This is a genomic window from Nonomuraea sp. NPDC005501, assembly GCF_040605905.1.
Lineage (GTDB): Bacteria > Actinomycetota > Actinomycetes > Streptosporangiales > Streptosporangiaceae > Nonomuraea.
The window spans coordinates 1-57671 of record NZ_JBEXDT010000019.1 but is presented as its reverse complement, the minus strand read 5'-3'; the positions used below and the strand labels follow the sequence as shown (position 1 = coordinate 57671).

Here is a 57671-nt window from a genome sequence, read left to right as displayed (position 1 = left end):
CGACCGCGCCGGCCAGCGAGGAGCAGAAGACCGTCTCGGTCGGCCGCGGCAGGACGCCGTCGAGCGCGGCCAGCAGCTCGTCGCGGAGCGCCTCCACGTGCGGGGTGTGCGAGGCGTAGTCCACCGCGATGCGGCGCACCCGCACGGTGTCCCCGCAGACGGCGGCGAACTCGTCCAGCGCGCCGTCCTCGCCCGCGATCACGCACCCGGCGGGGCCACTGTGCACGGCCACCCACAGCCGGCCGGCCCACGGCGCGATCCGCTCCTCGGCCCGCACGGCGGGCAGCGCGACGGCGAGCATCCCGCCGGTGCCGCTGAGCCCGATCAGGGAGCGGCTGCGCAGCGCGACGACCTTGGCCGCGTCCTCCAGCGAGAGGGCGCCCGCGACGCAGGCCGCCGCGATCTCGCCCTGCGAGTGGCCCACGACGGCGCCGGGATGGACGCCGTACGAGCGCCACAGGGCGGCCAGCGACACCATGACGGCGAACAGCACCGGCTGGATGACGTCGGTCCCCTCCAGCTCGGGCGCGCCGCCGGTGCCGCGCAGCACGTCCTCGGCCGCCCAGCCGGTGTACGGCCGCAGCGCGGCGTCGCACTCGCGCAGGCGGGCCCGGAACACGTCGCTGGAGTCGAGCAGGTCCACGGCCATGCCGGCCCACTGCGTGCCCTGGCCGGGGAAGAGGAACACCGGGCGCGGCTCGGCGAGCGCCTCCCCCGTCACGGCGGCGGCGTGCGGAGCGCCGGCGGCGACGGCCTCCAGGGCCTCGGCCAGCTCCTCCCGGTTCGCGGCGACGACCACGGCGCGGTGCGGGAACCGGGCCCGGCTCGCCAGCGCCCGGGCGGTCGCGGCCACCTCCGCGCCGGTGACGCGGCTGGCGTGCTCGCGCAGCCGGCCGGCCTGGGCCCGCAGCGCCGCGACGGACTTGGCGGAGAACGCCCACACGATCGGCCCGTCCGGGCCGGGGGTCTCCTCCGCGGGGCGGGACTCGGGCGCGCTCTCCAGGATGACGTGCGCGTTCGTGCCGCTGACGCCGAAGCTGGAGACGCCCGCCCGCACCGGCCCGTCGGCGGGCAGCTCGACCGCCTCGGTGAGGACGCGCACCCCGCCGGACTTCCAGTCGACGTGCGGGGTCGGCTCCTCGACGTGCAGGGTGGGCGGCAGCAGGCGGTGTTCGAGGGCCTTGACCATCTTGATGACCCCGGCCACACCCGCGGCGGCCTGGGTGTGGCCGATGTTCGACTTGACCGATCCGAGCCAGAGCGGCCGGTCCGCGGCGCGGGCCCGGCCGTACGTGGCGAGCAGCGCCTGCGCCTCGATCGGGTCGCCCAGCGTCGTGCCCGTGCCGTGCGCCTCCACGACGTCCACGTCCCGGGTGTCGAGGAGGGCGTCGGCGAGCGCCTGCTCGATGACCCGCTCCTGGGCCGGTCCGCTGGGCGCCGTCATGCCGTTGCTGGCGCCGTCCTGGTTGACGGCCGAGCCGCGGATCACCGCGAGGACGCGGTGGCCGTTGCGGCGTGCGTCGGACAGCCGCTCCAGGACGAGGACGCCGGCGCCCTCCGACCAGGCGGCCCCGTCGGCGGTCGAGGAGAACGACTTGCAGCGCCCGTCCGGCGACAGCGCCCGCTGCCGGCAGAACTCCACGAACGCGTCCGGCGAGACCAGCAGCGTGACCCCGCCGGCCAGCGCCAGCGAGCACTCCTCCTGGCGCAGCGCCCGCACGGCCAGGTGCAGGGTGACCAGCGACGACGAGCAGGCCGTGTCGACGGTCAGCGACGGGCCCTCCAGGCCCAGCGTGTACGACACGCGGCCCGACATGACGCTCGGCGTGCTGGAGGACAGCAGCGTGCCCTCGACCGAGGTGGGGATCGAGCCGTGCACGAAGCGCGAGGAGTAGTCGTTGTACATGTTGCCCGCGTAGACGCCGGTGCGGCTGCCGCGCAGTGTCGACGGGTCGATCCCGGCGTGCTCCAGCGCCTCCCAGCACGACTCCAGGAACAGCCGGTGCTGCGGGTCGGTGCCGAGCGCGCTGCGCGGGCTCATCCCGAAGAACGCGGCGTCGAAGTCGGCCGCCCCCTCCAGGAACCCCCCGTGCCGCGTGTACGACTTGCCGAGCGCCTCCGGGTCGGGGTCGAACAGGTCCGTGTCCCAGCCGCGGTCGGCGGGGAACTCGCTGATCGCGTCACGTCCGGAGGCCACCAGCTCCCACAACTCGTCGGGGCCGGAGACGCCGCCGGGGTACCGGCACGCCATGCCCACGATCGCCACCGGCTCGTGCCGGCGGCCGGCGTCCTCGGCCAGGCGCCGCCGCGTCTCCGCCAGCTCGACGGTGACGCGCTTCAGGTACGCGCGGAGCTTGTCCTCACTCGCCATGGCCAGGCCTTTCCACCGCGGGCTTCAGGGGGGCCGTCATGGCCCGGTTGTCGATCAAGGCGAAGATCTCCTCGTCGGAGGCGGTGACGATCTCCTCGGCGGCCCCGCCGGGCCGGCTCGGCGTGGCGGCCGGCGCGGCGGCGGGGGCGGTCCCGATGCGGCCGAGCGCGCTCTGCAGGATGGCGACGAGCTGGCCGCGCAGCGCGTCCGCCCCGCCGTTGGCGGCCAGCAGCACCGACTCGGCCTGGTCCACCGCCGTTCGCAGGGCGTCCTCGGGGGACGGGGTGTCGGGCGCGAGGGTGCGGTAGAGGTAGCCGGCGAGCGCGGTGACGGTCGGGTGGTCGAAGACGAGGGTCGCCGGCAGCCGCAGGGCGGTCTCGGCGTTGAGCCGGTTGCGCAGCTCCACGGCGGTCAGCGAGTCGAACCCCAGCTCGTTGAACGCGCGGTCCACGTCCACCTGCTCGGGGCTGCTGTGCGCGAGGACGGTGGCGACGTGCGAGCGGACCAGCGCGGTCAGGTGGGCGTGGGCCTCCGGCTCGGTCAGCGTGGCCAGGCGCTCGCCGAGCCCCTGCCCGGCCGTGCCCGGCAGCGTGGCCGGCCGCGCGGACGCCGCGCTCGGGACGGCACGGCGGGACGCGCGGACCAGCCCGCGCAGCACGGGCGGCAGATCGCCGGCCTCGGCCCGGTCGCGCAGCCCCGCCCGGTCCCACCGGGCCGCCACGAGCAGCGGATCGGCCCGGCCCGGCAGCGCCAGGTCGAACAGGTCCAGGCCCTCCTCGACGGTCAGCGGCGCGATGCCGCCCCGCGCCAGGCGGGCCACGTCGGCGCCGCCGAGACCGCCCGCCATGCCGTCGGCGCCGGTGTCCCACAGCCCCCAGGCGATGGACACGGCGGGCAGGCCGAGGTCGCGCCGGTGCCGCGCGAGCGCGTCGAGGAAGGCGTTGGCGGCGGCGTAGTTGCCCTGCCCGGGGTTGCCGAGCAGGCCGGCCACGGACGAGAACAGCACGAACGACGTCAGCGGCAGGTCACGGGTCAGCTCGTGCAGGTGCCAGGCGGCGTCCGCCTTCGGAGCCAGGGCGGCGTCGAGCCGCTGCGCCGACAGGCCCTCGACGACCGCGTCATCCAGCACCCCGGCGGTGTGGACCACTCCCGTCAGGGACGGGAGCCGCTCCAGCAGGGCGGCCAGCGCGCGCCGGTCGGACACGTCGCAGGCCACCACCTCGGCGCTCGCGCCCAGCCCGGCGAGCTCGGCCGCCAGAGCTCCGGCTCCGGGGGCGTCCGGGCCGCGGCGGGAGGCCAGGACCAGCTCGCGCACGCCGTGCCGCTCCACCAGCCGCCGCGCCACCAGCGCGCCCAGCCCTCCGGTGCCCCCGGTCACGAGCACACAGCCGTCCCGCTCCTCCGGAGAGGCGGGGGCCGGGACGCGGCGGACCAGGCGGGGCGCCAGCAGGCCGTCCTCGCCCGCGGCGAGCTGCGTCTCGCCCGCCGCGATCCCGCCCGCCAGCGCGTCCCACGCGGAGAAGCCCTCCGGCAGCTCCGCCAGCGCGAACCGTCCCGGATGCTCCGACTGCGCCGACCGCACCAGCCCCCACACCGCGGCCCCCGCCGCGTCGCCGGGCCGGGTGACGAACACCAGCCGCGACCCGGCGAACCGCTCGTCGCCGAGCCAGCTCTGCACCAGGTCCAACGCCTGGTGCAGGGTGTCGTGCGCGGAGTACGGCAGGTCGGCGGCGTCGCCCCGGCAGGGGGCGAGCACCAGGCCGGGGATCTCCCCCGTGCTCATGTCGGCCACGGAGGCCAGGTCGTAGTAGCGGGGTGCGCCGATCCCGGCCGCCGCCAGCTCGGCGTCGATCTCGTCGGCCAGATCGTCGAAGCCGACGACGGCCCACCGCTGCCCGGCCGGGTCCGCGGGGGTGACCGGCACGGGCGTCCAGTCGAGGGCGTAGGAGGCGGCGCCGTTCCCCGTGCGGGCGGCGTCGCCGGTGCGGGGCACCCGGCGCAGCGCCAGGCCGGCGGCCTCGCCGACCGGTCGCCCGGCCGCGTCGTGGGCGGCCAGGGAGATCGTGTCGCCGTCGCCGTCGGTGATGCGGACGCGCAGCGTGCTCGCGCCCCCGGCGCCCACCCGCACCCCGCTCCAGGAGAACGGCAGCAGCACGGTCGCCGGGTCCCCCGCCCGCTCCAGCACCACCAGGTGCAGGGCGGCGTCCAGGAGGGCGGGGTGCAGGGTGTAGCGCTCCGCGTCGTCGCGCACCGCCTCGGGCAGCTCCACCTCGACGTACGCGACGCCGTCCCCGCGCCAGGCGGCGCGCAGCCCCTGGAACGCGGGCCCGTAGTCGTAGCCGCGCCCGGCGAGCCGGCCGTACAGGTCGTCGAAATCCACCGGCTCGGCGCCGGGCGGCGGCCAGGCCGCCGCCGAGGCCGGCAGGGCCGGGGTGGCCGGGGTGAGGAGGCCGGTGGCGTGGCGCGTCCAGGGCGCGTCCGGGTCGTCCGCCGGGCGGGCGTGGACGGCGAGCGTGCGCCGCCCCTCCGCGTCGGGCCCGCCCACGGCGACCTGCGCGTGAACGGTGCCCGTCTCCGGCAGGTACAGCGGCGCCTCCAGCGTCAGGTCCTCGACCGTGTCGCACCCGGCCGTGGCGGCGGCCTCCAGCGCCAGCTCGACGAACGCGGTGCCCGGAAGCAGCACCGCCCCGTCCACGGCATGGTCGGACAGCCACGGGACGGCGGCCCGCGACAGCCGGCCCGCCAGCAGGAAGCCGTCGTCGGCCGCCAGCGGCACGGCCGTGCCCAGCAACGGGTGGCGGGAGGCCGGGGAGTCACCGGCGGGGCCGGGGTCGAGCCAGAACCTCTGGCGCTCGAACGGGTAGGTCGGCAGTCCCGCGTCGTGGCGGGACGCCGGCCCGAGGGCGGCCGTCCAGTCGAGGCTCGCGCCGAGCACCCACGCCTGGCCGAGCGCCCGCAGCAGCCGCTGCCTGCCGCCGTCGCCGCGCCGCAGCGTGCCGGTGGCGCCGCCGGGCAGCCCGGCCGCCGCCAGGGTGTCCTCGATGTGGCCGATCAGCGTCGGATGCGGGCTGGCCTCGACGAACAGGGTCGTGCCCGACCCGGCGACCCTCTCGACGGCCTGCCGGAACAGCACGGGGTTGCGCAGGCTGGTGAACCAGTACTCGGCGGTCAGGGTCTCCGTGTCGAGGAAGTCACCGGCGTACGAGGAGCAGAAGGCCGTGTCGGCCGGGCCGGGACGCACGTCCGCGAGCGTGGTCAGCAGCTCCTCGCGCAGCTCCTCGATGTGCGGGGTGTGGGCGGCGTACCCGACCGCGACGCGGCGCATCCGCACGCCGTCGGGGCAGGCGGCGATGAGCTCCTCCACCGCGTCCGCGTCACCGGCGACCACCGAGCTGGCCGGACCGCTGTGGACGGCGGGCCACAGCCGGCCGCTCCACGGCTCCAGCAGCTCCGCGGCCCGCTCGGCCGGCAGCGAGACGGCCACCATGCCCCCGCGGTCGCCGAGCCGGACGAGCGCGCGGCTGCGCAGCACGACCACCCGGGCGGCCTCCTCCAGGGACAGCACGCCGGCGACGCACGCCGCGGTGATCTCGCCCTGGGAGTGGCCGAGCACGGCGGCGGGGTCCACGCCGAGCGAGCGCCACAGCCCGGCCAGCGACACCATGACGGCGAACAGCACGGGCTGGATGACGTCCGCCCCTTCCAGCGGGTGCGCGCCGTCCGCGCCCCGCAGCACGTCCACGACGGACCAGCCGCTGTACGCGGCCAGCGCCCGGTCGCAGCGCTCCAGCCGCTCGCGGAAGCGGGGGTCGGCGTCGAGCAGGTCCACGGCCATGCCGGCCCACTGGGAGCCCTGACCGGGGAAGACGAACACGGGGCGGGGGTCGTCGAGGGCCGTTCCGGTGGTGAGCGCGGCGTGCGGGGCGTCGGCGGCGAGGGCGTCCAGGGCGGCGAGCAGCTCGTCACGGTCCCGGGCGACGACCACGGCGCGGTGCGCGAACCCGGCCCTCCGCGCCAGCGCCCTTCCGGCCGCGCCCAGCTCCTCCCCGGCGAGGCTCGCCGCGTGGCCGCGCAGCCGTACGGCCTGCGCCCGCAGCGCGGCCTCGCTCTTCGCCGAGAACGCCCACACCAGCGGGTCGCCGCCGGCGGGGGCGCCGGAGTCCCCGGCGCCGGGGACGCTCTCCAGGATGAGGTGCGCGTTCGTGCCGCTGATGCCGAAGCTGGACACGCCTGCGCGTACCGGTCGCGGCCCGTCCGGCAGCTCGACGGGCTCGGCCAGCAGCCGCACCCCGGAGGCGTCCCAGTCCACGTGCGGGGTCGGCTCGTCCACGTGCAGGGTGCGCGGCAGCGTCCGGTGCTCCAGCGCCTTGACCATCTTGATCACGCCGCCGACGCCGGCCGCGGCCTGGGTGTGCCCGATGTTCGACTTCAACGACCCCAGCCAGACGGGACCGCTCGCCTGGCGTCCCTCGCGGGCGGAGCCGTACGCGGCGATCAGCGACTCGGCCTCGATGGAGTCGCCCAGCCTGGTGCCGGTGCCGTGCGCCTCGACCACGTCCACGTCGGCCGCGGACAGGCGGGCGTCGGCCAGCGCGAGGCGGATGACGTCCTGCTGCGCCTGGCCGTTCGGGGCGGTCAGGCCGTTGCTGGCGCCGTCCTGGTTGACCGCGCCGCCCCTGATCACGGCCAGGACCGGGTGCCCGAGGCGGCGGGCGTCGGACAGCCGTTCCAGCAGCAGCATCCCCGCGCCCTCGGCCCAGCCGGTGCCGTCGGCCGCGGCCGAGAACGCCTTGCACCGGCCGTCGGGCGAGAGGCCGCCCTGCCTGCTGAACTCCACGAACATCCCCGGCCGCGACATCACCGTCGCCCCGCCGGCCAGCGCCAGCGCGCAGTCGCCGCGCCGCAGCGCCTGCACCGCGAGGACGATCGAGACGAGGGAGGAGGAGCACGCGGTGTCGGTCGTCATGGCCGGGCCGCGCAGGCCCAGCAGGTACGAGATGCGGCCGGAGACCACGCTGAGCGCGGTGCCGGTCAGCAGGTGCCCCTCGGCGGCGCTGTCGGGCTGGTCCAGGCGAGGGCCGTAGTCGGGGGCCATCGCGCCGACGAACACGCCGGTCGCCGAGCCGCGCAGCGCGGCCGGGTCCAGGCCGGCGCGTTCGAGGGTCTCCCAGCAGACCTCCAGCAGCAGGCGCTGTTGCGGGTCCATGGCCAGCGCCTCGCGGGGGCTGATGCCGAAGAACGCGGCGTCGAACCGGTCGGCGTCGTGCAGGAAGCCGCCCTGCCGGGTGTCACTGGTGCCGGACCGGTCGGAGCCGGTGGCGAACAGGGTGCCCAGGTCCCATCCGCGGTTGGCGGGGAAGTCACCGATGGCGTCGGTCCCGCTGCTGACCAGCCGCCAGAGGTCGTCGGGCGACGCCACGCCGCCGGGATAGCGGCACCCCATCCCGACCACGGCGATCAGCTCGTCATCGGCCGGCCCGTCATCAGCCGGGTCGTCATCGGTCAGAGCGTCCGCGGTCAGGGCGTCCGCGGTCAGGGCGTCGGGGGCCGGGCCGGTCTCGGCGGACCGGTCCGGCCCGTCCGTTCCGCGCGTTCCGGTGGGGGCGAGGAGGCCGTGCAGGTGGTCGGTGAGGCGTTCCGGGGTGGGGTGGTCGAACAGGACACCGGCCGGCAGCCGCAGGCCGGTCGCGGCGCGCAGCCGATCGCGCAGCTCCACCGCCGCCACCGAGTCGAACCCGAGGTCCTTGAACGTCCTGCCCGCCTCGATCCCGTCCGGGTCGCGGTGTCCGAGCACGCGGGCGGCCGCACCCAGCACCAGCTCCCGCGCCTCGACCCGGGACACGCCCGCGCCGCCGCCCGCAGCGGCTCCTCCGGCCTCACCCACGGGAACGGCGCGCCCGCCGGAGGAGGCGGCGTGGCCGATGCGCGTCGCAGGGAGGAGAGGGGCGGTGGTGGGGCCGTAGGGCTCGCGCTGGAACGGGTACGTCGGCAGGTCCACCGGCCGCGCGCCCGGCGTGGCGCACGGTCCCGACCAGTCCACCGGCGCACCCTGCGTGAACGCCTGCGCCAGCGACCGCAGCACCCGCTGCGGCCCGCCCTCGCCGCGCCGCAGGGTCCCGGTGACCGCCACGTCCCGCCCGGTGGCCTCGGCCGTCTCCTCGGTGCCGGTGACCAGGACGGGATGCGGGCTGCACTCCACGAACAGCGAGCAGCCGCCCTCCAGCGCCGCCTCCACCGCCTGGGCGAAGCGCACCTGGTGGCGCAGGCTGCGGTACCAGTAGCCGGCGTCGAGTCCGGCCGTGTCCATCGGCTCGCCCGTCAGCGTGGAGACGAAGGTCGTGGCGACGCTCACCGGCCGTACCGGGGCCAGGGCCGCGAGCACCTCGTCGCGCACCTCCTCGACCTCGGCGGAGTGGGAGGCGTAGTCGACGGGGACGAGCCTGGCCCGGTGCTCCGAGAGCCGGTCGGCGAGCACGGCGAGCGCGTCGCTCGGACCGGAGACCACCACGGAGCGGGGGCCGTTGACGGCGGCCACCGACACGGGGGCCTCGACCTCGGCGATCACCCGCCGCACGAGGTCGAGGGGGGCGGCCACCGACAGCATGCCGCCGCGGCCGGTGATGCCGGCGATGGCGCGGCTGCGCAGGGCGACGACGCGGGCGGCGTCGGCCAGGGTGAGGGCGCCGGCGACCGTGGCCGCCGCGATCTCGCCCTGGGAGTGGCCGATGACCGTGCCGGGCTCGACGCCGTGGGAGCGCCACACCTCGGCCAGCGACACCATGACGGCCCACAGGGCGGGCTGTACCACGTCCACCCGCTCCAGGCCCGGGGCGCCGGGAGTCTCCTGGAGGACGTCCATGAGCGAGAAGTCGGTGAAGGGAGCCAGGGCGGCGGCGCACGCGGCCAGGCGCGCGGCGAAGACGGGCGAGGAGGCCAGGAGCTCGCGGGCCATGCCGGGCCACTGGGACCCCTGGCCGGGGAAGACGAAGGCGATCTCTCCGCTCGAACCGGTCCCGGCCACGTCTCCGCGCGCGGCGTTCCCGATCACGCCGTTCGCGGCGGTTCCCACCACGACGTCGTCGTGCGGCTGCCCGGCGGCCAGGGCGCGCAGCGCGGCCAGGCGGGTGGGCCGGTCGGGGGCCAGGACGACCGCGCGCCGCTCGAAGATCGCCCGGCTGCCCACCAGGCTCAGGGCGACGTCATCGGGGGCGACGGCCGCGTCCTCGGCGAGAGGCAGCAGCCGGCGCGCCTGCTCGCGAAGGGCCGCCCCGTCACGCGCCGAAACGACCCATGGCGCCCCCTGGGTGGGCATGGGCGGGAGGGCGAAGGGGTCGGGGCCTGACGGGGCGGTGGGGGCGCACGGTTCGGCGATGGCCGGGCCCGAGGTCGAAGGCAGGAGTGAGGAGGGGGCCGGGGGTTCGGTCAGGAGGAGGTGGCAGTTGGTGCCGCCCATGCCGAACGAGCTGACCCCCGCCACCGCCGCCCGCCCGTCCCCCGGCCAGTCGCGGCGTGCCCGCGCCACCTCCAGCCGCAGCTCTCCCAGCGGGATCTCCGGCGGCGGCGCCTCGAAGTGCAGGCTGGCGGGCACCGTCCGGTGCTTCAGTGCCAGCACCACCTTGAGCAGCCCCGCGATCCCCGCCGCGCCCTCCAGGTGGCCGATGTTGGTCTTGGCCGACCCGACCAGCAGCGGCTCGTCCGCCGGGCGGGCGGCGCCGTAGGCGGCGCCGAGCGCCGCGGCCTCCACCGCGTCGCCGACCTTGGTGCCCGTGCCGTGCAGCTCGACGTACCGCACGTCGGCGGGGTCCACCCCGGCCCGCGCGCACGCCAGGCGGATGACCTCCGCCTGCGCGTCCCGGCTGGGCACGGTCAGGCCCTCGCCGCCGCCGTCGTTGTTGACCGCCCCGCCGAGGATCACGGCGTGCACGGCGTCGCCGGCGGTGAGCGCGTCGGACAGCCGCTTGAGGACGACCAGCCCGCCGCCCTCGCCCCGCACGTAGCCGTTGGCGCGGCCGTCGAAGACGTGGCACCGGCCGTCGGGCGACAGGGCGCCGAGCCCGGCGATGGCGTCGGTGGTCTCGGCGAGGAGGTTGAGGTTGACGCCGCCGGCCAGCGCGAGGGCGGTCTCGCCCCGGCGCAGGCTCTCGCAGGCCATCTCCACGGCGACGAGCGACGAGGACTGGCCGGTGTCGAGGGTGAGGCTGGGGCCGCGCAGTCCGAGGAAGTAGGACACCCGGTTGGCGATCATGGCCCGGTTGGCGCCGACGTACGCGTGCCGGCCGCGCTCCTGCGCGCCGAGCCTGGCCTGGAGCGCGGCGTGGTCGTTCGAGATGGCGCCCAGGAAGACGCCGGCGGCGCTGCCGCGCAGGCCCGTGGGGACGGCGCGGGCGTTCTCCAGCGCCTCCCAGGCCAGCTCCAGGACGAGGCGCTGGTGCGGGTCCATGGCCGCGGCCTCGTTCGGCGAGATGCCGAAGAACGCGGCGTCGAAGCCGTCCACGGACTCCAGGAACCCGCCCCGCCGGTGACCGGCCCCCGGCCAGCGCTCCTCGGGGGCGGCGGTGACCGCGTCCACGCCCTCGCTCAGGAGCCGCCAGAACTCCGCCGGTCCGGCGGCGCGCGGCAGCCGGCACGCCATGCCGACGACGGCGATCGCGTCCGGCCCGCCGGTCCCCGCCCGCTGTGTCGACTCACCAGCCATCAATGCGCCACCTCAAGCCTCGGGCGCCATTCGACACGGCGCCGCCGGTTTATTGGGACCGCGCGGATAATTACTCCGCGGCGTTCTGGTCTAGCGGCTTTCGCATAGTTGTGGATAAGACACTATGGGCGTGCACAATTCGGGGACACGGTCGCCGACTGGCACCTTGTGGCCGCCATTAGTGGCCAGCGCCGGCCACCCCCGCCGGCCTTGACCCCGGACGTTCGCCCGCGCAATGAATGACGGACGGAGAAAGCCGCCGGGAGGAGACCACATGTCCGTCGAGGCGCCTCTCAGCAACGGCCAGCTCTTCAGCTGGCGTGAGATCGAGCGGTATCCGGAGGACTGGCTGCACGAGGCGAACCTGGCGACGACATGGGACCTGCGCGGCCTGTCGAACGGGCAGGTCACGACCGCCCTGCGGCGGCTGGCCTACCGGCACGAGGCGCTGCGGACGACCTACCGTCCGGGCTGCGACCGTCCGGTCCAGGTGGTCCACGACGACGCGCCCCTGCCCGTCGAGACGGTGGACCGGGTCGTCACCGACCCCGCCGAGCACGAGCAGACGAAGGCGGAGCTGGTGGCGCGGCCGTTCGCCATGAGCGGCGACCTGAACTGGCGGGGCCGGCTGGTCCGCTCCCCCGACGGCGCGCCCCTCTACATCAGCCTGGCCTTCTCCCATCTCATCCTCGACCTGTGGTCGATCCACCACCTGCAGGACCAGTTCAAGGCGCTGGTGGCCGACCCGGACGCCACGGCCGCGAGGGGCCTCACCCCGCGCGAGCTGGCGCGGCGGCAGCGGGAGGAGGCGTGGCGGCCCCGGCAGGAGAGCTCCGAGCGGTACTGGCAGGACGTACTGGCCGAGGGGCTCATGGACCGGCTCCCCACGCTGCCGGCCCGCGTCAAGCGCAACCGGCTGGAGCTCACGCTGCACTCGCGGCGGCTCGGCGGGCTCGCGGCGGAGGCGGGCCGCCGGCACGGGGTCACCGCGCCGGCCGTGGTCATGGCGTTCATCGCCGCCGGGCTGGCCCGCCACCTGGGCACCGACCGGGTGACGATGAGCCTGATGTCCTCCAACCGGTTCGCCCAGGAGGACCAGCACAACGTGGGCACGATGAACCAGCTCATCCCCTTCGTCACCGGCGTGGACCCGGGCGCCACGCTCGCCGAGCACATCAGGCGGCTGCACTGGGCGGGCGCGAAGTCGTACCGGTACTCCTGCTACGACTTCGACCGCGTCGCCGAGCTGGCCGCGGGCGACGCGGCCAGGACCGGCCGGGACCCGGGGCACGACTGCTGGGTCAACCACCTGTTCCGGGCCTGGTTCAACTACATCCAGGTGGACCGCCGTCCTTCGGACCCGGCCGACCAGAGCCCGGCGGAGCTGGCCTGGACGCCGCTGGCGCAGCAGTACGGGCAGGCGTTCCGGGTGCGGGTGGCGGTGCAGGGTGGCCGTACCAGCGTGCTCATGCTGGCGGACCCGGACGTCCTGCCGGCGGAGGCGATGGTGGACATCATGCGGACGCTCGCGCTGGGCACGCAGCTCGCCGTCGCCGACCCTGACCGGCGGCTGGCCGACCTGTGGGAGGGGTCCGGCCGGTCCGGGCAGGACCTCCCGCCGTCGCTCTTCCCCCGCGACCTCCCCGACCCGCCGCGGCACCCCGGGTAGTCCCGGGAGCCCGGGACGGCCATGGAGACGACCATGGAGACGACTGTGGAACGCACCCTTGTGGAACGCACCCTCGTGGAACGCACCCTTCACCAGTGGTTCGCCGGCTCGGTGGCGCGCTTCGGCGACCGGGTGGCGCTGGAGGCGGGCGGCGCCCGCCACACCTACGCCGAGCTGGACGACCTGGCGGCGCGCCTGGCCGCGCGGATCCTGGCGTCCTGCCCCGGCGGGCGCCCGTCGCGGGTCGGCCTGTACGCGGCCCGCGACACCCTGGCCTACGCCGGGTACCTGGCCGTCCAGCGGATCGGCGCCACCGCGGTCCCCCTCAACCCCGCCATGCCCGCGGCGCGCAACCTCGCCGTCGCCGGGGCCGCCCGCCTGGACGTCGTCCTGGCCGACGCCGCCCGCGGCCCGCTGCCGCCGTTCCCCTCGCGAACACTCGCCGTCACCCTGGACGACCCGGGCGGCGACCGGGCGGAGCCACTGGCGCCGCCGGACGGGGTGGACGGGCTCGCCTATGTCCTGTTCACCTCGGGCTCGACCGGCGCGCCCAAGGGTGTGCCGCTGCGCCACCGCTCCGTCGGCGCGTACCTGTCGCACGTCGTCCCCCGCTACGGGCTGGGGCCGGGCGACCGGACGTCGCAGACGTTCGACCTGACCTTCGACCTGTCGGTCTTCGACATGTTCGCCACCTGGGGCGGCGGGGCGACGCTCGTCGTCCCGAGCCGGTACGACCTGCTCAAGCCGGTGGCGTTCGTGGCCAGGGAGCGGCTGACGCACTGGTTCTCGGTGCCGTCGGTGGTCTCGCTGGCGCTGCGCCTGCGCCGGCTGGCCCCGGGCTCGATGCCGTCGCTGCGCTGGAGCCTGTTCTGCGGCGAGCCGCTGACGCTGCGGCAGGCGGACGCGTGGCGGGAGGCGGCGCCGCACAGCGTGCTGGAGAACCTGTACGGCCCGACGGAGCTGACCATCTCCTGCGCCGAGTACCGCCTGCCCGCCGACCGGGCCCACTGGCCGGAGACGCCCAACGGCACCGTGCCGATCGGCCTGCCGTACCGGGGGGTGGAGCACGTGGTGCTGGACGCGGACGGCCGGCCGGCGGCGGAGGGCGAGCTGTGCCTGCGCGGCCAGCAGCGCTTCCCGGGGTACACGGACCCGGAGGTCAACGAGGGCCGCTTCGTCGCCTTCGACGGCGTCCGTGCGGTGCCCGCCCCGGCCGCCGCCACCATGGCCGGCGAGCTCTGGTACCGCACCGGCGACCGGGTCGCCTGGCGCGACGGGCTGCTCGTCCACCTCGGGCGGCTGGACCAGCAGGTGAAGATCTCGGGGCACCGGGTCGAGCTGGGCGAGGTGGAGGCCGCCCTGCGGGCCAGGCCCGGAGTGGACGAGGCCGTGGTCCTGGCGCTGCCCGGGGCGGACGGCGAGCTGGAGCTGGAGGCCGCCTGCACCGGGACGGCGCTCGACCCGGTGGCGCTGGTCAAGGGCGTCGCCGAGGTGCTGCCGGGCTACATGGTGCCGCGCGCGGTGACCGTGCTGGGCGAGCTGCCGCTCAACGCCAACGGGAAGGTGGACCGCCGCGCGCTGGCCACGACCCTGAAGCCCTGACAAGGGAGCCTGGAAAGGGAGAGGGCGGGGACCGGCGAAACCGGCCCCCGCCCTTCTGACGTCCGTGCGTCAGTGGACCGGCGGGAACGCCGGGAGCGTGGTCAGCGCCTGCCAGAGCGAGCCGACCGTGGCGAACGTCGTCTCGTCCAGGATCTCGTCGGGCAGCTCGACCGCGTAGCCGTTCTCGATGTCGACCAGCAGGCGCACGACGCCCATCGAGTCGAGGCCGAGACCGGCGAGCTCGTCCCGGGCGGAGAGCTCCGCCGCGTCCGCGTACGGCAGGTGCGCGCGCAGAAGGCTCTGGAACTGGTTCGGAATTTCAGACATCGTCATCCGCCGATCTGCCAGAAAAATCCATTCATACAAAGCTTCGGGGAATGGCGGAGCAGCGGTCAAGAAGGCCGGGAAAGAGCACGCTGGCAGCTTGTGGCGCGCCCAACATGCCAGCGCGGACCGCTTGTCACGGTCCCAGGAAAAGCCAATCCTCGGTTTGTTCGGTAGTCCGACTATCGCCGGCGGTGGAGGCCGAGTTGTCCACTGTGAGATCCGCGAACCTGTGCTGGGGGCAGCGCTACATGTGGCTGCGCGTCCACCAACTCCCGCCCGGGCACCAGCACGAGACGCACGTCGTCCTCACCTTCGACGTGCCCCCGGGTGTGACGCTCGCCCACTGCCGCGCGATGATCACCTCTCTGGTACGCCGGCACGAGACGCTGCGGACCACGTACCACCTCGACGCCGGAGAGCCCGGGACCGGGCCCGTGCAGCGGATCCACCCGCCGGGCGCCCTGAAGGTCATGGAGGTCACCGCGGAGCGGGACGGCACCGCCGCGCCCGCCGAAGTGATCGAGGAGCTGAGCACGCGGCCGTTCGACCTGGCCGGCGAGTGGCCCGTCCGGGCGGTCGTCATCACGGCGGGCGGCGTGGCCAAGCGCGCCGTCGTGGTGCTCAACCACCTGGCGGTGGACGTGTGGACGCTGGGCGAGCTGAAGCGGGAGCTGCGCACACAGGGCGCCGGTCTGGCCGCGCGCCGGCCCGCCACGCTCATGCCGGTCCGCCACCGGCCGTCGGACCTGGTCCGTCACGAGACGTCGGCCGACGCCACCGTGGTGGCCGCCCGCTCCGTCGCGTACTGGCAGGAGCAGGTCGCCGCGCTCCCCTCGGACCCCTTCGCCGCGCGCCGCCGGGAAGGCGCTGGACGCCGGGAAGGCGCTGAACGCCGGGAAGGCGCCGGCCGGGACCCCTTCGCCGCGCTCCGGGACGGCGCGGGTGCGACCGGTGAGCCGCCGGCCAGGCACGCGACGCTGACCTCCCCCGCCCTGCTGGAGGCCACCCGGCGGGTCGCCGCCCGGTACGGCGTGTGGCCGTCGCTGGTCCACCTTGCCGCCCACACCGCGCTGACCGCCGCCTACACCGGCCTGGACTCGGCCGGCCTCCTGTCGTTCGTCAGCAACCGCGAGTCCCACCCGTACCCGGACGTCCTGACCTGCATGTTCTCGCCGACGCTGGTGCGGGTGGACTGCTCCGGCGATCCCACGTTCGCCGAGCTGCTCGCCCGGGTGGCGGCCGCCTTCGAGCGGGCCAAGGAGCACTCCTACCTCCCCTACGACGAGGTGACCGAGCTGGTGTCCCGCGAGGGCTCGCGGCGTGGCCAGGCGGTGCGCCTCGGCTCGGAGGTCAACTTCATCAAGCAGCGCACCAAGGACTACGGGGGCCGGCGCACCGCCGTCGCCTGGCATCCGGTGCCGGAGGCGTGGGCGCACGCCGGGTCCGAGACGTACCTGCGGGTGGACGAGTGGCGCGACGCGGTCGCCGTGTCCCTTCAGGCGTCGTCCGCGGTCATGGACGGCGCGGCCGTGGAGGCGTTCCTGCGCGGCCACGAGGCCCTGATCCTCGCCTGCGACGACAGTGCGACGGCTGGTCCCCGCCTCGGTGACGTGGCCCGGCTGGCCGGGCTGCCCGATCCGCCGCTGGTGGCCGCTCCTGGGACGGCCGCGCTTCCCTCCTGGGACCGCGCCCCGGCCGACGAGGCCGCCCGCGCGCTCGCCGGCGCCGTGCGGCTCGTCCACGCGCTGCCCCCTCTCGACCTCTCCGACAGCTACACCCTCGCCGGAGGCCGCGCCCTGCGCATCCCCCGGGTGCTGGCCGAGCTGCGCGCGGGCGGCTGGGAGGGCCTGACCCTCCAGCAGCTCGCCGGACCGGTCCCGCTCGGCGTCCTCGCCGGCCTGCTCGTCCCGATCCGGCCGCTCGCGGATGACCACCGTCCATCAGATCTCATGCGCCTCGGAGTGAAGCCTTGACCATCCATCTCGCCACGCCTGAAGGCCGGGAGACGGTGTCCGGCTTCCCACCAGGACTGAAGCCTCAGCCTCAAGGAGTTTCGATGAACCACGCCGTCACCGACCGAGTGACCAAGACCCACCGGCTGGTCGCCTCCGAGCAGGAGCTCCGGGACGCGATCGCCCACGAGCTGCCCGCCTCCGAGCTCGGCGACCTCGTCGTCATGGGCGGGCACTTCATGCTGTTCGAGGACGAGGCCACCGGCCGGCTCGTGCCGGGCGTCGTCGAGGAGCAGAAGGACGAGACCATGCGCCGCCGCGTCGCCGGCCGCGTCGGCATCTTCCCCGGCTACACGTGGGAGCTGTCGCTCGACCTGCTCGGCGAGTACGCCGAGTCGGGGGTCTCCGGCCGGCTGCTGCTGCTGATCAACGACTGGCAGTACGTGCCGGCCCACGACCGCCCGGCCGGCGAGCTGCGGGCCGAGTTCTTCGAGCGGTTCACCACGCTGCCGACCTCGTACGAGAAGGCGCTGTGCGACTACGGCCTGCCGGCGGAGCTGGTGCTGCCGAGCCGCAAGCACCCGCTCGCCTTCCCCGAGACGTGGCTGAAGTACCGCTTCCAGAAGGCCGCCGACAAGTTCGTCAAGCAGGGGCTGCTGGAGAAGCGCTACCTCGACCCCGCCGGCGGCTCCGGGCGGCGCGACGCCGAGGTGGCGTTCGTGGACGCCGACGGCAACTACCGCACGCTGATCAGTTGCGGCATCACCGGCTGCGCGGGCGAGATCACCGAGATGGTGTCGGAGGTCCACAAGGCCGGCTACCGCAACCTGCTGATCTTCGCGCCCGGCGAGTGCCTCATGCCGGTCCAGACGGGCGTGGACATCGCGCTCAACCTGTACGGCCTGCCGGACATGCGCGTGGTGATCGCCGACCCGGGCGGCAGCGGCGAGACGTCCACCGACGAGATCTACGCCAAGCTCGTCACGGTCAGCACCCTGAGGAGCTGACGCGCCATGAAGGTCATCTACCTGGACGGCTGCGCCACCACCCGCGTCGACGACGAGGTGCTGGACGCGATGCTTCCGTACCTGCGTGAGGAGTTCGGCAACCCGTCGTCGCCGCACGTGCTCGGCAAGCGGGCCCGCCGGGCCGTGGACGCGGCGGCCGAATCGGTGGCGCGGCTGATCGGGGCCGACCCGGACGCGGTGCTGTTCACCTCCGGCGCGACCGAGAGCAACAACATCGCGCTGCTGGGCGCGTTCGGCCACGACGACCGGGCGCCGGTCAACGGGGTGTTCTGCCCGACCGACCACAAGTCGTCGCTGTCGATCGGGCGCGCGCTGGCGGCCCGCGGCGTGGACGCGCGGACCGTGCGGGTCGGCCGGGACGGCCAGGTGGACCTGGTGCACCTGGCCGAGCTGCTCGACCTGCACACGCGCGTGGCCACCGCCGCGTGGGTGAACAGCGAGATCGGCACCGTGCAGCCGGTCCACGCGATGGCCTCGATCTGCCACGACGTGGGCGCCCTGCTGCACGTGGACGCGGCGCAGGCGGCCGGCCGGGTGCCGGTCGCCGTGCGCGAGGCGGAGATCGACCTGCTGTCGCTGTCGGCGCACAAGCTGCGCGGCCCGAAGGGCGTCGGCGCCCTGTACGTCCGGCCGGAGATCCGGCACCGGCTGCGGCCGGTGATGTTCGGCGGCGGGCAGTACGAGCTGCGCAGCGGCACGATCCCCACCCACCTCGTGGTGGGCATGGGGAAGGCGGCGGAGCTGGCGCTGGCGCGGGCGGAGGCGGATCTGCGGCGGGTACGCGAGCTGCGCGCGACGGCGCTGGACATCCTCCTCGCGGGCATCCCCGGCGCGCGGCTCAACGGCGACCCCCGGGGCGGCGTGCCGCACGTGCTGAACGTGGTCCTGCCGGGGGTACGCGGCGAAAGCCTGGTCTCCAGCCTGACCACGGTCGCGCTGTCCACCGGGTCGGCGTGCAACTCCGGCTCCCAGGAGCCGTCGTACGTACTGACCGCCATCGGGGTGGAGGCGGAGGACGCCAACAGCTCGGTCCGGATCTGCCTGGACCCGCGGATGCCGTACGAGGACCTGGTGGCCGGCGTCGAGACGGTCGTCGAGCGGGCCCGGGCGCTGGCCGGGGTGGCCGCCGCGATGCGCGGTCACCAGGTCGTCTGAGATCTCTTCCACGGGTGGCGGTCAGCCGGCGTTGCGCAGGAAGCTCCTGGCCGCCGCCACCCCCGCCTGGAACCTGCTCGTCGCCTCCAGGTCGCGCATCAGCGAGGCGATGTGCCGGCGGCAGCTCCGGACCGACATGCCGAGCTTCCTGGCCACCACCTCGTCGGTGTAGCCCTTGGCCATCAGCGCGGCGATGGCCTGCTGGAGGTCGTCGGCCACGTCGGCGTAGCCGAACTCGATGCCCTCCAGCGGCGTGGCCATCTCCCACAGGTGGTTGAACAGGTCGAGGAAGAACTGCGCGATGCCGTGGTCGCGCACCCGCGCCACGTTCGCCTCCTCGCCGTTCGCCCCGAACATGACGACCAGCGACCGGTCGAAGACCACCGCCGAGCGCGGGATGTGGCTCAGCGTGTAGACGACGGCGCCGGCATCGGTCAGCCGCTTCATCCGCATCCGGGTGGACACGTCCCCGCGGTTGCGGTGCTGGCAGATGATGCGCACCACCACTCCCCGCGCCAGCAGCGTGAGGAACGTCTCCGACAGGTCGCCGGTCACGCCGCCGGACGCCTGGAGCACCAGCACTTCGTCGCGGCAGGCGTCGCCGGCCGTCTTCAGGAAGCCGCGCACCTCCATGGAGCCCACCAGGTAGTCCACGGCGCGCGGCGCGGTGCCCGCCTCCACCGCGGGGTAGTCCTGCTGGAACACCCCGATCCGCTCCCTGATCTGGTCGATCAGCTCGCGCCGCTGGTAGATCTCCCGCTCGACCGAGGACACCAGGGAGGCCGCGGCCAGCTCCGGGTCCACGGGCACGAACCGCAGGCCCGCGTTGTCGTCGATGCGGAGCAGCCGGCTCTCCACCAGGTGCTCCACCGCCTCGCGCACCTCGCGCACGGCCAGGCCGAGGTCCTCGGCCGCCGCCTCGACCGTCTCGATCGCGCCCTTGCGGGCGGCGTAGCGGTACACGTCCGTCACATGGTCGCCGCCGGCCGCCGAACGGCCGGTGAACAGTGCTGTCATGGTCATGGCTTGCCTCCTTGCTCACGAGTCACCGGGCGGCGAACTGCTCCGCCACGGAGATCACGTACTGGCCGTAGGCCGACTTCTCCAGCTCGACGCCCAGCCGGTGGCAGGCCTCCGCGTCGATGTAGCCCATCCGCAGGGCGATCTCCTCCAGGCACGCGATCCGGACGCCCTGCCGCTGCTCCAGGAGCTGGACGTACTGCCCGGCCTGGAGCAGCGACTCCGGGGTGCCGGCGTCGAGCCAGGCGAAGCCCCGGCCGAGGTCGACCAGCTTCGCCCGGCCCCGCTCCAGGTAGGCGCGGTTGACGTCGGTGATCTCCAGCTCGCCGCGCGCCGACGGGGAGAGGTTCTTCGCGATGTCGACCGCCTCGTTGTCGTACAGGTAGAAGCCGACGACCGCCCGGTTGGAGCGGGGCGCCGCGGGCTTCTCCTCGACGGACAGCAGCCGGCCGTCCGCGTCGGTCTCGGCGATGCCGTACCTCTCCGGGTCGCGCACCGGGTAGCCGAACAGCACGCAGCCGTCGATGTCGCGGCACTCCTGGCGGAGGATCTCCTGGAAGGAGTAGCCGTGGAAGACGTTGTCGCCGAGGATGAGGGCCACCGAGTCGTCGCCGATGTGGTCGGCCCCGATGACGAGCGCCTCGGCGATGCCGTTCGGCTCGTCCTGCTCGGTGTAGGTGATGCGCAGCCCGAGGTGGGAGCCGTCGCCGAGCAGGCGGCGGATCTGCGGCAGGTCCTCGGGCGTGGAGATGACCAGGATGTCCCGGATCTCGGCCAGCATCAGCACCGAGAGCGGGAAGTAGATGAGCGGCTTGTCGTTGACCGGCAGCAACTGCTTGGACACCGCCAGCGTCGTGGGCAGCAGCCGCGTGCCCCTGCCCCCGGCGAGCAAGATGCCCTTCATGTGACCCCCTTGTGTCTGGTGCGGTACCACGCGACGGTCTCGGCCAGCCCTTCGGCGAAGGGCACCCGCGGGCGGTAGCCGAGGCCGCGGAGCTTGGAGTCGTCCAGGGAGTACCTCCGATCGTGACCGGGCCGGTCGGCGACGCGGCGGACCAGCTCGGGCCCGGCGCCGCACTCCCGCAGCAGCATCGCGGTGAGCTCCCTGTTGGTCAGCTCGGTGCCGCCGCCGATGTGGTGGACCTCGCCGGCCAGGCCCTTCTCGACGACCTGGTGGACGCCGCGGCAGTGGTCGTCCACGTGGATCCACTCGCGGACGTTGCCGCCGTCGCCGTACAGCGGGACGGGCCGGCCGGCCAGCAGGTTCGTGACGAACAGCGGGATGAGCTTCTCGGGGTACTGGCGCGGGCCGTAGGTGTTGCCGCAGCGGGTGACGCGCACGTCCATGCCGTGGGTGCGGGCGTACGCGAGCGCCATCAGGTCGCCGGCGGCCTTCGAGGCGGCGTACGGCGAGTTGGGCCGGAGCGGGCTGTCCTCGCCCCATGAGCCGGTGTCGATGGAGCCGTACACCTCGTCGGTGGAGACCTGGACGAACGTGGGCACGTCCGCGTCGAGGGCGGCCCGCAGCAGCGTCTCGACACCCGCGACGTTGGTGCGGACGAACCGGTCGGCGGCGGCGATCGAACGGTCCACGTGGCTCTCGGCGGCGAAGTTGACGACGAGGTCGTGCCTCGGCATGAGGGAGGAGACGAGCGCGGCGTCGGCGATGTCGCCGCGGACGAACGTCAGCCGCGGCCCGCCCAGGACCGGCTCCAGGTTGGCGACGTCGCCGGCATAGGTGAGCGCGTCCAGCACGGTCACCTCGGCGCCGTCCCAGCCGGGGTAGGCGCCGCCGAGCAGGTTCGCGACGTACGCGGAGCCGACGAAGCCGGCCGCTCCCGTGACGAGGACCCGCATGGCGCTCACCCCAGGGCCCGGGTGCGGCGGCTGAACAGGACGAGGGAGGCGCCCAGCAGCAGGACGGCCATCCCGGCGAGCACGGCGAGCTGCGGCAGCACCGCGCCGATGCCCGTGCCGGGCACGGCCAGCGCCAGCAGCGCGTCCATGCCCCACGCGTGCGGGAACAGGTGGCCGACGGCGTTGATCAGGTCGCCCGAGGACTCCCGCGGCCACAGGCAGCCGCCCAGCATGCCGAGCACGACGCCGAGCGGCGGGCCGATGGCCGGGGCCTGGTCGGGGGTGCGCAGCAGCGTACCGACGAGGATCGCCGCGCCGGTCGCGACCAGCGCGAACGTCCCCACGACCGCCGCCACTCCGAGCGGGTCGCCCCAGCGGACGCCGAACGCGAGCGAGCTCACCACCATGATCAGCGTGGCCTGGGCGATGGCCACGAGGAACCGGCTCAGCGCCTCGCCGAGCAGCACCGACCGCCGCCGCACGGGGGCGGTCAGCGCCCGCTGGAGCATGCCGAGCCGGCGGCTCTCCACCAGCGCGGCGGCCACGGCCATGGAGTTGATGAAGGTGAACAGCAGCAGGTTCGCGGGGGCGGTGTAGGCGAAGCCACGGGGGTCGCCGGCCGAGGTGGAGCTGTCGGTCACGGCGACGCGGCCGGACTCGGCCTGCGCCTGCCGTACGTAGCGGGCGGCCTGCTCCGGGGTGGCGCCCGCGGTCCTGGCGGCGCGGGTGGCCTCCTCGACGGCGGCGACCTTGCCCACGGCGACGTCGATGGCGCTGCGGGCTGCCATGCCGCTGCCGTTGGTCTCGGTGACGACCAGGTCCAGCTTCGTGGAGCCGGCCGGGATGACCAGGCCCGCCGCGAGCGAGCCCTCCCGCACGCCGGAGCGCAGGTCGGCGGCGGAGGTCATGGTGGTGACCTCCAGGTCGGGGTGGCGGCGCAGCTCGGCCAGCAGCGCGGTCGTCACCGGTCCGGAGTCCTCGGCGACCACGCCGACCGGCAGCCGGGACGAGCCCGCCGTGCCGCCGCCGAGCGCCATGCCGACGAAGACGATGGAGACGAACGGCATGACGACCATGAAGAACAGGCCGACGCGGTCGCGGGTGTGGCGGCGCAGGTTCGCGGCCACGAGCGCCAGCACGGGCCGCGGCCGCAGCTTCTCGGCCTCCACGGGCACGTCCACGGGGGTCATAACAGCAGTCCTCTCCGGAAGCCGAGGACGGCTAGGCCGCCCGCCGCCAGCGCGATCCCGCACAGCACGCCCACCGGCAGGGCCACGGCCGCGAGGCCCGCGCCCGAGCCGGCCAGCTCGGTCAGCGCCTTGGACGTCCAGCCGTTCGGGGTGAGCAGCGCGACCGTCTGGAGCGCGCCGGGCAGGTTGTAGATCGGCACCAGGCTGCCGCCGAAGAACGCCATCACGAACGACACGACCATGATCACGCCGTCGGCCTGGGCGTCGGTCCTGACCCGGCTGGTCACCAGCATGGTGATCGCCGCGGCGGCCAGCACGTGCGTGACCAGCACCACGGCCACGGCCGCCGGGTCGCCCCACGTGGAGCCGAAGATGAGCACCGAGGCGCCCCAGTTGAGGAACACCCCGACGACGGCCAGCGCGAAGCCGACCACGGCCTTGCCGGCGACCGGCACCCAGGCCGCGACCGGGGCCGCGCGGATCCGGTCGAGCGTGCCGAGCTTCCGCTCGGTCAGCAGCCCCCGGAACGACGCCCCCACGACGAAGAACGCGAACAGCGCCGCCATGCCGGAGCCGTAGTAGACCGACAGGTCGATCTTGCCGCCGGCCAGCGGGTCGTCGGCCAGGCTGAGGGCGGCACCGGCCGCGCCGTTCCGCTCCACCAGCTCCTTGACCTGGTCACCGGGCACCCCGGCGCGCAGCACGGCCCGTACGGCGAGGGTGCGGGCGTCCACCACGGCCGAGATGCGGTCCACGATGGCCCCCGCCACCACGCCGGCCAGCGGCGACTCGGGCGTCTTCAGCACCGCCACGTCGCCCCCCTTGCCGGCTCCCACGCTCTGACTGAACCCGGCCGGGAACACGATCGCCGACCCGATGGCGCCCGAGTCCAGCGCCCGCCGGGCCTCGTCCCTGCTCGGCAGGTCGCGCAGCGTCACGGATCCCTTCAGCTCCTTGGCGGCCAGCACCTCGCGCCGCACGCTCGCCGGGAACTCGCCGCCGTCCAGGTCCACGAAGCCCACCGTGGCCTTGAGCGGCGGGTCGTCGCCGCCCAGGGCGAGGCCGAACAGGGTCGCCAGCGTCACCGGCACGATCAGCGCGATCACGATCGCCGTGCCGTCGCGCAACCGGGCGCGCAGCTCCAGCGCGCTCACCGTCCACATCGCCCGCCACATGGCCCGTCCCCTTTCCGACCCCATCGTCAGTCCCTGAGTGTGCTGCCGGTGAGGTGCAGGAATGTGGCCTCCAGGTCGGGCTCGATGACCTGGGTGGCCGTGACGGTGGCGCTGCCCTCCACCGCGGTGATCAGGGCCGGCAGCAGGTACCTGCCGCCCTCGGCGATCAGCCGTACCGACGAGGCGCCCGTCCGGGCCGCCTCCACCACGCCCTCGACGGCGCGCAGCTTGGCGAAGGCCGTCTCCACGTCCCCGTCGAGCACCAGCTCCACCTTGTCGGCGCTGCCGACCAGGGAGACCAGCTCGTGGCGGGTGCCGTCGGCGATGATCCGGCCGTGGTCGATGATCGCCGCGCGGTCGCAGACGCGCTCGATCTCCTCCATGTAGTGGGAGGTGTACAGCAGCGCCATGCCGTCCTGGACCAGGCGCTCCACGCCGTCGAGGATGGCCTTGCGGCTCTGCGGGTCGACGCCGACGGTCGGCTCGTCCAGGATCAGCACCTCGGGCCGGTGCAGCAGCGCGGCGCCGATGTTGATGCGGCGCTTCATGCCTCCGGAGTACGTGCTGAGCTTCGTGTCGGCCCGGTCGGTCAGGCCGATGAGGCCGAGCACCTCGTCGATGCGCGCCGCCAGCCGCCGGCGCGACAGGCCGAACAGGCGGCCGAAGAAGCGCAGGTTCTCCCGGCCGGTCAGCTCCGGGTAGAGGGCGATCTCCTGGGGGACGTACCCGATCCTCGCCTTGGCGCGGGTCGGTTCGGCCGCCAGGTCCACGCCGCCGACCAGCACGGTGCCGGAGTCGGGGCGCAGCAGGCCGACGAGCATGGAGATCGTGGTGGTCTTGCCGGCGCCGTTGGGGCCCAGCAGCCCGTACGCCTGGCCGGGCGCGATGGCGAAGCCGACGTCCTCGACGGCGACGACGTCGCCGTAGCGCTTGCTCAACCCCTGGCAGGACAGGGCGGCCGGCGCGGTCATCGGCGCCACCCCCCGGCTGCGTCGTCGCGGTCCAGGAGCTCGGCCGGGTCGCCCTTGCCGGCCACGTTCCCGGCGCAGGTCTGCCGGGCCAGGTCAGCGCCGAGCTGGAAGTCGAGCGGGGTGTTGCCGGTGATCCGGTTCCACAGGACGTGGTTGTCCAGGGCGTCGTCGCCGCCCCAGTCCTTGGAGGAGCCGATGACGAAGCCCGCGCCCATGACGGACTCGCCGCTCGGGTGGTTGTCGTGGATGTGGTTGTCGACGACGGTGACCCGATGCGTGCCGATGAGCGCGAGGCCGACACCGGAGATGGGCGGCCCGGCCGCGCCCAGCCCGTCGGGCTCCGCCCCGGCTGCCAGGTCGTTGCCGTGCAGGTCGTTGCCCGCCACCAGGCAGTCCCGGACGCCGCCCGCCGGCTCGCCCTCGTACACCTGGTTGAGCAGGAGCATGCCGATCGCGTTGCCGTGGCAGTCGTTGCGCACCACCCGGGTGCCCGACGAGTTGTCGATGAAGATCCCGAAGGCGTTGGCGGTCGTCTCGTTGTCCGCGACCAGGCCGTCCGAGTCGGGGCAGAAGCTCAGCGCGACGCCGCCGTACTGGCTGCCGGAGGCGCGGCAGCCGGTCACCTCGCAGCCGCTGGACTCCCGCAGGTAGACACCCCAGACGGCGTTGCCGCGGGCCTCCACGTCGCGGACGCTCACCCCGGCGACCGAGTGCGCGTAGACGCCGGCGCCGGTGAACCCGGCGACGGTCAGCCCCTCGACGCGCACGCCCGCGACCGCGTCGCCGAAGACGGTGACGCCGCTGACGACGTCCTCGGTGGCGTCGTGCAGCCTCGGCACGTCCGCCGGGACGCCGCCGCCGGGCGCCAGCACGGTCCGGCCGGGGCCGGCGCCGGTCAGCGACACGCCGCCGTGCCGGATCCACACGCTCTCGGTGTACGTGCCCTCCGTCAGCACGACGCTCGCTCCCGGACCGGCCTCGTCCAGCGCCCGCTGGATCGACTCCCCCGGTCCCACCGTCCTCACCTCGGCCGTCCTCACCTCGGCCGTCCTCACCTCGGCCGGCCTCACCTGGGCCGTCCTCACCTGGGACATCGGGCACTTCCCTTCCTGTCGACGTAGACGATCGCCAGCGCTGCGGACAGCCCGCCCCCGCTCCCCCACCGAGCCACCCCGGCCACCTCGGCGGGCTCGCCCGCATGGAGGCGCTGCAGGGCCGCGTCGCGGGAGGCGCCGCGGACCGCGTACGCGGCGCACCCGTCCAGCCGGACGCCGGTCGAGGCGGCCAGCTCGGCGGCGGCCTCGTCCAGCAGGCGGAGCGCCCAGGCGTCCGGCGCCGCGGCCACCGCCTCGAAGTCGTGCCACGCGAACCCCGTCGCCCGCCCGCCGACCGCCTTGATCAGGCACTCCTTGACGGCGAACGCCGGAGCCTCGGGGGCGGCCTCCCGCTCGGCCGCGGTGGTGACGTGCCGCGCGAACACCTCGCCGCCCCGCTCCACCGCCCGCGCCAGCCGCCCGGCCTCCACGATGTCCACGCCGAGGAGCACGGCCGGCTCGCCGGGCGCGGGCGCGGCGGCCCGGGGAGGGGCGGCGGGGGCGACGACGGCGCTCATGCCAGGGCACCAGCGCAGCGCGTCACGAACGACTCCAGGGCCCCGGTGTACTCCTCGGCCCGCTCGACCATCGGGATGTGCCCGCTGCCCTCCACGACCAGCACCTCGTTGCCCGGATAGTCGGCCAGCAGCTCCAGCCACGGGTCCACGGGCGTCATCCGGTCGTGCCGCCCCCAGGCGTACAGGGACGGGCACCGCACCTTGTCCATCGCGGGACGCACCGAGTAGCGGCGGGTGGCCTTGAGGCTGCGCGCCATGCTCACCATGGCCTCGGGGCGGCGCAGCATCTCGCCCACCTCGGACATCCGCTCGTCGGAGAACAGGCTGCGACCGCCATGGAAGAGCGCGGCCACCATCCGCTCGCCGAACTCGTCACCGAACGGCCGCACACTGCCCCGCCGGTCGAAGCTGAGCCCGACGTCGGGGTCGGCGGTGAGGCCGGGCGCGCCGCTCACGACGATGCCCCGGACCCGGTCGGGGTACCGGCCCGCCAGGTCGATGGCGACAAGACCGCCGAGGGAGTTGGCGCAGACGATGACGTCGTCCGCTCCGGCGGCGTCGCAGGCGCGCAGCAGCGCGTCGCCCAGCTGCTCGATCGACCCGGCCACCTGCCGGTCGAGGGCGCAGATCGCCTCGTGCGTACGGATCACCGGCCACCCGGCCGCCCCGAGGCGCCGGTACGGGTGCTCCCAGATCCAGCCACCCGCGAACAGCGCGGACATGAACGCCACCGCGGGCCTGCCGTCGCCGCCCCTGAGCCCGCCGGCGGCGTGCCCGGCGTCGCCGGGCGGCTCCGGGACGGAGCCGGTCCTGTCGCCGATCCTGTACTCGGCGGTGAAGTCGATCATCAGGTGCTCCCGTGGTTCGCGAGGGTGGATCACAGCGTGGACGCGTCCTCCGGCGCCCATCCGCACGCGCAGGCCGCGTCCTTGCCCGCCGCCACGACCGTTCCGCAGGCGGGGCAGCGGGCGTAGTCGCGGATGGTGGCGGGGTACCAGACGCTGGTGTGCACCCGTGTGCACAGTCCGCCCTTGAAGAAGCGGCGCATGGCCCGCTGGTGCGGCCGGGCGTGGACCGCGCGCAGCGACTCGGGCCGGTCGAAGGCGCTCAGCGTGAACTTGCGGGCGCCGATGTCGAACGTGGTCACGCCGAGGAACCCCTTCGAGGACCGCAGCGACTTGACGATCTCCACGCTGAGCAGGTCCACGTCGGCGGCCTCGGCGTCGTCGCGGATCTCCAGCCAGGTCAGCACGAGCGCGCCCGGCTTGTCGGTGCGGCCGGTGGCGGCGCGGGCGCTGACCCCGAACTCCCGGGCCTCGTCCGCCCCGGGCACGAACCGGGCCGTGTAGCCGAGCGCCTCGGCCAGGGCCAGCCGGTCGAAGAGCCGGCGCACGTGGACTCCGCGCTCGTCCCGGGTGACCAGGTCGGTGCCGCTCACGGTGACGGCGCCGCCGGTGGCGGGCATGCCGAGGTAGGACTCGCGGTGGTCGGCCAGCAGCGTCCACGAGACGGTGGCCGCGTCGGCGTCGCCGGTCACGCGGTCCACGGCGAAGCGCGCGTTACGGAAGCGGGCCGTCATCCGGGTCACGTGCTCGGCGAGCGCAGCGCCGGCCAGCGCGCCGCCGGAGTCGGGGTCCTCGTACGTGGCCACCGCCGCCGCCACGGCCCCGGCGTCACCGGCCCGCCACGCGTCCAGATGCGCCTCCGCCGCCTTCCGCACGTCCGCGGCGGCTTCGGGAGCAGGAGTGGGGGGTTGGGCGGTCATGTCAGGTCTCCTCGTCCTCGGGGAGGCGGGTGGAGAAGATCGCCACGGCCAGCGCCCGCCGGTCCGTGTGGCTGATGGAGACGCGGACGCGGCCGTCCGGCCGTACCAGCTCGGCCAGCGCCGGTGCCAGGCGTACGGCCGGCGGGTGGCCGTCGCGGCACGCGGCCGTCGCGCGGCAGGCCGCGGTGGGCCGGGGCAGCACCTCGACCTGGCCGAGACGCGCGGCCGTGGGCGCCAGGCCGAGCAGGCGCAGGACCGCCCGCTTGCCCGCCAGCCGGCCCGCCCAGTGCTGCACGGTGGCGCCGCCGGACCGGACGCGCTCGGCGGCGGTGTAGACCTCGTCCAGCGGCATCGCGCCGACGAGCTCCTGCGGCCGGGTGAGCCCCGCGAAGCCGACCAGCGCGCTCCCCCACCGGAGAAGGCCGCCGCCCGTCATGCCGCCACCGCCTTGGCCAGGCGGCGCAGGGTGGCCGGGTCGGCCATGCTGAGGCAGCGCGCCTCCGCGCGCCGCGACAGGCCCGTGAGGACCTTGCTGTCGCCGACCTCCACGCCCGAGGCCGTGGCGTCCACCGCGGCGATCGTGCGCGTCCACCGGACCCGCCCCGTGAGCTGGGCCACCAGCGCCTCCCGGAGCGTGCCCAGGTCCGTGGTGGGCTCACCCGTGACGTTGGGGACGACGGGCACCCGCGGCTCCCGCATCGGCACGGCCGCCACCGCCGCCGCCCACCCCGCCACCGCGGGCCCCATGAGCGGCGAGTGGAAGGCGTTGCCCACCGAGAGCGGAATGATCTTGCTGGCCGCCGTGGCGAGCTCCGTCAGCCGGTCGAGCGCCGGCAGCGCGCCCGAGACCACGACGTGGCCCGGGGCGTTCTCCAGCCCGACGACGGCCGGCTCTCCCGGCGCGGAGGCCGCGGCGGCGAGGGCCTCGACGTCCTCCACGGGCAGGCCCATCACGGCCCGCATCCCGCCGATGACGCCGACCGAGGCCATGAGCCGGGACCGGGTCTCGACCAGGCGGACCGTGTCGGCCAGCCCCAGGACGCCGGCCGCGTGCAGCGCGGTCAGCTCGCCGACGCTGTGCCCGGCCACGATCGCGGGCTCGTACCCCTCCTCCTCCAGGACGGCGAGCGCCGCGAGGTTGCAGGCCGTGACCGCGATCTGCGCGTGCTCCGTGGCGACCAGCCGGTCGAGCGGCCCCCGCGCGCACAGCGGCGAGATGGGGCGCGACAGCAGCGCGTCCACCTCCTCCAGCCGGTCGCGCGCGGCCGGCCGGCGGCGCAGCCACGCGCCCATGCCGACTCGCACCGTCCCCTGTCCGGGGAAGAGGTAGCCCAGCATGACGTCGCTCCCTTCACGGGCCGGCCGTTCCACCAGCCGGCCACATCAACAGGCCAGTCGCTCCACGAGCCGGTCGCCGGCTACAACCGGCGCCGGGGCCGCCGCTCCTCGTGGGCGGGCCGCTCCGTGCCGAGGAAGCCGAGCAGCAGCTTGTTCACCTCGTCGGGCGCGTCGAGCGGCAGCCAGTGCCCGGCGTCCTCGACGCGCTCGTAGCGCCACGGCCCCTTGACGAACTTGCCGGAGCCCGTCATGCCCTCCTCCAGCAGCGCCTTGTCGCCGGCGCCCCAGATGCCCAGGGTGGGCGCGAGCACCGGCGGGAACGGGCGGGCGGGCCGCAGCTCGGAGGCGGGCGAGCGGTTGGCGCGGTACCAGTTGAGCCCGGCGGTCAGCGCGCCGGGCCGGGCCAGGTCGCGCAGGTAGCGGTCGTAGTCGCCGTCCCGCCCCATGATCTCCTTGAACAGCCGCCAGCCGTTGCGGCGCAGCAGCTCCTCGCTGACTCCGGGGAACTGGTAGAAGAGCATGTACCAGGACGCCGCCCGCTGCTCGATCGACGGGGTGGCGAAGACACCGGGGTGCCCGACGGACAGCACGACGAGGTGGTCGAGCCGGCGCGGCATCATGAAGGCGTACATCCAGGCGATGGCCGCGCCCCAGTCGTGGCCGACGATGTGCGGCCGCTTGACGCCGAGCTGCATGGTGAGGGCGACGACGTCGTTGACGATCGTCTGCATGCCGTACGCCTCGATCTCCTGCGGCTTGCCGGAGTCGCCGAAGCCGCGCAGGTCGGGCGCGATGACCCGGAACCCGCCCTCGACCAGCGCCGGGATCTGATGCCGCCACAGGTAGGAGGAGTCGGGGAAGCCGTGCAGCAGGATGACGGGGTCGCCCTCGCCCTCGTCGACGTAGGCGATGTCCACACCGTTGATGTGTACGGTCTTCTTCTCGGTCACGCTGTCTCCCTGAACAACCGCTCAGCGAAGAACTCGCTGAAGCCGAACTCCGGTACGTCCTCCGGGGCGACCATGTTGAGCAGCCCCGTCACCTGGGCGGCGAAGTTCTTCGCCATCAGCCTGCGGACGCGGCGGCGCCGCTCGACCGCCGCGGGCCCGAACTCGACGTGCAGCCTGCTGATGATGGAGGCGCCGAAGTCCAGCCGTTCCAGGCGGAACTCGCGCTCCTTCACGTACGGGGCGAACGCCTCGTGCGACCAGTCGTCGGAGGCGAGCAGGATCTCGCAGACGGTCCGCGAGTCGCGCATGGCGCACGACAGGCCGGTGCCGAGGACCGTGTCGGCGTTGCCGGCCTCGTCGCCGATGAGCACGACGCCCTCGGCCAGCGGCGGCCCCTCGGGCACGCTGGACACGGACGGCCACACCGACAGCGGTCCGGCCGGGATCGCCTCGGTGACGGCCTTGCCGCGGTCGGGCAGGCAGTTCAGCTCGAACGCGGCGAGGAACCGCTCGACGCCGCCCGGCCCCCGGTAGCGGTGCTTGTTGACCGTGGGGAAGTTCAGATAGAGGCGGGCCCGGCCGTAGCCCTGGGGGAACACCATGAACATGACGTCGCCCTCGGTGCCCATGGCCTGCACGTCGGGCGGCCAGCCCGCCATGCCCTCCACCATCATGCCGCCGCCCCAGTGGTGCATGGAGTTGCTCATGGTGATGCCGACCTGGCGGCCGACGGTGCAGCCGCGGCCGGTGGCGCCGATCACCAGGCGGGGCCGCAGCTCGTGGTCGCCGTCGGGCGTCCGGTACGTCACCACGGGCGGCGTGCCGGCGGTGACGCCGATGCGGGAGGCGTCCATCACCAGCCGGGCGCCGCTCGCCACGGCCTGCTCGGCCATCAGCTCGCACACCGCGTGGTGCGGGAACGACATCGGCCCGCCGATGCCGGGGATGAACCTGGTCATGTCCACGGCCTCGACCTCGTCGTCGGTCACGGCCTCGTCCCAGGTCATCCACTCGCGGATCTCCCAGGCGCCGCCGGCCGAGAAGCAGTCGTAGACGCCGAGGCGCTGGGCCTCCCGGATGCCCCAGGGCGCGAGCCACTCGCCGCGCACGAGGTCCTTGTAGGCGTCCTGCTTCTCCAGCAGCACCACGGACAGGCCGCCCGCGGCGAGCCGGCACGCCGCGGACGCCCCGGAGATGCCGCCTCCGACGATGACGACGTCGGGCTGCTCGGGTCGTACGGTCACATCCCCCACCTCTCCCAGTAGGTGCGTTCCTTGGCGCTGTAGCGCTCTGCGGGGCGGAAGTCGGTGCCCACGGTGTACGCGACGGGGATCATGCACACCTGGGTCACCCCCGAGGGGATGCCGAGCATCCGCGCGACCTGCCGCTCGTGCGGGACGTGCAGGCAGGTGATCGTGCTGCCGAGCCCGCGGCTGCGCAGCGCGAGCTGGAAGGACCAGATGGCCGGGAAGATCGAGCCGTAGAAGATGCTGGCCCGCGTCTCGCCGTGCTGGACCTGGTGGCCCGGGTCCTCGGCGACCTTGTCGGACATCCGCCTGCGCCAGGCCTCGTTGATGGCCGTGATGTCGGGCGGGCGGCCGAGGACGCACGGGATGACGAGGATCGGCACCGCCGCGATGGTCTCGGTCAGCGCCTGCGCGGAGGCGTAGTTGCGGCGCGCCTGGGCGTCGTTGCGGCGGCGGCCGGCGTTGGTCCACATGTCGTTGCGGTGGAACGTCCAGGACGACTGGATCATCCCGGCCAGCTCCTGCTTGACGGCGGCGTCGCTGATGACGAGCCACCGCCAGTTCTGGTGGTTGTTGGCGGTGGGCGCCTGCACGGCGATCTCCAGCGCCTCCTGCACCACCTCGCGGGGCACGGGCCGCTCCACGTCGAGGCGGCGGCGCACGGACCGGGTGGTGGTCAGCAGCCGGTCGGTCTCGGCGACGTCGAAGGGCAGGCCGGTGAGGTGTCCTGGGAACGCCGCGGAGGCGGGCGGGCCGTTCACGCCGACCCCAGGAGGACCGCGCCGCGGACCGAGCCGGGTGCCGCCGTGAGCGCCAGCGCCCGCTCCACCGGACCGTCCAGGCCGGGTTTGGTCACGTACGCGGTGAGGTCGCCGGCGAGCGGGTCGGCGAGGCCGGTCAGCGCGGGGGCGACGCCGTCGCGGACGGCGAGGGCGCCGAGGGCGATGTTCATGGCGCCGGTGGCGGCCTGGCAGTCGCCGGCCAGCGCGGTGGAGGCGGTCAGCCGCCCGCCGGGCACGCCGGCCAGCACCGCCGCGGCCTCCGCGCCGTCGTCCGCCGTCCCGTTCGCGGCGCCGACCACCAGCCCGGCTCCCGGGCCGCCGTCCGTGCCCGCGGCCACGCCGGACGAGCCGGGCGAGCCGGGCGAGCCGGTGAGCTGGGCGATGCTGCGGGCCACCGAGCCGGCGTCGCCGCCGCTCACGTGCCCGGTCCCCAGCACCTTCGCGTACGGCGTGCCGCCCCGGGCTGCGCAGTGCTCGGCCGACTCGACGACGAACGCCACCGCCGCCGACCCCCGCACCGCCCCGCCGGAACCCGCGTCGTACGGCGACGGCACCGGGCCGTCCCCGTCGAGGCCCGGCAGGCCCGCCGCGCCGGGACTCTCGTCGGCCGCCACCACGAGCACCACCTCGGCCTTGCCCGACCGGATGAGCTCCAGCGCGCAGTCCAGCGCGATCGAGGCCGAGGCGCCGCCGTTGCAGATCGTGGTGGTCGGCCCGCGCAGTCCCAGGGTCTGGCAGACCGCGCCGCCGGTGGCGTTGAGCACGACGTTGGAGAAGCTGAGCACGGCCGGCTTGTTGGGGTTGACCGCGATGCTCTCGTCGAAGCCCCCGGTGCTCTCGGCCGAGCCGGCGCCGGTGGCGAAGATCAGGCCGACGTCGTCGAGCTCCTTGCGCGGCAGCTTGAGCCCGGCGTCCTCCCAGGCCAGCCGGGAGGCGGCGATGGCCAGGCGGGACAGGTGGTTCATGTGCCGCCACAGCGAGCGCGGCGCGAACGTCCGGCCCTCCAGCGACGGGGCCCGCCCGGCGCCCTGGCGGCCGGCCAGGATGGCCTCGGTCACCTCGGCGACGCCCGTGCCGGCTCCGGTGACGGGCCCGAGCCCGGTGATCACGGCCTCGCGGCGCGGCAGCTCCTCGTACGGGCGCGGCTCGCCGGGCCGGGTCAGCACGAGGGAGACGTTGTTGCCGCCGAACGCGTAGTTGTTGGACACGACGGTGCCGATCGGCATCGGCCTGGCCACGTTCGGCACGAAGTCGAGGTCGCCGGCCCGGCCCTGGCCGTCCTCGTCGAAGCCGATCGTCGGCGGGGCCACCGCGTGCCGCAGCGCGAGCACGCTCGCCACCGCCTCGACCGCGCCCGCCGCGCCGAGCGTGTGGCCGACGAACGACTTGATGCTGCTGGTCGGCACCTGACCGGCCCGCTCGCCGAAGACCAGGCGCATGACCTTGGCCTCCATGGCGTCGTTGGCCGGGGTGCCGGTGCCGTGCCCGCTGACGTAGTGGACGTCGTCCGGCGTGAGCCCGGCGTCGGCCAGGGCCCGCCGCACGGCGCTGGCGCCGCCGCGTCCGGTGGGGTCGGGCGCGGTCGCGTGGTAGGCGTCGGCCGACAGGCCGTAGCCGGCGACCTCGGCGAGCGGCACCGCACCCCGGGCGAGCGCCAGGTCCAGCGGCTCCAGCAGCAGGAACGCGGCTCCCTCGCCGAGGTTCAGGCCGTCGGAGTGGCTGTAGGGCCGGCACGGGCCGGTGCTGAGGGCCTGGAGCCCGGCGAAGCCCGCGTACGTGCCGAACAGCAGGGGGTCCACGCCGCCCGCGAGGACGGCGTCGGCCTCGCCGGTGAGGATCTTGTCCTTGGCCAGCCCGACGGCGTTGCCGCCGGCGGCGCAGGCGGTGGACACGAGGACGCGCGGCCCGCGCAGGCCGAGCCGCTCGGCGACCACGTCCTGGGTGCGGTGCATCGGCTGGTACCGGCCGGCCGCGTCGGGGGTGGCCTGGCACTTGCCGAGGATGATGCCGAACCGCTCGTCCCCCGCCTCGGAGGCCGTCAGGCCGGCCATCTCGACCGCCTGGCGGGCCGCGACGAGCGCGAGCCGGGCCGTCCGGTCGAGGGCGGCGTCGGAGTCGGGGAGCTGACCGGCGATCCACTCGTCGGGCACCTGGCCCGCGTGCCGGGCCGTGAACACGGCGAACGCCTCGTCCTCGACCGGCGTGAGTCCGCCCTGACCTGTGGTGAGCCGCTGCCAGAACTCGGCTGGGTCGCGGCCGGCCGCGCAGATGATGCCCAGGCCGGTGACGACGACGGGCCGCAGCGCCATGCTTGTTCCCTTCTCAGCGCACCTGCCGATCAGATGATCGGGATGCTCCAGCTCTTGGGCACGATGTACGGGCTGGTCAGCGTGGTGACCTCGGTGCCGCCGACGGTCAGCTCCAGCCCGGCGGCGGCCAGGTCCTGGTCCACCCGGGCGAGGCCGAGCGTGGTGCCGAGGCCGACGCTGTGGACGGCGTGGACGACCTCGCCGATGTCCTGCCCGTTCACCCAGACGCGGGTGCCGGCCGCGGGCACGCCCTCGCCGCCGGTGAAGCCGACGGTGCGCCGCCCGCCGCCCGACTCGAACGCCTCCAGCACCGCGTCACGGCCGAGGAACTCGTCCTTGGTGACGTCGACCAGCCAGTTGGCGCCGATCTCGATGACGGTGGCGCCCTCGGTGACCTCGTGGCGCGGGATGGGCTGGCGCACCTCCAGCATGGCCAGCTCCAGCGCCTCCTGCCCGGCGGCCTGGGCGTGCTCCAGCGCCTGGCCCCACAGGTCGGTGGCGTGCTCGATGGGCACGATCATCTGGTAGCCGTACTCGCCGGTGAAGCCGGTCCTGGCGAAGACGATGTCGGCGCCGTTCCAGGTGGTGTCCACGACCGACTCGAACGGCAGCGACGCCAGCTCGGCGTCGATGAGCCGGCCGACGACGCCCCAGGCGTACGGGCCCTCCAGCCCGAGGACGGTCAGGTCCCCGGAGCGGTCGGTGATCTCGACACCCTCGTCGTTGTTCGCCCTGAGGTGCTCCAGCAGGCGCGCGCCGGCGCCGCAGGAGCTCTCCAGCAGGATGCCGTCCTCCCGGCCGAAGGCGAGGACCTGGTCCACGACCCCGCCCTCGGCGTCGAGGAGGAGGGACATCATGCAGCGGTCGGACGTCAGGTACTCGACGTCGCGGGCCAGGAGGCGCTGGGCGAAGGCGACCGCGTCGGGGCCGGTGATCTCGATGAGGCCGTGGCCGCCCAGGTCGAGGACCGCGGCGCGCTCCCTGAGCACCTTGTACTCCTCCGCCAGGGAGGAGAAGCGCAGCGCGACGGTGGTGTCGCCCACCTCGCCGTAGACGGTCTCCTGCGGATGCGCGGACGCGAGGACGCTTGCCATGTTCACACCTTTCGCACGGGACGTTGACGGGCCGGGTCGGCGATCGTCAGGTTTCCTTCGGCGGCGACCTGGCCGTCCACCCGGGCCGAGACCCGGTACTCGGCGAAGCCGGCGCCGCCGCCCGTCCGCTCGGCCGTCAGCATGAGCTGGTCGCCGGGGACGACGGGGCGCCGGAACCGCATCGACCTGACCCCCGCCAGGTAGCTGATCTCGCTGGCCCCGGCCAGGGCGAAGACCACTCCCGCGAGCTGGGCCAGCGCCTCGGTGATCACGATGCCGGGGAGCACGGCCTCGCCCGGGAAGTGGCCCTGGAACCACAGCTCGGTGCCGGCGACGTTCTTGACGGCCGTGCCCTTGACGCCGGGCTCGACCTTGCCGACCCGGTCGAGCAGCAGCATCGGCCAGCGGTGCGGCAGGACGGCGCGCACCTGGTCGTGGGTCAGCCCGCTGACGGTCTCCCCCGCGGGCGGTGCCTCGGCGACCGTCATGCCGACGCCCGCAGCGCGGGGTTGACCTCTTCGGCCAGCCGCGACACCGAGCCGAAGACGGCCATCTCGCTGTCGTACAGGGCGACGCCGAACTCCGCCTCGATGGCCACGTACAGCTCCAGCACGTCGAGGCTGTCGAGCTCCAGGCCACGGCCGAACAGCGGCTGGTCGTCGGTGATCCAGTCGGGGTCGATCTCCAGGTCCAGCCGCGACACGATCATTTTCTTGATCTGGCTGCAGGTCTGCTGCCGCTCCGCGGCCCGCGCGCGCAGCTCGTCGATCGTCATCTGGTCCTCCTTGAACCGGGGGGAAGGGGGGACGGCTCAGCCGAGGCCGCCGCCGTGGGCGACCACCACGGAGCCGGACATGTACGACGCCTTGTCGGAGGCGAGGAAGCTCACGATCGACGCGATCTCCTCGGGCCGGCCCATCCGGCCGAGCATGATCCGCGACTCGTACTGCTTCTTGATGCCGGAGGGCACCTTGCGGGTCATGTCGGTCTCGACGAACCCGGGTGCGACGACGTTGGCCCGCACGCCGTGCGGCGCGGCCTCGTTGGACAGCGCGTGGGTGAAGGCGATGATCGCGCCCTTGGAGGCCACGTAGTTGGTCTGGCCGGGGAAGCCCCCGTCGAGCCCGCTGGAGGACGACAGGGTCACGATCGCCCCGCGGCGCTGGTGCTGCATGAGCTTGAGCGCCTCGCGGCAGGCGAGGAAGGTGCCGACGAGGTTGGTGTCCACGGGGGCGCGGAACTGGTCGAGGCTCATCGTGAGGAGGTAGCGGTCCAGGGTGATGCCGGCGCTCGTCACGAGGACGTCGAGCCGGCCGTGGTCGGTGCGCACGCCGCGGAAGAGCCGCCGTACGGACTCCTCGTCCGTCACGTCGGCCTGCACGGCGGTGGCGCTGCCGCCCTCCTCCTCGATCCGGGCGACGACCTCCTTGGCGTCGCTCTCGGAGCGGGAGTAGTTGACCACGACGTGGGCGCCCTCACGGGCCAGGTCCAGCGCGACGGCCCGGCCGATGCCGCGTGAGCCGCCCGTCACCACGGCCACGGAGCCCTGTGCGAAAAGCATCATCCGTCTCCAGGAATTGAGACAATCGCGGATCGGCTTATCCGGATCTTCAGTCAGTAAGCTACTAAGCGCTGACATCACGCCTGTATCACCCGGTTATCCGCGCATTGACCAGAACAATGGCGATGAATGACGCTGACAACCATGAAAATGATGGACGTGGAAGTGTTGATTGTCGGGGGCGGCCCGGTCGGCCTCTCCACGGCCATCGAGCTGTCCCGGCACGGAATATCGACGCTGCTCGTCGAAAAACATGAGGGCACGTCAATTTTTCCGAAGGCCCGCCTCGTCACCACGAGGACGATGGAGATCTTCCGCGCCTGGGGCATCCAGGAGGAGGTGGAGCGGGCCGGCATGCCGCGCGAGGAGTTCCTCGCGGTGGGCGTCGGCAGCTCCCTGACGGCGGACGACTTCGTCAGGTCCGCCGCCGCGCTGCGCCGCGACGCCCCGCAGAGCCCCACCTACATGTTCCTGTGCTCGCAGGACCTGCTGGAGGTCATCCTGCGCCGGCTGGCCGAGTCCCGGCCCGGCACCGAGGTCAGGTACGGCGCCGCCATGACGGGCTTCCGCGCGACGCCGGACGGCGTCGAGGCGGTCGTGTCGGAGGCGTCCGGCGAGACGCTCGTGCGCTGCTCGTACCTGGTGGCGGCGGACGGCAGCCGCAGCGGGATCCGCGAGGAGCTGGGCATCGCCACCGAGGGGCCGCCGCCGCTCGGCCACATGATCAGCATCATGTTCGAGGCCGACCTGGGCTTCCTGCCGCCCGAGCGGCGGGCCGCGCTGTCCTTCCTCACCGACCCGCCGTGCGCGGTGGAGGCCGTCGACCACCGGCGGCGGTGGATGGTGCAGACCGGCTACGAGCCCGAGGAGGGCGGCAGCCCGGACGACTTCACCGAGGACGTCTGCCTGGCCGCCGTGCGCGCCGCCGTCGGCGTGCCCGACCTGCCGGTCTCGATCCTGGGCGTGCTGCCCTGGCTCCAGCAGGCCAAGGTGGCGGCCTCGTTCCGCTCGGGGCGGGTGTTCCTGGCGGGTGACGCCGCGCACGTGGCCACCCCGCAGGGCGGTTTCGGGATGAACTGCGGCATCCAGGATGCCCACAACCTCGCCTGGAAGCTCGCCGCCGTCCTGCGCGGCGCCGCCGGCCCGGCCCTGCTCGACACCTACGAGCCCGAACGCCGGCCCGTCGGCGCCCGGACGGTGGACGAGAGCCTGCACAACGCGTTCATCACCTTCCAGATGATGGAGGGGCGGCTGTCCATGCGGGAGGCCATCGAGCAGCAGGCCGGGCGGCGCAGCTCGGAGGGGCTGGTGCTGGGCTTCCACTACGACTCGGCGGCCGTGGTCCCGGACGGGACGCCCGCCCCGGCGCCCGAGGACCCGTACCGCACGTACGTCCCCACGGCCCGGCCGGGCCACCGGGCTCCGCACGTCTGGCTGTCGAGCCCGTACGGCCCCGTCTCGACGCTCGACCTGCTGGGGCCGTGCTTCACGCTGCTGGCCACGGCGGACGCCGGCTGGCCGGCCGCCGCGTCGGAGGCGTCCTCGCGGGCGGGCGTGCCGGTCACGGCGGTGGAGGTCACCACCACGGACGCCTCCACCGGCCCCGTCCCGGTCCCCGCCGCCGAAGGTCAGGCGGCCGGCCCGTTCACCTCGCCGACGTGGGCGAAGGAGTACGGCCTGGAGGCCGGCGGCGCGGTCCTGGTGCGGCCCGACGGGCACGTCGGCTGGCGCTGCCACGGCGGCCCGGCCTCCCCCGACGCCCTGGCCACCGCCCTCGCCACCATCCTGGCCCGCACCCCCTGAGCCACCATCCTGGCCCGCACCCCCTGAGCCACCGTCCTGGCCCGCACCCCCTGACCGCCCCGGAACCGTACGGCGAAGGCGCGCCGCGGTCACGAGACCGTGGCGCGCCGCCGGGGACCGGCCGGTGGACCGTCAGCCGAAGCCGCTGCGCGCCGGACGGCGGGACTGGAGGCGGGCGGCGCCCAGCCGCAGCGACAAGGGGCTCCCGCAGGACGTGGCCACCAGCTCCGACACCGCCTGCGCCCCCACCGCCGTGTCCACCAGCAGGTCGGCCAGCTCCCGCGCCTCGTCCTCCGGCAGCGGCCGCAGGAACTCCCGGTGCGCCCCCTGCCGGGCCACCAGGTCGTCCAGCGGGTCCGTGCTGGTGATGACCACGCGGCAGTTGGCGCCCCCGGGCAGCAGCGCCCGCGCCTGGTCGCCGTCGCGGACGTCGTCCAGCACCACGAGCAGCCGCCGCCGCGCCGTACAGCTGCGGTAGAGCGCGAGCTTCTCCGCGCGCCCGGCCGGGAGGTCGGCCCCCGCCACGCCGAGCGCCCGCAGGAAGCGGTCGAGCACCGCGTCCAGGCCACCGCCGTGCCCGTCACCCTCCGCACCCACCTCGGCCATGTCGGCGTGGAGCTGCCCGTCGGGGAACCAGTCGATCCGGCTGTGCGCCCAGCGCAGCGCCAGCGTGCTCTTGCCCACCCCGGCGGGCCCGCTCAGCACCATCACGCCCGCCACCGCCACGCCCGGATCGGGCCGCAGGGCGGTGTTGAGCGCGTCCAGCTCCTCCTCGCGCCCCACGAACGGCAGCACCTGCGGCGGGAGCTGGCACGGCACGACGTGCCCCGGCGCGGGCCGCTGGGCGGGCGCCCGCATCAGCGCGGACTCGTCCCGCAGGATCTGTTCGTGCAGCCGCCGCAGCGCCGGGCCGGGCTCCAGGCCGATCTGCTCCAGCAGGTAGCGGCGCGTCTCCTGGTACGTGCGCAGCGCCTCGGCGCGGCGACCGGCGCGGTACTGCGCCAGCATGAGCTGGGCGCGCACCCGCTCACGGAACGGCGACTCGGCGACCAGGGCCAGCAGCTCGGGGATCACCTGGTGGTGACGCCCGAGCTCGATCTCCAGCTCCAGGCACGTCTCCAGCGCCTCCAGCCGCGACTCGGCCATCCGGGCCACGTCGTAGCGCAGCCCCCTGATGTCCTCGAACGGGGTGCCCTGCCACAGGGCGAGCGCCTCGCGCAGCACCTGGACGGCCTGCTCGCGCAGCCCGGCGGCGGCGTGGCCGCGCGCCTGCGCCACCAGCGCCTTGAACCTGACCCAGTCGATGCTGTCGGGGGCGGCCCGCAGCAGGTAGCCGGGGCTGGAGGTCTCGATCAGGCCCGCGCCGAGGGCCCGGCGCAGCCGGGAGACGCAGATGGCGACCTGCCGCCAGGCGCTGCGCGGCGCCGAGCCGGCCCAGACGGCCTCGATCAGGCGCTCGACGCTCATGACGCGGTTGGCGTTCAGCAGCAGGCTGGCCAGGATGGCCAGCTCCCGGTTGGCGCTCATGGGCAGCTCGGCGCCGTCCTTCAGCACCGTGAGCGGCCCGAGCACCCGGAACTCGAACGACGGCGACCCCATCAGGCCATCACCTCCGCCAGGCGGCCTTCGAGCAGGTCGGCGGCTCGCCCGGTGCCGCCGGCCCGCTCGATGTCGCGCCGCATGGCCTGCGCGCCGTGCCGTACGCGCTCGTCGCCCGCGACCGCGAGGACCGCCGCGACGAGTCCCTCGGGGGTGAGCGTGTCCGGGTCGAGGGCCCGGCCGAGGCCCAGCTCCTCGACGCGGCGCGCGGCCACCCGGTCGATGGGGGTGGCGGGGACGACGACCATGGGGCGGCCCCAGTGCAGGGCCTCCATGGCGGTGCCCAGGCCGCCGTGGGTGACCGCGACGGTGGCGTGCCGGAGCACGCTCACGTGCGAGACCCAGCGCCGGACCTCGATGGTGGGCGGCAGCGGCCCGAGGTAGCCGGGGTCCATGCCCGGAGGCAGGGTGACCACGCCGCGCCAGGGCAGCTCGGCGAAGGCCCGCACGCAGGTCCGGAACAGCTCCGGCCGGCCGGCGGCGACGGTGCCGAAGGTCAGCAGCGCGACCGGCAGCCCGTCGTCCGGCGGCTCCCACTCGGCGAGGAAGCCGCGCTCGCCCAGGCAGGGCCCGACGAACGCGAACCGCTCGTCGAAGGTGTCCCCGGCGGGCTGGAACGAGCGCGGCAGGCTGACCAGGTTGGAGTCCTGGACGTCCCACCACAGCCCGGCCGGGTCCGCCTCGACGCCGTGGTCGGAGGCCAGGGCCCGGGTCCTGGCCAGCATGCCGTCCACCCATCCGGGCAGGTCGGGGCCGGAGCGCTCGCCGGCGTAGACGGAGCCGAGGAAGGAGTAGTGCTCGTTGGAGGCGAAGATCGGGATGAGCTGCGTCGCCGGGACCCCGAGCTTCCTGGCCAGGAGGCGTCCGGCGTGCAGCACCGTCAGGTCGTAGACCACCAGGTCCGGGCGGTCGGTGAGCAGCCGGTCGGCCGCGTCGAGCATCGCCCGGCTCTCGTCGAGGAAGAGCGAGACGAGGGCCAGCGGGTCGCTCTCCAGCGCCCGCAGGTCGGCCCCCGCGTAGATCGAGTCGTAGCAGAGCAGGCCGGCGCCCGTCTCCTCCACCAGCGGCGCCATGCCGCCCCCCGTGAGGTACGTGACCCTGTGCCCTCTGCGAACCAATTCTGCGACCACGGCGAGACTGGGAATGACATGGCCGTGATCGGGCTGACACATGAAGAGATAATGCCGCGTCATGTGAATTCTCTCGGCTTGGTGCGCGTGAGGATTTCTCCACCGCAAAGCTAAAGGACCGCCGGCGAGCCGCGTCACCCCTAGGCGCCCCCTCAACCGGCCCCCTTTTCTAGGGGTTCCACCGGCCTGGAGGAGGGTGTTTATCCTGGGCCGACCCTTGGAGGAGGACAGTCGATGCCCACCCGCGTCTGGGATTATCTGCCGGAATACGCATCCGAACGGGACGACATCATGGACGCGGTCGAGACCGTGTTCCGCTCGGGGCAGCTCGTCCTCGGTGAGAGCGTGCGCCGCTTCGAGGAGGAGTTCGCCGCCAGCCACGGCGCGCGCCACTGCGTGGGCGTGGACAACGGCACCAACGCCGTCAAGCTGGGGTTGCAGGCGCTCGGCGTGGGGCCCGGCGACGAGGTGGTGACGGTGTCCAACACCGCCGCGCCGACCGTGGTGGCCATCGACGCCGTCGGCGCGACGCCGGTCTTCGTGGACGTCGACGCCGGGACGTACCTGATGGACGTGTCGCGGGTGGAGGCGGCCGTCACGCCGCGCACGCGCTGCCTGCTGCCGGTCCACCTGTACGGGCAGTGCGTGGACATGGACCCGCTCCTCCGGCTGGCCGAGGAGCGCGGCCTGGCGGTGCTGGAGGACTGCGCGCAGGCGCACGGGGCGCTGCACCGCGGGCGGCACGCCGGCTCGATGGGCCGAGCGGCGGCCTTCTCCTTCTATCCGACGAAGGTGCTGGGCGCGTACGGCGACGGCGGGGCGACGATCACCTCCGACGAGGCGGTGGACGCGGCGCTGCGGCGGCTGCGCTACTACGGCATGGAGCGGACGTACTACGTCGTGGAGACGCCCGGCCACAACGCGCGGCTGGACGAGGTGCAGGCGGAGATCCTGCGCCGCAAGCTGCGCCGCCTCGGCCGCTACGTCGAGGACCGGCGGGCGGTGGCGGCCCGCTACGAGGAGGGCTTGGCGGACACCGGCCTGGTGCTGCCGGTCACCGCGCCGGGCAACGAGCACGTCTACTACGTGTACGTGGTCCGCCACCCGCGCCGCGACGAGATCATCGAGGCGCTGCGGGCGTACGACATCCACCTCAACATCAGCTATCCGTGGCCGGTGCACACCATGTCGGGCTTCGCCCACCTCGGCTACGGGCCGGGCAGCCTGCCGGTGACGGAGGAGCTGGCCGGGCAGATCTTCTCGCTGCCGATGTACCCGTCGCTGCCCCGGGGCGTCCAGGACAAGGTCATCGACGCCCTGCGCGAGGTCCTCCGGCGCTGGTCGTGATCGGAGGGTGCGTGATCAGAGGGTGTACGTCCGCGTGACGGCGACGAGGTCGCCGTCCTCGCGCGTGGCGGCCACCAGCCCCGGCGGCCTGGGGACGAAGCCGGGCACCGTGGACAGCCCGTCGGTCTCGCCGATCGCGGTGAGCCGGATCCGGCCACCACCCGGCACCCGGAGCGTGATCCGCGCCCCCGTCGCGGGGATCCCACGGAAGCGGACCTCGGCGGGCCAGGTGCCGGCTCGCGTGCCCGTGACGGGGACGGCCGCCGAGCCGGCCCCGCCGACGGACGCCGTGGCCTCGGTGATCGGCCGATCGATCCGCAGCGTCACGGAGCGCGCCCCGCGCCCGCCGGTCACACGCAGCCTGACCGTGTCCCCGTCGCGGCCCAGCACGGACACGCGAGGGCCGTCCGCCCTGATCGCGGGCGCGGCGCCGGTCCACAGGGTGCCCCGGGCGTAGCCGGGCGGCAGCGCCGTGACGTCGCGCCCGGACACGTACCGTCTGGTCCAGTCCGCGGGCTCCTCGTCGGCGCTGACCCATCGGGCAGTCCCTGTGCCGGCGTCCATGACGTACGCCAGGTGCGTGCGGCGCGGATGGTCGGCGTCGAACCCGTCCGCCGCCAGCCCGCAGCCCACCAGCGCCACGGCCAGCCCGGCGGCGGTCAGAGGCACGGCCACGGCAGCGCCGCGCGGCAGCCCGCGGGCGAGGTCGGGCAGGAACAGCTCCACGACCGGCAACGCCGTCATCCCGAACAGCGCCAGCGCCAGGGCGCCCGCCCCGCCGAGCGCGAGCCCCATCCCGTCGAAGGCGTTCCCGGCCAGGGCGGGCAGCAGCGCCGCGGCCGTCACCATCCCCAGGGTCACCGCGGCGACCCGCGCCCAGGCAGGCCCGGGGAGCAGGAGGGCCGCCAGCCCGCCGAGCGCGCAGAGCAGCGCGGGCAGCGTGAAGACGTAGGAGGCCCCGGGCGCCACCTGGGCGCACAGCAGGCCGAGCCCGGCCGGCCACGCCAGCGCCCCGACGGCCGACGCGGCGGGTCCCAGCCTGCGCCGCAGCGGCAGGTACCAGCCCAGCAACGCCAGGCCCGACAGCACCGCGACGGCCGCCTCGAACGCCTCCGGCCGGTGCAGCAGCCCGCCCATCCCGTCGTACGCCGGACGCCAGGCCACCAGCAGCTCCCACAGCGCCTGCGCCGCGAGCACCGACAGGATCGGCGGCGCGGCGGCCGACGCCGCGGCGCCGAGCAGTCGCGGCAGGCTGATCAGCCGCCTGCGGCGTGCCACCAGCGCGAGGGCCGCCACCGCGAGCACGCCGAGCACCGCCAGTGGCTGGACGAGCATGTCCGGGTACGTGATCATCGTCCCCAGCAGCCGGAAGTACGTGACGTCGTGGTCGGAGGCCAGCGTGGGCAGATCGGCGGCGCCCAGCGCGTGGGCCAGCGCCAGCATGTTCGAGCCGTGGTGCTGCAGGCTGCCCCGGTCGAGGTTCTCGATGGAGTCGCCGGCGGTGTGGTAGTGCGAGGAGCCCTCGATGTAGGCGAAGTTCATGCCGGTGAACCCGGCCTTGGTCAGCGGGGTGAAGTCGGTGTTGTTCGGCAGCAGCCGGTACAGCTCGACCATCGACGAGTCGCCCCGCGGCCGCGGAACGGCGTCGACGAACGTCTCGACCAGCCGGGCGTTGTCCCTGGAGGTCTCGAACATCAGGGAGGGGCCGCCGACCCCGCGGGCCTCCCAGTTGAGCAGGACTCCGCCCTTGCGGCCGAGGGGATGCTCCCGGACGAACGCCTCGGCGCCGAGCACGCCGTCCTCCTCGCCGTCCGACATCAGCAGCACCAGGTCGTTGCGGAGGCGTCCGCCCGCGCCCAGCGCGCGGACGGTCTCCAGCATCGCGGCGACCGCCGCGCCGTCGTCGGAGGCGCCGGGCCCCATGGCGGCGGAGTCGTAGTGGGCCGCCACCAGCACGGTCCCCGTGGGGTCCTGGCCGGGCAGGGTGGCCACGATGTTGCGCACCTGCCCGAACGTCGCCAGCCCGGCCGCCGACCGCGCCCCGACGGCGCGTTGGATCTCGACCTCGAGCCCCGCCGCGCGCAACTGCCCGGCCAGGTAGTTCCTGGCCCTGCCGCTCGCCGGGCCGCCGAGCGGGCGCGGCTCGGCGGCGAACCTCTCCAGGTGGGCCAGGGCCCGCGCGGCGCTGAACTCGCCGGGCGGCGCCGAGGCCGGCGACGGCTGCGTCGTGCTGCCCGTCATGGCGGTCAGCATGGCCACCGCGGCCAGCGCGAGCACGGCGGCCAGCCCGGCCCGCACCCGTCGCGGGACGTCGAACAACTTTCCCATCATGGCGATGAACGGTAGGTTCGGCCGCCCCCCGGCCGGAATGATGCGCACACCCGGACATACCTGTGGTTTTCCGCAGGTCACCGCGGGCGGGTGCCCGCCCCGGTCAGCGGGTGTACTCGGGGAGCAGTCCCCGCGCCGCCGCCTCACCGAGGGTGGGCGCCCGCCGGTCGCGCTCGGACAGCACCAGCGGCCCCAGCCCGGACGGCAGCCGCAGCCCGATCTCCTCGTCGAAGACCGACAGCGTCAGCTCGTGCTCCCTGCGGTACTCCCTGGACAGCAGGTAGCTGACCACCGAGCCGTCCTCCAGCGCGGCGAACGCGTGGCCGACCCCCGGCGGGACGTACACCGCGCGGGCGGTGTCGGCGGCCAGCTCGACCGCCTCCCACCGGGCGAACGTGGGCGAGCCCACGCGCAGGTCCACCACCATGTCGAGCACCCGGCCCGCCGCGCAGTAGACGTACTTGGCGGTGCCGGGCGGCACCAGCGTGTAGTGGACGCCGCGCACGACGCCGCGCCGCGACACGTTCCGGCTGACCTGCGCCACGGGGAAGAGCGGGCGCCCGACTGCGCCCGCGAAGACGTGCTCCTGGTACGGCGAGGCGAAGTCGCCCCGCTCGTCGTGGAACACCTCGGGGACGAACTCGACCGCCCCCTCCACCGCGAGCCGCCGGTGCCTCATGCCGTTGCTCGTCAGGGCGCTCATCAGGCTCGGACCAGCCGGACCTCGGGCACGTAGAGGATCCACGTGCCGCCCGCCTCGCGGAACCCCTCCTCCTTGGCCATGATCTCCTCGGCGTGGTTCCACGCGAACAGCAGCGCGTAGTCGGGATAGGGGTCGGCGAACGCCTCGGGGCCGCGCACGGGGATGTGCGAGCCCGGCGTGAGCCTGCCCTGCTTGGCCGGGGTGGTGTCGGACACGAACGACACGAGGTCCGGGCCGATGCCGCAGTAGTTGAGCACGGTCGCGCTCTTCGCCGTGGCGCCGTAGCCGTACACGCGGGCGCCCTCGTCGCGCAGGCGGGTGAGCAGCGCCACGAGCCGGTCGCGGCTGTCGGCCACGCGGGCGGCGAAGGCCGTCAGTGTGGCGAGGTCGCTGACCCCGGCGGCGTCCTCGGCCGCGAGCAGCTCGGCCACGGCCGGGCTCGGCGTCCGTGCCCCCCGCCGGGCCAGCGTGTAGCGGACCTCGCCGCCGTGGACCGGCAGCCGCTCCACGTCGACCAGCTCGAAGCCGTGCCGCCGCGCCATGCCGCTCACCGAGCGGGCGGAGAAGAAGTAGAAGTGCTCGTCGTAGATCTGGTCGTAGGAGGCGCGCTCGACGATGTCTCCGAGGTAGGGGTCCTCGAAGACGAACACGCCGTCCGGCCGCAGCAGCGTGGCGACGCCGCCGAGGATCGAGTCCATGTACGGGATGTGGCACAGGGTGTTGGCCGCGTAGATCACATCGGCCGGCCCGTCCTCGGCCAGCACGGCGGCGGCCGTGGCGGCCTCGAAGAAGTCCTTGCGCACCCGCACGCCCCTGGCCGCGGCCAGGTCGGCGACCCCGCCGGACGGCTCCACGCCGAGGTGCCGCACCCCGGCCTCGGCCACGCGCTGGAGCATGGTGCCGTCATTGCAGCCCAGCTCGACGATGAACGGGTCGTCGCCGGCCAGGTCGGTGGCGAGGAACCGCTCGGCGAGGCTCCAGAAGTGCTCGCGCATCACGGCGGAGCCGGAGGACAGGTAGGGGTATCCGTCGTGGAACATGCGCTCCCGGGGCACCTCCTCCAGGAGCTGCACCATGGAGCAGTCCTCGCAGACGCCCACGGCCAGCCGGAACACGTACTCCTCCCGCGGGTCCCCGGGGGTGACGAAGGCGTCCGAGACCGGCTGGCTGCCGAAGTCGGCGAACTGGTGGAGACGGCCCGAACAGATCCGGCACGCCATGCGTTCCTCCTCAGGTTGCGGACGGCCGTCACGTGGCCGGCCGGCGGTACCTCACCCAGACGTCTCCCGTCTGCACGTAGCCCGTGAGCCGTACGGTGACGCCGTCCGGCGCGAGGGGCGCCGGGGGGCGGTTGTGGACGGCGCCCATCCATCGCCGGACGACCTGCTCGTCACGGACCTGCCAGCCACGCGGGACCGCGACGACGATGTCGCCGAACCACGAGGTGATCTCCACGTCGAGATGGACCTCCGGGTGCGGGCACTCCGCGAGGGTGAAGTCGATCCGCACCGTGCCCCATCGGCCCGCCTTCGCGCTGATGTGCCGGGGCACCGCCCAGCGGCCCACCTGCGCGACCTTGCCGCTGCCCGTGTGGAGCTGGAGCTCGGCGGGCCCGGGTAAGCCCTGCGGCGGCGGGGCGGCGGTGACGACCGCGGGCAGCGAGCCGTCCCGCGGCAGGTCGGCCACGACCTCGTCGAGCTCCCCGAGCGTGCGCGCCCGGTAGGTCCGGTCGATGCGCTCGTTCAGCTCCTCCAGCGTGATCCGTCCCTCGCCGACCGCGACGCGGAGCGTCTCCGCCACCCGTTCGCGGTCCTGGTCACTGGCTCGCACGTCCCGATGATCGGTCATGGCGTCCACCCTAGAAGGCTACGAAGGGGCCGCCCACCGAAGAACCCCTATCCTGCCGGGGCTCCGGGGCCGTGCCCGCGCCTGGGGTGGGGGGCGGGGCGGGCAGGGGTTGAGCGGCGCCGCGGGGCATGACAGCTTCGGCCACGGACGGTTGGAACGGCCCGCCGTGACGGGACCGCCGTGGTGAGGAGCCTGCCATCATCGACGTTCACGACTGGCTCCAGGAGGTCGCCGGGCAGACCTCCATGGACGTGGCGCGGCTGCCGCTGGAGGAGCTGCCCGCCTGGCACGCGGACCCGGCGACGGGCAATCTGCGGCACGACAGCGGCGGCTTCTTCACCGTCGAGGGGCTCGACGTCCACCGCCCCGCGGGACCGGTGCCGGCCTGGACGCAGCCCATCATCAACCAGCCCGAGACGGGCATCCTGGGCATCCTGCTCAAGCGGGTGGACGGGGTGCCGTACGCATTGATGCAGGCCAAGAACGAGCCGGGCAACCCCGACGGACCGCAGGTGTCGCCGACGGTGCAGGCCACGCGGAGCAACTACACGCGGGTGCACCAGGGCCGGGCGGTGCCGTACCTGGACCTCTTCCGGGAGCCGCGCGGCCGCGTGCTCGCCGACACGCGCCAGTCGGAGCAGGGCGCGTGGTTCTACCGCAAGCGCAACCGCAACATGGTCGTGGAGGTCCCGGGGCACGTGGAGGCCGCCGAGGGGTTCCGCTGGCTGCCGCTGGCGCGGGTGTACGGGCTGCTGGGGGTGCCGGACCGGGTCAACATGGACGCCAGGACCGTGCTGTCCTGCCTGCCGCCCCAGCGGGTGGCGGAGGGCGCCGGACCGGCGGGCTTCGCCGGCGCGGTGGCGCGCTCCCGCGACGCCTCGCGCGGGGCCCGCCACGAGCTGGGCGAGATCCTGAGCTGGCTCAGCGGGCTGCGCTCCACGGCCGACGTCCGCGCCGCGCTCGTCCCGCTGGACCAGGTGCGCGGCTGGCGCCGCTCCGGCGGGCGCATCTCCCACGAGACGGGCCGGTTCTTCGACGTCATCGGGGTACGGGTGGAGGCGCGCGGCCGGGAGGTGGCCGGCTGGTCGCAGCCGATGCTCGCGCCGGTGGGCACGGGCCTGGTGGCGTTCCTGGTCAGGAGGATCGGCGGCGTGGTCCACGCCCTGGTGCAGGCGCGCGTGGACCCGGGCTACACCGACGTGGTCGAGCTGGCGCCGACCGTGCAGTGCACGCCGGGCAACTACGACCACCTGCCGTCCGCCGCCCGCCCGCCGCTGCTGGACGTCGTGCTGGACGCCGTACGGGGCTCGTCGCGGGCCCGGCTCCGGTTCGACACCGTGCTGTCGGAGGAGGGCGGCCGGTTCTACCACGCGCGCAATCGCTACGTCGTGGCCGAGACGGACGAGGACCCGCTGCCGGGTCATCCGGGGTTCCGCTGGCTCGCGCTGCACCAGATCGACGAGCTGCTGCGGCACAGCTACTACCTCAACGTGGAGGCCCGCAGCCTGACGGCCTGCCTGCACGGCCTGGCGCACGGCCCCTCGTACGGGGTGCCCGGCGGACGGCCGCCCGCGACGCCGTACGAGCCGCGCGTGCCGCTGCTCAGCGGAGGAGTTCGATGACCTTCCCGAAGTCGTCCATGGCCGGCTCCATCACCGTGACGTACGTGAAGCCGAACGTCTTCTCGTGCCGGCGCACCTGCTCGGCGATGTCCTCCGGCGTGCCGGCGAACAGCGTCGGCACCTCCAGGAGCTGCTCGGTGGTCAGGTCGGGGGCGTAGCGCCGCAGGCTCTCCACCCCCGCCCGGCGGTCGCGGGTCAGCACCGTGGCCTTGGACAGCACGTTCAGCTCCAGGTCCGCGGCGCGCGGCCCGGCCGCCTCCCGGGCGAGGACGACGCGGCGCGTCAGCTCGGCCGCGTCCACGAGCGCCGTCCTGCCGTACTCGGGGCGGAACGGCGCGCCGGTGAAGCTGACGATCTCGGCCCGCCGCGCGGCCAGGCGCAGCACGCGGTCGCCGTGGCCGCCGATCAGGAGCGGCGGCGTCCGGCCGCCCAGGAGCCCGTCCAGCTCGCCGACCAGCCGCTCCAGCGCCCGGACGCGGTGACCCGCGCCGAACGGCAGGCCGGCCGCCTCGAACTCCTCCCGCACGTACCCGGTGCCGAGCCCCAGCTCCAGCCGGCCGTCGATGAGCAGGTCCACGGTGGCCGCCTCCCGGGCGAGCAGCGCGGGCCGGTGGAAGGAGGCGTTGAGCACGTACGTGCCGATGACCGGCCGCTCGGTGACCTCGGCGGCGAGCAGGGCGGTGGGGAACGGCGCCATCAGGTTGAGATGGTCGGGCACGGCGATGACGTCGTAGCCGAGAGCCTCGGCGCGGCGGCACGTGGCCGTCCACCGGGCGCGCGTGCCGCCCTCGCTGATGAGCACCACCCCGAACCTCATGACCGGGCCTCCACCCGGCGCGAGCCCGCCGCGGCGGCGGCCCGGGGGACGCCCACCACGGCGATGGCGGTGAGGAGAAGGCCGCGGCCGGCCGTCCAGCGCCCGGTGAAGCCGGTCAGCCGCTCCCCCTGCCAGCGCGGCCCCGACACCATGAGGTGCGCGGTGAACGTGCCGCGCAGCGGGTCCACGGTGACGGCGGCGTCCTGGAAGTCCAGCCACCGCCCCGCCAGCGGGAACCATGCCTTGTAGACCGACTCCTTGGTGCTGAACAGCAGGCGGTCCCAGGCGGTGCCCGGGTGCCGCTCGCCCAGCCGGCGCACCATGTCGCGCTCCTTGGGCACCGAGACGGCCTCCAGCACGCCGGGCGGCAACGGGGCGTCCGGCTCGGCGTCGATGCCGATGAGCGCCGGGTACGCGCCGACGGCCGCGGCCCGGTAGCCGGCGCAGTGGGTGATGCTGCCGGTGATGCCGTGCGGCCAGCACGGCTCGCCGTGGGAGCCGCTGAGCACCGGGACGGGGCGCAGCCCGAGCCGTTCCATGGCCTTGCGGGCGCAGTGGCGGCCGGTGGTGAACTCGCGGCGGCGCTTGTCCGCGGCCCGCCGCACCAGCTCGGCCTCCTCGGGAAAGAGGGCGGCCTCCGGTGGGTCGTTGAAGGCGTCGAATGCCTTGACGGTCGCGGGCAGGATCTTCTCGATCACACGACCTCCTCACGCCCGTCAGCACGGAACATCCGCACAGTAGCTAATCCACCGATAACCCAAAAGGCCGACAAAACTCTTTATGGGGTCATGCTGGCAATTAGGGGGTTAATAGGGGGTGGGGCCGTTGCTTCTGCTTCAGCTTCCCCTACCATTGGGTAACACTGAAGCTCGCTAATCGACAGCCGCGCCTGGTCTCTCGCGCAAGACCGCATTCGCTGCCCGATTTCCCGGTCCCCGATCGGAGCCGGTGATCGGGAAAGGCGCATGGAGGGATTTCGGTGCGTTACACGAGGCTGGGCCGGACGGGGCCGGTCATCTCTTCCATCGGGCTGGGCTCGCTGGCCCTCGCCGGGGCCTACGGGCCTGTGCACGAGGCCGAGGCCGACCGGCTGATCCGCAGGGCGCTCGACGCGGGGGTGACCTTCGTCGACACGTCCGCCTTCTACGCGGCGGGCCGGGCCGAGCGGCTCATCGGGCGGGCCGTCGCCGGGCGGAGGCACGAGGTGACGCTGTGCACGCGCGGCGGCGTGCGCGCCATGGAGCCGGACGGCCGGCCCTGCTACGACGACGGCCCCGGCGCGCTGGAGCGCGACTGCGACGCCTCACTCCAACGGCTCGGCGTCGACCACATCGACCTGTACTACCTGCACTGCCGCGACGGCCGCGTGCCGGTCGAGGAGAGCATGGGCCGCCTGGCCGAGCTGGTGCGCGCCGGGAAGATCCGCTATGTCGGGCTGACCAACGGCACGCTGCGGCAGCTCCGCGAGGCCCACGCCGTCCACCCGGTCACCGCGCTGAGCGCCGAGTACTCCGTCTGGGGCCGGTACGCCGACCCGGCGCTGCTCGCCGCGGTGCGCGAGCTGGGCATCGCGCTGGTGGCGGCGCGCCCCCTGGGCCGGGGCTTCCTCACCGGCCGGATCAGGGTGGACGCCGGCTTCGAGCCGGGCGACTGGCGGCTCGGCGACCCGCGCTTCGGGCCGGGACGGGACGGGCACTGCACCGGTCTGCAGGCGCTGGAGGCCGTGGCCGCGCGGCTCGACCTGAGCGCCGGGCGGCTGGCGCTGGCCTGGCTGCTGGCGCAGGGTGAATACACCGTCCCGGTGCCGAGCACGCGCAGCCAGGTCCACCTGGAGATGAACCTGGCCGCCTGCGCGGTCGAGCTGCCGTCCGAGGTCCGCGACAAGCTGACCGGCGTCTTCGCCTCCGACGGGGATCAGTCGCCGTCGCCCCTGGTCTGAGGCATGATGAGCGACCCGGCGAGCGCCTTGTTGACCGCGTCGATGCGCGATACCGCGTTCAGCTTCAGGAAGATGTTGCGCATGTGCCGCTTCACCGTCGCCTCGGCCAGTCCCAGGCGGCGGGCGATCTGGTTGTTGCTCAGCGCCTGCGCGGCGAGCTGGAGCACCTCCAGCTCCTTGTCCGACAGCACTCCGGCGGTCGGCGCCTCCACGTGGGCCAGGCTGCTCCGCGACACCGCGAGCACCAGCCTGGACTGGTCGTCGTACACGCTGCGCACGGCCGCGATCAGCTCGTCCCGGTGGACGCTCTTGTGCAGATAGCCCCGGATGCCGGCGGCGAGCAGCCGGGTGAGGAGCTGCGGCCCGTCGTACATGCTGAGGATGATGATCCGCGTCTCCGGCGACAGCCGCCGGATCCGCGCCACGGTCTCGGTGACCTCGTCCCCGGGGATCTCCACGTCGAGCAGCACGACGTCCGGCTCGGTCTCCTCGACCAGGGCGACCGCCGCGCCGGAGTCGCCGGCCTCGCCCACGACGTCCATGCCGCCGAAGGATTCGAGGATCTCGCGCAGGCCCTCCCTGAACAGCGTGTGATCGTCCACCAAGGCGACGGAGATGGGCTTAGGCGTCGTCCGGTCCACCGGCCTGTCCTCTGAGTGGGATGTACAGCTCGACGAGGCATCCGCCGCCGGGCTCACTGGAGACCGTCACCGTACCGCCGAGCAGCTCCGCGCGCTCGCGCATGGAGGTGAGTCCCACGCCGCCCCGCCGGCGCGCGTTCGCCGGGTCGAAGCCCCGCCCGTTGTCGCGGGCCGACGCGATGAGCTCGTGCGGGGCGATGTCCACGTTGAGCCGGATGATCGTCGGGTCGCCGTGGGTGAGCGAGTTGCGCACGGTCTCGCGCAGGATGAGGAACGCCTCGTCGAGCACGTGCGGGTCCACCCACGACTCGTCGCCGTTGACGTCGAACGCGATGGAGATGGAGTCGTCGCCGACCGCCTCCAGGAAGTCCAGCAGCGACTTCTCCAGATTCTTCACCGGGGTCTGCGGGTGCAGCTCGGAGGTCATCTGGCGCAGGTTCTCCATGGTCTCCTGGATGGCCTGCTGCACCACCACGATCTTGGCGGAGGCGCGGGCCGGGTCGGTCGCCCGGTACGCCTCCGACAGGGCGAGCTGCTGGTGGGCGACGCTCGTGCCGTGGCCGATGCGGTCGTGCAGCTCACGGGCGATGCGGCGGCGCTCCTCCTCCTGGGCCTCGTGCACCTGGTTCAGCAGGAACCCGTGGTAGCTGTCGGCGGCCTCGCGGATGCGGCGCGACAGGCTCGCCTCCAGACCGGTCGCGGCCAGTACGAATTCCTCGGCCGGCGAGACGCATTCTGCGGTGATACGACGGGTGAGGTGCGAAAGCGCTATCCCGAAGAAAAGTGAGCCCGCCTCAAGCGAAGTTTTCGGATGGGTGCCGCTGGCCGCCCGCGCGTTCCCGACCTCCCAGGCGTGGAATTTGGAAAGACTACTTATCTGTATCTTTCCAGCGCGTAGCGTAGCCGCTACGTCGTCGAGCACGTATCGGGCCGTGGACACCGCCTGGCCCCTGGCGACCGGATCGGCGAAGAGAGCGTTTCCGCTGGTCCGGAGTGCGATTTCGAATTCCGTGAGAACTTCTTCGCGACAAGCTTCGACGAATCTCGCCGGATCCTCCGCCGCCCCGTGTGCCGCGTCCAAGGTCCACCCTCCGCCATGGGGAGTGCACGAGTGAGCCTAGCATCGCGCAGCGGGCACACTAATGCAACACTTATGGCCATATATTAGTCAGAAGAGGGGTAATGTGTAGTAGATGCTGCGTTAACATGAATGCCCGGTATGGGCGGCGTCGGGCACCACGACCGGCACTACCTGTACGCTTTCCGGGAGCAAGTGTTCCGGCCATCCTTCCGGTCACCGCTCCGGGCATCGTTCCGGCCACCGCGACGGCCGCGACCCCGGCCGCCATGACCGCCAGCACCGCCACCAGGGGCACCTCCAGGAGCACCACCGCCAGCCCGAACGCGGCCAGGACCACCAGCGCCGCCGCGATCATCACCTGCCGCGACCTCCGCTCGCCGATCAGCACCCCGAGCGTCCGCCGGCCCGCCGCCGTGTCCCCCGGGATGTCCGACAGGTCCTTGGCGGGCACGCCCACCAGCACCATCCAGCAGGTCGCCGCCGCGGCGAAGACCAGCAGCGACGGCGGCATCTGCACCATCGCGACGGCCGAAACCGTCGCCGACCCCGCCACGCCCTCATAGGTGGCCGAGCCCGCCACGCCCTCATACGTGGCCGAGCCCGCCACGACTGCTCCCCCCGCGTACGACAGCAGCCCCGACAGGCACAGGACCGCGACCGTGCCGCCGCAGCTGTCCTTCAGCGGCAGCGGCGGCCCCGAGTACAGGAATCCCAGCACGAGGTTGGCCGCGATGATCCACACCATCGGGTGCGGCAGGCCGGCCGTCGCCGCCAGCGACAGCGCGCCCGCCGCCACGGCCACCACGGCCGCGACCCGCGGATCGAGGTCACCCCGCGCGATGGGCCGGCCGGACCCGTTGATGCGGTCCTCGGCCACGTCCGTGACGCCGTTGAACAGGTAGACGGCGAAGATCGACAGGACCCACGCGGTCGCGCCCTGCACGACCTTCAGAGGTTCGGGAGCCGGAACGGCGGGCAGTACGAGCGCCATCCCGGACAGATAGCGCAGCGCCGACACGGCGAGCACTCCGGGGCGGGCCTCGGCGACGCACAGCAGAAGCACGCGAACGCCGGTGGGAAAGAGAAGGGGACGGGGGGCCGGAGGTGTCCAGGGAGCGGCCATAGCCCGGATTGTGACCTCAGGACCGGGCGGCGGTTAAGGGAGTAATCCGAAAGGTGTAGGCCGGGATGCGCCTTTCGATACCCGGACGTACTCCCCCTGGATATCCGCCCCTGAACTCCTGGTCCACCTTCTTGCCGGGCCCCCGACACCCCTATAGCTTCAGGGCCATCACACGAGATTATGACCGGCCCTTCTCCCCCAGCGGTACCGAACATTCACACCGTGGTATTCCGGAATTTGCACTCTAGCTCCGGGGCCGGCGAAAGCGGAAGACCCGCGACCACGCACCGCGACCATCCCGTTGCGATCCTCCTGGCGAAGCCGTGTTCCTGGAAAGGAAATCCGACGATGCAGGGTGCAGAGCGCTATACCGGATTCACCCCCCTCGACCTCACCGACCGCACCTGGCCGAGCAGGCGCATCAGCTCGGCGCCGCGCTGGCTGTCCACCGACCTGCGCGACGGCAACCAGTCCCTGGCCCGCCCGATGAGCCCCGAGCGCAAGCTCATGATGTTCGACCTCCTCGTGTCCATGGGCTACAAGGAGATCGAGGTCGGCTTCCCGGTGGCCAGCCAGGACGACCACGACTTCGTCCGCCTGCTCATCGAGCAGGAGCACATCCCGGACGACGTGCGGATCACCGTGCTCACCCAGGCCCGCGAGGAGCTGATCACGGCCACCCTGGACTGCCTCAGGGGCGCGCCCCGCGCCGTGATCCACATCTACAACGCGACGTCGCCGCAGTTCCGCCAGGTGGTGTTCGACCTCGACCGGGCCGGCTGCAAGGAGCTCGCGGTCCGGGCGACGCGGGTGATGATGGACCACGCCGAGCGGACCCTGCGCGACTGCGACCTCGGCTACCAGTACTCCCCCGAGCTGTTCAACGAGACCGAGCTGGACTTCTCGCTGGAGGTCTGCGAGGCCGTCATGGACGTCTGGCAGCCCGCCGCCGGCCGCGGCATCATCCTCAACTTCCCGACGACGGTCGAGCGGTCCCTGCCGAACGTCTTCGCCGACCAGATCGAGTGGCTCGGCCGGCACCTGTCGCGCCGCGAGCACGTGTGCCTGTCGGTCCACCCGCACAACGACCGCGGCACCGGCGTCGCCTCCGCCGAGCTCGCGCTGCTGGCCGGCGCCGAGCGGATCGAGGGCTGCCTGTTCGGCAACGGCGAGCGGGCCGGCAACGTCTGCCTGGTGACGCTCGGCATGAACCTGTACGCCCACGGCATCGACCCGGGCATCGACTTCTCCGACATCAACGCCGTCCGGCGCACCGTCGAGCTGTGCAACCAGCTCCCCGTCCACCCGCGCCACCCCTACGGCGGCGACCTGGTCTACACCGCCTTCTCCGGGTCGCACCAGGACGCCATCAACAAGGGCTTCGAGGACCGCGAGCGCCGCGCCGCCGAGGACGGCGTCACCGCCGCCGGCCTGCCCTGGCGGATGCCGTACCTGCCGGTGGACCCCGCCGACGTGGGCCGCACGTACGAGGCGGTCGTGCGGATCAACAGCCAGTCCGGCAAGGGCGGCGTCGCGTACGTGATGAGCGCCTGGCACGGCCTGCACCTGCCCCGCGGCCTGCAGGCCGACCTGGCGGCCCGCGTCCAGGCCGCGGCCGAGGACGGCGGCGGCGAGCTGTCGCCGAGCCGCATCGGCGCGCTGTTCGAGGAGGAGTACCTGCACCGCGGCGACCCGGCCGAGCCGCTGCCGGCCGGCGGCGAGCCGGTGACGGCGACGCTGTACGTGGACGGCGGGTTCGAGGTGAGCGGGCCGCGCGCGGACGCGGTGCGCACGATCGGGTCGGTGCTCGCGCCGTGGGGCATCGAGGTGCGCGCGGTCCACCGCACCGCGCCGGCGCTGGACGACCAGCGCCTGACGCCCCACCGGCCCGCGCTGGGCGGCCGGACGCCGGAGGAGGTCGTGATCTACGCCGAGTGCGGGACGGGCGACGCCGTGGCGTGGGGGGCGGGCATCGGCCGCGACGTCGCCGCCGCCGCGTACGCCGCGGTCCGCGCCC

At 74.1% G+C, this 57671-nt stretch carries 44 protein-coding genes (1 of these 44 running past the window's edge); 10 read left to right on the top strand and 34 right to left on the bottom strand.

Annotation, left to right across the window (positions count from 1 at the left end; genetic code table 11):
* Positions 1–2371: the 5' portion of a type I polyketide synthase gene (locus ABZS51_RS13045; protein ID WP_355439456.1), read on the bottom strand. It extends 2969 nt beyond the left edge of the window; the window shows 2371 of its 5340 coding nt (coding positions 1–2371); its start codon is at positions 2369–2371; its stop codon lies beyond the left edge, outside the window.
* Positions 2361–11066, bottom strand: a complete 8706-nt coding sequence (locus tag ABZS51_RS13040; protein ID WP_355439453.1) for an SDR family NAD(P)-dependent oxidoreductase — start codon at positions 11064–11066, stop codon at positions 2361–2363. Before ABZS51_RS13040 ends, ABZS51_RS13045 begins: the two co-directional genes overlap by 11 nt.
* 274 nt (positions 11067–11340) lie before the next feature.
* Between ABZS51_RS13040 and ABZS51_RS13035 the strand changes: the two genes are divergently transcribed.
* Both ABZS51_RS13035 and ABZS51_RS13030 read left to right on the top strand, forming a co-directional pair.
* Positions 11341–12735: a condensation domain-containing protein gene (locus ABZS51_RS13035; protein ID WP_355439450.1), complete on the top strand. Its 1395-nt coding sequence runs from the start codon at positions 11341–11343 to the stop codon at positions 12733–12735.
* Positions 12736–12780: 45 nt separating this feature from the next.
* Positions 12781–14337, top strand: a complete 1557-nt coding sequence (locus ABZS51_RS13030; protein WP_355439447.1) for an amino acid adenylation domain-containing protein — start codon at positions 12781–12783, stop codon at positions 14335–14337.
* A gap of 69 nt (positions 14338–14406) precedes the next feature.
* Here the strand turns inward: ABZS51_RS13030 and ABZS51_RS13025 are convergent, their stop codons facing one another.
* Positions 14407–14664 (bottom strand): phosphopantetheine-binding protein, encoded by a 258-nt coding sequence (locus ABZS51_RS13025; protein WP_310713259.1) that lies wholly within the window; start codon positions 14662–14664, stop codon positions 14407–14409.
* A 212-nt stretch (positions 14665–14876) separates the two neighbouring features.
* Here ABZS51_RS13025 and ABZS51_RS13020 point away from each other — a divergent pair, with 212 nt between their 5' ends.
* The 3 genes from ABZS51_RS13020 to ABZS51_RS13010 all read left to right on the top strand — a co-directional run bounded on the left by ABZS51_RS13020 (position 14877) and on the right by ABZS51_RS13010 (position 18799).
* Positions 14877–16637: a condensation domain-containing protein gene (locus ABZS51_RS13020; protein WP_355439504.1), complete on the top strand. Its 1761-nt coding sequence runs from the start codon at positions 14877–14879 to the stop codon at positions 16635–16637.
* 83 nt (positions 16638–16720) lie between these two features.
* Entirely contained in the window at positions 16721–17623 is a 903-nt protein-coding gene (locus ABZS51_RS13015; protein WP_355439443.1) for an LPD16 domain-containing protein, read from the top strand.
* A 6-nt stretch (positions 17624–17629) separates the two neighbouring features.
* On the top strand, positions 17630–18799 hold the full coding sequence (locus ABZS51_RS13010; protein WP_355439440.1) for a cysteine desulfurase family protein: 1170 nt from the start codon (positions 17630–17632) through the stop codon (positions 18797–18799).
* A gap of 21 nt (positions 18800–18820) precedes the next feature.
* On the opposite strand, the gene ABZS51_RS13005 is transcribed toward ABZS51_RS13010, so the two are convergent.
* The 20 genes from ABZS51_RS13005 to ABZS51_RS12910 form a co-directional block, all read right to left on the bottom strand.
* Positions 18821–19822 (bottom strand): hypothetical protein, encoded by a 1002-nt coding sequence (locus ABZS51_RS13005; protein WP_310713252.1) that lies wholly within the window; start codon positions 19820–19822, stop codon positions 18821–18823.
* A 22-nt stretch (positions 19823–19844) separates the two neighbouring features.
* Positions 19845–20723, bottom strand: a complete 879-nt coding sequence (gene rfbA, locus ABZS51_RS13000) for a glucose-1-phosphate thymidylyltransferase RfbA (RefSeq protein WP_355439437.1) — start codon at positions 20721–20723, stop codon at positions 19845–19847.
* Positions 20720–21676, bottom strand: a complete 957-nt coding sequence (rfbB, locus tag ABZS51_RS12995) for a dTDP-glucose 4,6-dehydratase (RefSeq protein ID WP_355439434.1) — start codon at positions 21674–21676, stop codon at positions 20720–20722. The genes rfbA and rfbB overlap by 4 nt, the downstream gene beginning before the upstream one ends.
* A gap of 5 nt (positions 21677–21681) precedes the next feature.
* On the bottom strand, positions 21682–22866 hold the full coding sequence (locus tag ABZS51_RS12990) for an ABC transporter permease (RefSeq protein WP_355439431.1): 1185 nt from the start codon (positions 22864–22866) through the stop codon (positions 21682–21684).
* On the bottom strand, positions 22863–24041 hold the full coding sequence (locus ABZS51_RS12985) for an ABC transporter permease (RefSeq protein WP_310713248.1): 1179 nt from the start codon (positions 24039–24041) through the stop codon (positions 22863–22865). Before ABZS51_RS12985 ends, ABZS51_RS12990 begins: the two co-directional genes overlap by 4 nt.
* A gap of 26 nt (positions 24042–24067) precedes the next feature.
* A complete protein-coding gene (locus ABZS51_RS12980) occupies positions 24068–25012 on the bottom strand; it encodes an ABC transporter ATP-binding protein (protein ID WP_310713247.1) in 945 nt (314 codons plus the stop codon).
* Entirely contained in the window at positions 25009–26106 is a 1098-nt protein-coding gene (locus ABZS51_RS12975; protein WP_355439427.1) for a right-handed parallel beta-helix repeat-containing protein, read from the bottom strand. The genes ABZS51_RS12980 and ABZS51_RS12975 overlap by 4 nt, the downstream gene beginning before the upstream one ends.
* On the bottom strand, positions 26094–26624 hold the full coding sequence (locus ABZS51_RS12970) for a 4'-phosphopantetheinyl transferase superfamily protein (protein WP_355439424.1): 531 nt from the start codon (positions 26622–26624) through the stop codon (positions 26094–26096). Before ABZS51_RS12970 ends, ABZS51_RS12975 begins: the two co-directional genes overlap by 13 nt.
* Positions 26621–27472 (bottom strand): alpha/beta hydrolase, encoded by an 852-nt coding sequence (locus ABZS51_RS12965; protein ID WP_355439421.1) that lies wholly within the window; start codon positions 27470–27472, stop codon positions 26621–26623. Before ABZS51_RS12965 ends, ABZS51_RS12970 begins: the two co-directional genes overlap by 4 nt.
* Positions 27473–27501: 29 nt before the next feature.
* Positions 27502–28389, bottom strand: coding sequence for an ester cyclase (locus ABZS51_RS12960; protein ID WP_355439418.1), 888 nt, complete (start codon positions 28387–28389; stop codon positions 27502–27504).
* A gap of 1 nt (position 28390) precedes the next feature.
* Entirely contained in the window at positions 28391–28825 is a 435-nt protein-coding gene (locus ABZS51_RS12955; protein ID WP_355439415.1) for a phosphopantetheinyl transferase, read from the bottom strand.
* Entirely contained in the window at positions 28822–29727 is a 906-nt protein-coding gene (locus ABZS51_RS12950) for an ACP S-malonyltransferase (RefSeq protein ID WP_355439412.1), read from the bottom strand. The genes ABZS51_RS12955 and ABZS51_RS12950 overlap by 4 nt, the downstream gene beginning before the upstream one ends.
* 80 nt (positions 29728–29807) lie before the next feature.
* On the bottom strand, positions 29808–30677 hold the full coding sequence (locus ABZS51_RS12945; protein ID WP_310713240.1) for an alpha/beta fold hydrolase: 870 nt from the start codon (positions 30675–30677) through the stop codon (positions 29808–29810).
* The gene (locus tag ABZS51_RS12940) at positions 30674–31921 is read right to left on the bottom strand and encodes an NAD(P)/FAD-dependent oxidoreductase (RefSeq protein WP_310713239.1); all 1248 of its coding nucleotides are present in this window, start codon (positions 31919–31921) and stop codon (positions 30674–30676) included. Before ABZS51_RS12940 ends, ABZS51_RS12945 begins: the two co-directional genes overlap by 4 nt.
* Complete coding sequence (locus ABZS51_RS12935; RefSeq protein WP_355439408.1) at positions 31918–32685, bottom strand: nitroreductase family protein; 768 nt, start codon at positions 32683–32685, stop codon at positions 31918–31920. Before ABZS51_RS12935 ends, ABZS51_RS12940 begins: the two co-directional genes overlap by 4 nt.
* On the bottom strand, positions 32682–35015 hold the full coding sequence (locus tag ABZS51_RS12930; RefSeq protein ID WP_355439405.1) for a beta-ketoacyl-[acyl-carrier-protein] synthase family protein: 2334 nt from the start codon (positions 35013–35015) through the stop codon (positions 32682–32684). Before ABZS51_RS12930 ends, ABZS51_RS12935 begins: the two co-directional genes overlap by 4 nt.
* A 29-nt stretch (positions 35016–35044) precedes the next feature.
* Positions 35045–36109 carry a glycine cleavage T C-terminal barrel domain-containing protein gene (locus ABZS51_RS12925; protein ID WP_355439402.1) on the bottom strand — a complete coding sequence of 355 codons (1065 nt, stop codon included), beginning with the start codon at positions 36107–36109 and terminating at the stop codon, positions 35045–35047.
* Positions 36110–36111: 2 nt separating this feature from the next.
* On the bottom strand, positions 36112–36597 hold the full coding sequence (gene fabZ, locus ABZS51_RS12920; protein ID WP_310717295.1) for a 3-hydroxyacyl-ACP dehydratase FabZ: 486 nt from the start codon (positions 36595–36597) through the stop codon (positions 36112–36114).
* The gene (locus ABZS51_RS12915) at positions 36594–36884 is read right to left on the bottom strand and encodes a phosphopantetheine-binding protein (protein ID WP_175601782.1); all 291 of its coding nucleotides are present in this window, start codon (positions 36882–36884) and stop codon (positions 36594–36596) included. The genes fabZ and ABZS51_RS12915 overlap by 4 nt, the downstream gene beginning before the upstream one ends.
* Before the next feature lie 36 nt (positions 36885–36920).
* Complete coding sequence (locus ABZS51_RS12910) at positions 36921–37673, bottom strand: 3-oxoacyl-ACP reductase family protein (RefSeq protein ID WP_355439397.1); 753 nt, start codon at positions 37671–37673, stop codon at positions 36921–36923.
* Between the two features lie 156 nt (positions 37674–37829).
* Between ABZS51_RS12910 and ABZS51_RS12905 the strand changes: the two genes are divergently transcribed.
* On the top strand, positions 37830–39473 hold the full coding sequence (locus tag ABZS51_RS12905; RefSeq protein ID WP_355439394.1) for an FAD-dependent oxidoreductase: 1644 nt from the start codon (positions 37830–37832) through the stop codon (positions 39471–39473).
* Positions 39474–39605: 132 nt separating this feature from the next.
* On the opposite strand, the gene ABZS51_RS12900 is transcribed toward ABZS51_RS12905, so the two are convergent.
* Both ABZS51_RS12900 and ABZS51_RS12895 read right to left on the bottom strand, forming a co-directional pair.
* On the bottom strand, positions 39606–41072 hold the full coding sequence (locus ABZS51_RS12900) for a BTAD domain-containing putative transcriptional regulator (RefSeq protein WP_310717298.1): 1467 nt from the start codon (positions 41070–41072) through the stop codon (positions 39606–39608).
* Positions 41072–42244: a macrolide family glycosyltransferase gene (locus tag ABZS51_RS12895; RefSeq protein ID WP_355439390.1), complete on the bottom strand. Its 1173-nt coding sequence runs from the start codon at positions 42242–42244 to the stop codon at positions 41072–41074. The genes ABZS51_RS12900 and ABZS51_RS12895 overlap by 1 nt, the downstream gene beginning before the upstream one ends.
* A gap of 192 nt (positions 42245–42436) precedes the next feature.
* Between ABZS51_RS12895 and ABZS51_RS12890 the strand changes: the two genes are divergently transcribed.
* Positions 42437–43549, top strand: a complete 1113-nt coding sequence (locus ABZS51_RS12890) for a DegT/DnrJ/EryC1/StrS family aminotransferase (protein WP_355439387.1) — start codon at positions 42437–42439, stop codon at positions 43547–43549.
* A 15-nt stretch (positions 43550–43564) separates the two neighbouring features.
* On the opposite strand, the gene ABZS51_RS12885 is transcribed toward ABZS51_RS12890, so the two are convergent.
* The 4 genes from ABZS51_RS12885 to ABZS51_RS12870 form a co-directional block, all read right to left on the bottom strand.
* Positions 43565–45880, bottom strand: a complete 2316-nt coding sequence (locus ABZS51_RS12885; protein WP_355439384.1) for a M28 family peptidase — start codon at positions 45878–45880, stop codon at positions 43565–43567.
* A 103-nt stretch (positions 45881–45983) separates the two neighbouring features.
* Entirely contained in the window at positions 45984–46583 is a 600-nt protein-coding gene (locus ABZS51_RS12880; protein WP_355439382.1) for a dTDP-4-dehydrorhamnose 3,5-epimerase family protein, read from the bottom strand.
* On the bottom strand, positions 46583–47803 hold the full coding sequence (locus ABZS51_RS12875; protein ID WP_355439380.1) for a class I SAM-dependent methyltransferase: 1221 nt from the start codon (positions 47801–47803) through the stop codon (positions 46583–46585). Before ABZS51_RS12875 ends, ABZS51_RS12880 begins: the two co-directional genes overlap by 1 nt.
* A 28-nt stretch (positions 47804–47831) precedes the next feature.
* The gene (locus ABZS51_RS12870; protein WP_310717304.1) at positions 47832–48431 is read right to left on the bottom strand and encodes a DUF1707 domain-containing protein; all 600 of its coding nucleotides are present in this window, start codon (positions 48429–48431) and stop codon (positions 47832–47834) included.
* A 197-nt stretch (positions 48432–48628) separates the two neighbouring features.
* Here ABZS51_RS12870 and ABZS51_RS12865 point away from each other — a divergent pair, with 197 nt between their 5' ends.
* Complete coding sequence (locus tag ABZS51_RS12865) at positions 48629–50053, top strand: NDP-hexose 2,3-dehydratase family protein (protein WP_355439501.1); 1425 nt, start codon at positions 48629–48631, stop codon at positions 50051–50053.
* Here the strand turns inward: ABZS51_RS12865 and ABZS51_RS12860 are convergent.
* Positions 50034–50870 carry a TIGR03621 family F420-dependent LLM class oxidoreductase gene (locus ABZS51_RS12860; protein ID WP_355439377.1) on the bottom strand — a complete coding sequence of 279 codons (837 nt, stop codon included), beginning with the start codon at positions 50868–50870 and terminating at the stop codon, positions 50034–50036. The genes ABZS51_RS12865 and ABZS51_RS12860 overlap by 20 nt on opposite strands.
* The gene (locus ABZS51_RS12855) at positions 50867–51568 is read right to left on the bottom strand and encodes a 4'-phosphopantetheinyl transferase superfamily protein (protein WP_355439374.1); all 702 of its coding nucleotides are present in this window, start codon (positions 51566–51568) and stop codon (positions 50867–50869) included. The genes ABZS51_RS12860 and ABZS51_RS12855 overlap by 4 nt, the downstream gene beginning before the upstream one ends.
* A 281-nt stretch (positions 51569–51849) precedes the next feature.
* Here ABZS51_RS12855 and ABZS51_RS12850 point away from each other — a divergent pair, with 281 nt between their 5' ends.
* The gene (locus tag ABZS51_RS12850) at positions 51850–52809 is read left to right on the top strand and encodes an aldo/keto reductase (RefSeq protein WP_355439371.1); all 960 of its coding nucleotides are present in this window, start codon (positions 51850–51852) and stop codon (positions 52807–52809) included.
* Here ABZS51_RS12850 and ABZS51_RS12845 read toward each other — a convergent pair.
* The 3 genes from ABZS51_RS12845 to ABZS51_RS12835 form a co-directional block, all read right to left on the bottom strand.
* Complete coding sequence (locus ABZS51_RS12845) at positions 52785–53411, bottom strand: response regulator transcription factor (RefSeq protein ID WP_310717308.1); 627 nt, start codon at positions 53409–53411, stop codon at positions 52785–52787. The genes ABZS51_RS12850 and ABZS51_RS12845 overlap by 25 nt on opposite strands.
* 19 nt (positions 53412–53430) lie before the next feature.
* Entirely contained in the window at positions 53431–54072 is a 642-nt protein-coding gene (locus ABZS51_RS12840; RefSeq protein WP_310717309.1) for a histidine kinase, read from the bottom strand.
* A gap of 529 nt (positions 54073–54601) precedes the next feature.
* On the bottom strand, positions 54602–55594 hold the full coding sequence (locus ABZS51_RS12835) for a UbiA family prenyltransferase (RefSeq protein WP_355439368.1): 993 nt from the start codon (positions 55592–55594) through the stop codon (positions 54602–54604).
* Positions 55595–56002: 408 nt separating this feature from the next.
* Between ABZS51_RS12835 and ABZS51_RS12830 the strand changes: the two genes are divergently transcribed.
* Positions 56003–57671 (top strand): 2-isopropylmalate synthase (locus ABZS51_RS12830; protein ID WP_355439365.1); only part of this gene is annotated, 1669 nt, incomplete at its 3' end.

What these genes read in the sequence shown, in the direction of transcription:
- ABZS51_RS13025 (WP_310713259.1), bottom strand. Translation starts at nt 14,664, where the DNA reads ATGTCTGAAATTCCGAACCAGTTCCAGAGCCTTCTGCGCGCGCACCTG.
- ABZS51_RS12880 (WP_355439382.1), bottom strand. Translation starts at nt 46,583, where the DNA reads ATGAGCGCCCTGACGAGCAACGGCATGAGGCACCGGCGGCTCGCGGTG.
- ABZS51_RS12980 (WP_310713247.1), bottom strand. Translation starts at nt 25,012, where the DNA reads ATGACCGCGCCGGCCGCCCTGTCCTGCCAGGGGTTGAGCAAGCGCTAC.
- ABZS51_RS12930 (WP_355439405.1), bottom strand. Translation starts at nt 35,015, where the DNA reads ATGGCGCTGCGGCCCGTCGTCGTCACCGGCCTGGGCATCATCTGCGCG.
- ABZS51_RS12875 (WP_355439380.1), bottom strand. Translation starts at nt 47,803, where the DNA reads ATGGCGTGCCGGATCTGTTCGGGCCGTCTCCACCAGTTCGCCGACTTC.
- ABZS51_RS12900 (WP_310717298.1), bottom strand. Translation starts at nt 41,072, where the DNA reads ATGGGGTCGCCGTCGTTCGAGTTCCGGGTGCTCGGGCCGCTCACGGTG.
- rfbA (WP_355439437.1), bottom strand. Translation starts at nt 20,723, where the DNA reads ATGAAGGGCATCTTGCTCGCCGGGGGCAGGGGCACGCGGCTGCTGCCC.
- ABZS51_RS13040 (WP_355439453.1), bottom strand. Translation starts at nt 11,066, where the DNA reads ATGGCTGGTGAGTCGACACAGCGGGCGGGGACCGGCGGGCCGGACGCG.
- fabZ (WP_310717295.1), bottom strand. Translation starts at nt 36,597, where the DNA reads ATGACGGTCGCCGAGGCACCGCCCGCGGGGGAGACCGTCAGCGGGCTG.
- ABZS51_RS13035 (WP_355439450.1), top strand. Translation starts at nt 11,341, where the DNA reads ATGTCCGTCGAGGCGCCTCTCAGCAACGGCCAGCTCTTCAGCTGGCGT.
- ABZS51_RS13010 (WP_355439440.1), top strand. Translation starts at nt 17,630, where the DNA reads ATGAAGGTCATCTACCTGGACGGCTGCGCCACCACCCGCGTCGACGAC.
- rfbB (WP_355439434.1), bottom strand. Translation starts at nt 21,676, where the DNA reads ATGCGGGTCCTCGTCACGGGAGCGGCCGGCTTCGTCGGCTCCGCGTAC.
- ABZS51_RS12960 (WP_355439418.1), bottom strand. Translation starts at nt 28,389, where the DNA reads ATGACCGCCCAACCCCCCACTCCTGCTCCCGAAGCCGCCGCGGACGTG.
- ABZS51_RS12985 (WP_310713248.1), bottom strand. Translation starts at nt 24,041, where the DNA reads ATGTGGCGGGCGATGTGGACGGTGAGCGCGCTGGAGCTGCGCGCCCGG.
- ABZS51_RS12950 (WP_355439412.1), bottom strand. Translation starts at nt 29,727, where the DNA reads ATGCTGGGCTACCTCTTCCCCGGACAGGGGACGGTGCGAGTCGGCATG.
- ABZS51_RS12915 (WP_175601782.1), bottom strand. Translation starts at nt 36,884, where the DNA reads ATGACGATCGACGAGCTGCGCGCGCGGGCCGCGGAGCGGCAGCAGACC.
- ABZS51_RS12975 (WP_355439427.1), bottom strand. Translation starts at nt 26,106, where the DNA reads ATGTCCCAGGTGAGGACGGCCCAGGTGAGGCCGGCCGAGGTGAGGACG.
- ABZS51_RS13005 (WP_310713252.1), bottom strand. Translation starts at nt 19,822, where the DNA reads ATGACCATGACAGCACTGTTCACCGGCCGTTCGGCGGCCGGCGGCGAC.
- ABZS51_RS12885 (WP_355439384.1), bottom strand. Translation starts at nt 45,880, where the DNA reads ATGATGGGAAAGTTGTTCGACGTCCCGCGACGGGTGCGGGCCGGGCTG.
- ABZS51_RS12910 (WP_355439397.1), bottom strand. Translation starts at nt 37,673, where the DNA reads ATGATGCTTTTCGCACAGGGCTCCGTGGCCGTGGTGACGGGCGGCTCA.
- ABZS51_RS12990 (WP_355439431.1), bottom strand. Translation starts at nt 22,866, where the DNA reads ATGACCCCCGTGGACGTGCCCGTGGAGGCCGAGAAGCTGCGGCCGCGG.
- ABZS51_RS12965 (WP_355439421.1), bottom strand. Translation starts at nt 27,472, where the DNA reads ATGATCGACTTCACCGCCGAGTACAGGATCGGCGACAGGACCGGCTCC.
- ABZS51_RS12955 (WP_355439415.1), bottom strand. Translation starts at nt 28,825, where the DNA reads ATGACGGGCGGCGGCCTTCTCCGGTGGGGGAGCGCGCTGGTCGGCTTC.
- ABZS51_RS12925 (WP_355439402.1), bottom strand. Translation starts at nt 36,109, where the DNA reads ATGGCAAGCGTCCTCGCGTCCGCGCATCCGCAGGAGACCGTCTACGGC.
- ABZS51_RS12890 (WP_355439387.1), top strand. Translation starts at nt 42,437, where the DNA reads ATGCCCACCCGCGTCTGGGATTATCTGCCGGAATACGCATCCGAACGG.
- ABZS51_RS13015 (WP_355439443.1), top strand. Translation starts at nt 16,721, where the DNA reads ATGAACCACGCCGTCACCGACCGAGTGACCAAGACCCACCGGCTGGTC.
- ABZS51_RS12870 (WP_310717304.1), bottom strand. Translation starts at nt 48,431, where the DNA reads ATGACCGATCATCGGGACGTGCGAGCCAGTGACCAGGACCGCGAACGG.
- ABZS51_RS12895 (WP_355439390.1), bottom strand. Translation starts at nt 42,244, where the DNA reads ATGTGTCAGCCCGATCACGGCCATGTCATTCCCAGTCTCGCCGTGGTC.
- ABZS51_RS12860 (WP_355439377.1), bottom strand. Translation starts at nt 50,870, where the DNA reads ATGAGGTTCGGGGTGGTGCTCATCAGCGAGGGCGGCACGCGCGCCCGG.
- ABZS51_RS12970 (WP_355439424.1), bottom strand. Translation starts at nt 26,624, where the DNA reads ATGAGCGCCGTCGTCGCCCCCGCCGCCCCTCCCCGGGCCGCCGCGCCC.